Source organism: Ectobacillus ponti (assembly GCF_024294785.1).
In the GTDB taxonomy this organism is placed as follows: Bacteria; Bacillota; Bacilli; order Bacillales; family Bacillaceae_G; genus Ectobacillus; species Ectobacillus ponti.
Genome location: NZ_JANCLT010000001.1, coordinates 54,384 through 110,535, shown reverse-complemented (window position 1 = coordinate 110,535; position 56,152 = coordinate 54,384). Strand labels below are relative to the sequence as shown.

Genomic DNA, 56,152 nt, shown 5'->3' with positions numbered 1-56,152 from the left:
AGGTAGAAGCGTTTGACGTGGAAATCGTCAGCAGCATTCCGCAAAAATTCCCGGCTACCAAAGGTATGGTTGTCAAAATTACCGATAAACGTCTTCTGAAAAAGACAGGTGGCATCGTGCAAGGCATGAGCGGAAGCCCCATTATTCAGGACGGCAAATTGATCGGTGCGGTTACCCATGTATTCGTTAACGACCCCACCTCAGGATATGGTGTTCATATTGAGTGGATGCTGCATGAAGCCGGCATTAACATTTATGAAAATTACGACCATCAGAAGAAAGCAAGCTGATACAGGCTTGCTTTTTTTTGTTTCCGGAGAAATTCCTCTTCTGAGGGCTGAATGATCCGGCTTCGCTCTTCGTGATGATGTCCAGCTACAGCAGCCAGCCATCTGCCAGGGAGAACCTCCGGCACACAAAGGCAAAAAGCGTTTTTGAGACCGGAGAACCTCCCTTCGGATGGCTAAGCGGGCTGCTTCCGCTCTTCTTTCTTGTCAAAAGAAATGTTTCTCACAATGTTTGTTTTAGTGTAGAATGGGGGAGGAGCGCCGTCCGCCTTGCTGTAAGGATATGCAGAATGGCGGAGGAAAAAGAGCGTAATAGGAAGAATATTGGCGAATTACGAAAGAGCAGAGCGAAAAGCTGAGAAAACTACAGAAAATGGAAGGTTTTCAAGATTTTTTTAATAAATTTGCCACTTGCCAAAAGGAAATTTCGAACAATTGTCGAAAACTTCTTTCAAGTAGCTTGTACTTTAGATAAGCAGAGAAAATGTGTTTGTAATAGGGGGAGGAAGAAAGATGGAGAAAATCAAGGTTTGTCTCGTTGATGATAACAAAGAGCTTGTATCCATGCTGGAAGGCTATGTGTCGGCACAGGAAGACATGGAAGTGGTTGGCGTGGCCTATAACGGGCAGGAGTGCTTGAACCTGCTGCGTGAGAAGAACCCGGATGTATTGGTGCTTGATATTATCATGCCGCACCTTGATGGCTTGGCGGTGCTGGAGAAGCTGCGCGCTTCTGAGCGCCAAAAGCAGCCAAATGTCATTATGCTGACAGCATTCGGCCAGGAGGATGTAACCAAAAAGGCTGTAGATCTTGGCGCATCCTATTTCATCCTGAAGCCGTTTGATATGGAAAACCTGACAAGCCACATTCGCCAGGTGAGCGGCAAGGTGAGCAATTCCTTTGTGAAGCGTCCGCTTCCTACATTCCGTTCTGCAACCATGCAGGATGGCAAGCCGAAGAACCTCGATGCCAGCATTACCAGCATCATTCATGAGATTGGCGTGCCGGCCCATATTAAGGGATATATGTACCTGCGCGAAGCCATTTCCATGGTCTATAACGACATTGAATTGCTGGGCTCCATCACAAAGGTGCTGTACCCGGATATTGCCAAGAAGTATAATACAACCGCAAGCCGTGTAGAGAGAGCCATCCGCCATGCAATTGAGGTGGCCTGGAGCCGCGGCAATATCGAGTCCATCTCCTCCTTGTTCGGCTACACAGTGTCCATGTCCAAAGCGAAGCCGACGAACTCCGAGTTCATCGCGATGGTGGCTGACAAGCTGCGTCTGGAGCACAAAGCAAGCTGAAGCTGATGAGAGAACGTGTGCCGCTTTGTTAGCGTAAGTGTGCGGATCCTAACCAGCAGCATTCGTATAGATACTGAATATAAGCACCGTCTGCCACGGCCATTTCCCAGTGCAGACGGTGCTTTTTATGCCGGCCGCTTTGCCCGGCATGAAAAAAGAAGGTTTGCCTGTCACTCAGCGGGAAGCGGCTGCTTTCCGCTGAGTGACAGGCAGATATAGCCATTTGGAGTAGGGGGGCTAGCTCTTTTTACAGAAAAAAGCCCTGCATCAGGACTTTTTTTCGTCAGCGGCATTTTGCTTCTCCAGCTCCACCAGCTTTTGAATCAGGATATGCTGCGGCATATGCATAAGCTGCTCCAGCGGCACATGGAGAGCCTTGGCGAGCTTAACGGCCGTGTCAGGCGATAGTTGTAAGGGGCGCATCACGAAACCTCCTTTTTTGCATAAGATAATAAGCGCAAAGTGAACATACAAGAAGCGGTGTGCACATCGCTTTCTTACCAGTATAGCACGAAGGGGCGGGAAACAAGCATGGTTAAGATTTTTGGGCACCGCGGAGCGGCGGGGACATATCCGGAGAATACAATGCCTTCCTTTCGGGCTGCCGAGCAGCTGGGCGCCGATGGAATTGAACTGGACGTACAGCTCTCGAAGGATGGGACAGTGGTGGTGATTCATGATGAGACGGTGAACCGGACCACCAACGGACGCGGGCGGGTCAATAGCTATACATACGAAGAGCTGTCCCGGCTCGATGCCAGCCACAGCTTTTATAAAAAGACTGGCTTTTGCAGCATTCCTTCGCTCGAGGAAGTGCTGCGGTGGCTGCAGGGAACGCAATTGCTGATAAATGTGGAACTGAAGAATAACAAGCTCCCATACCGGGGGCTGGAGGAATCGGTCATCCATTTGCTGAGGAAGTATGAACTGGAGCCCAGAGCTGTCCTTTCATCCTTTCATCACGCCAGCATGGTAAAATGCCGGGAGCTGGCGCCGGATATAGAAACGGCTGTTTTATACAAGAGGGGCCCCCATAAGCCCTGGGAGTACGCACAGAAGCTGGGGGCAGGCGCTATTCATCCAAACTATGCCTATATTGCTGACCCTGTTGTGGAGCTTACGCTGGCGCATGGCATTGCGGTGCGCCCGTACACTGTCAATAAGGAGAAGTATATGCGGAAGCTCATGCGGCTGCAGGTGACAGGCATTGTCACGGATTATCCGGAAGTGGCCAGACGAGTGCTGCAGGAGGAGCAACGGAAAGGGAGATAAAAGAAACAGACCCGGATTAAGGGTCTGTTTTTGTCAGCTTTGCCTTTTTTGAAAACGCGCCTGCACTTTGTTGCGCTTACGGTCACGATACAGCACAAAGCCGCCGAATACGTAGAAACCAAAGCCGAACAGCAACAGGCCGATTAAAAATTGCAGCCACAGGGTGGGAATGGGAGGCTGCAGAATTGCAAATACCGTGTCGCGCATCAGCTTGATGCCGGCAACAGCGGCCGAAATGGGAATCAGGGCAAGTAATAGGGCGAGATAGCGCATGTGTATGTCTTCCTTTCAACCAGTTTCCTTTCTTCAGCATCTTATACCGGGCGAGGATTTGTCAAGAGAGAAGATACGGGATATGATAAGCATGAAAAATACTGCACGGTTAAGGGGGCTGATGTATGTTGAAGCAAAGGGTGATGATTGTTGGGGCCGGTGCCGGGGGGACAGCGCTGCTGCAGCTGCTGCTGCAGTCCAAGCTGCTGGAGGTTGTGCTCGTGGTGGACCGGAATGAGCGGGCGCCGGGACTGGCGTTGGCGGCATCTTACGGAATTCGTACCAAAGGGGATTGGGAGACGGAGACCCGGGATGCCTTTGCCGTTGTATTTGATGCGACGGGCGACCCTGCCATGTATCAGAAGCTTGTACAAGCCTTTGGCGGGCATGCGCTTGTTGTGCCGGGTTCTTTGGCAAAGCTGCTGGCGGGGCTCGTGGATGAGCGGGAGACGCTGGTTGCGATGCTGCAGCGGCAGGCTCATCAATGGGACTTAATTTTCAATTCTGCCCATGACGGGATGATTGTTGCGGATGAAGCGGGCACGATTGTGTTGTTTAACCGCAGCGCTGAGAAGATTACTGGTTATAAGGCAGCGGAGGTTATCGGAAAATACATACTGGAGGTAATCCCGGGGAGCAAGCTGCCCCGGGTGATGCGGACGCGGCAGCTGGAGGTGCATCAAGAGCTGCAGCTGGAAAATGGCAAGAAGATTATTACAACGCGAATTCCGATTATTAGTGAAGAGGGGGAACTGCAGGGCGCATTTGCTGTGTTCAAGGACATCACGGATGTCGTGACGCTTGCCGAGGAAGTGACAAACCTGAAGGAAATTCAAACGCTGCTGCAGGCCATTATCCAATCTTCTGAGGAAGCTATTTCGGTGGTGGATGAGAAAGGGCGCGGCATTATGATTAACCCGGCCTATACGAAGCTGACGGGTCTGTCGGAAGAGGAGGTCCTTGGCAAGCCGGCCACTGCCGATATTGCAGAGGGAGAAAGCATGCATATGCAGGTGCTGCGGACCCGCCGTGCCGTCCGGGGAATTCATATGAAGGTGGGGCAGCGGAAGCGGGATGTGGTTGTGAATGTGGCGCCGGTCATTGTGGATGGCATTCTGAAGGGCAGCGTCGGGGTCATACGCGATGTGTCGGAGATTCAAAAGCTGACGGAGGAGCTGAACCGGGCAAGGCAAATTATCCGCACGCTGGAGGCGAAATACTCATTTGCCGATATTGTCGGCCGCTCGGAAGAGATGACGGCTGCCATCGAGCAGGCGAAGCTGGGAGCGAATACGCCGGCAACAGTTTTACTTCGCGGTGAATCCGGAACAGGGAAAGAGCTGTTTGCGCATGCCATTCATAACGGCAGCAACCGTAAGTATAACAAATTTATCCGGGTGAATTGTGCATCCATTTCCGAATCTTTGCTTGAAAGCGAATTGTTTGGCTACGTGGAGGGTGCCTTTTCCGGAGCGCGCCGGGGCGGCAAGCGCGGTTTTTTCGAGGAAGCAAATAATGGCAGCATTTTTCTTGATGAGATTGGAGAACTATCGGCCGGCATGCAGGCGAAGCTGCTGCGGGTGCTGCAGGAAAAAGAGATTATCCGGGTTGGCAGCACAAAGCCGATTTCCGTTAATGTGCGTGTGATTGCCGCCACTCATGTGAATTTAGAGAAGGCGATTGCCGACGGCAAATTTCGGGAAGATTTATACTATCGGCTTAATAAAATCCCTATCGTAATTCCGCCGTTACGGGAGCGGAAGGAGGATATTCCGCAAATTGCCGAACGGCTTATCCAGAAAATCAATCAGGATTATGGCCGAAACGTGGAAGGATTGACAGCGGAAGCGGCTGTGTATTTGCAGTCCTATCATTGGCCTGGCAATGTGCGTGAATTGGAAAACATTTTAGGTCGTGCCATTATTTTCATGAATTATAATGAAATGCAAATTGATGTACGGCACCTTCCTGTTCTGACCGGGAATACACCGGCGTTGCAGCGGCAGGAATCCGTGCCCGAAGCAGCCGCAGAAGTCTCCTTGGAGGAGCGCGTCACACAGTTTGAAGGAGAAATCATCCTGCAAACCTTGGAGAAGAATGGCGGAAACAAGACGAAAACAGCAAAAGCACTTGGCATTTCCTTGCGTAATCTATACTATAAGCTGGAGAAATACGAACATGCAAAAAATAGCATGCAATAAATTGCGTGCTGTGCAGAAAAATGCATGTTATATTGTAAGGAATGCTGTGTTCTTTGCTTTGTTATAGAAAAAGAGGCAATGAAAAGCCTGTATTGCCGCTGTTCTGGGATTTTTCTTGGGGTTTTGCTGAAATTGGCACGCTGCTTGCTTTAATAATGGGCGGGACGACAAGAAGGGATGGAAGCAGACAAGATGAAATTGCAGACATTAATCGACCAAGCCGCACGGCAGCCGAAACGGACTGTGGCAGTGGCGGCGGCAGCAGACCGCGAAGTGCTGGATGCTGTCAAGCAAGCAGCAGAGCTGGGGCTGGCAAAGTTCCGCCTGTACGGCAAGGAAGATTTGATCCGGGAACTATTAGGGGAATGCGATCTCCTGCATTCGGAGGACGTTCGTATTATAGATGCACCGCTTGATGCGGATGCGGCGGTGCGCGCGGTTCAAGCGGTGCGCGCAGGCGAAGCGGAAGTGCTGATGAAAGGGCATATTGCGACCTCCGCCATTTTAAAGGCGGTGCTTAATAAGGAGTACGGGCTGCGTAAGGGAAGTGTCTTGTCCCATGTAGCTGTATTCGAAGTGCCGTCCTATGACAGGCTGCTGCTTGTCACCGATGCTGCCATGAATGTGGCGCCGGACTTGGAGCAGAAGAAGGCTATTTTGGAAAATGCAGCTGCAGTCGCGCGGGCCATCGGCATTGAAATACCCAAGGCTGCCCCCATTGCTGCTGTGGAGACGGTAAATCCGGCTATGCCGGCCACCGTGGATGCGGCGCTCCTTGCGCAGATGAACCGCCGCGGCCAGATTCAAGGCTGTCTCGTAGACGGGCCGCTTGCGCTTGATAACGCAATCTCCGGACTGGCCGCTGAGCATAAGGGCATTACTGGTGAGGTGGCGGGCCGCGCTGATATTTTGCTTGTCCCGAATCTTGAAGCAGGAAATATTTTATATAAATCATTGGTGTATTTTGCCCATGCCCGCGTAGGGGCAATTGTAGCGGGGGCGACAGCGCCGATCGTGCTGACATCCCGCGCTGATTCTGCTGAAGCGAAGGTATATTCGCTGGCATTGGCGGTTGTAACTGCTTCACAGTAATACGCACACATAAGAGGGGGAAATCAAAATGGAAATTTTCAAATACATGGAAACATACGATTATGAGCAGCTGCTGTTTTGCCAGGATCAAGCGTCCGGCTTAAAGGCAATTATTTGTATTCATGATACGACACTCGGTCCGGCGCTCGGCGGAACAAGAATGTGGACGTATGCGTCTGAAGAAGCAGCCATTGAGGATGCACTCCGGCTCGGCCGCGGGATGACATATAAAAATGCAGCGGCAGGCCTGAACCTGGGCGGCGGCAAGACGGTTATCATCGGTGATCCGCGCAAGGATAAGAATGAGGCCATGTTCCGGGCATTCGGCCGGTTCATCCAAGGGTTGAATGGCCGTTATATCACGGCGGAGGATGTTGGTACAACAGTGGCGGATATGGATATCATCCATGAAGAGACAGATTACGTAACGGGTATTTCCCCATCCTTCGGTTCTTCCGGCAATCCGTCCCCAGTCACAGCTTTCGGCGTTTACCGCGGCATGAAGGCGGCAGCGAAGGAAGCCTTTGGAACAGACAGTCTGGAAGGAAAAGTGGTGGCTGTGCAAGGCGTGGGCAACGTGGCCTATAATCTGTGCAAGCATCTGCATGCGGAAGGCGCGCAGCTGATTGTGACGGATATCAACAAGGAATCTGTGCAGCGCGCTGTCGAGGAATTTGGGGCGAAGGCTGTTGACCCACAGGATATTTACAGTGTAGCTTGCGATATCTATGCGCCATGTGCACTGGGAGCCAGCGTGAACGACGAAACGATTCCGCAGCTGAAGGCACGCGTAATTGCCGGTGCCGCAAACAATCAGCTGAAGGAAGCGCGCCATGGCGATATCATTCATGAAATGGGCATCGTCTACGCGCCTGACTATGTGATTAATGCCGGCGGTGTTATTAACGTCGCTGATGAGCTGTACGGCTACAATCGCGAGCGCGCCCTGAAGAAGGTGGAAGCGATTTATGACAATATTGCCAAGGTCATTGAGATTTCCAAGCGTGATGGTGTTCCGACGTATGTGGCAGCAGACCGTCTGGCTGAGGAGCGCATCGGGCAAATGAAGAATTCCCGCAGCACGTTCCTGCAGAACGGCCACCATATCTTAAGCCGTCGATAAGGCTGTAGAGGCGGAGGGATTCTCCCTCCGCCTTCTTATAGAGTGAAAAAAGCGGGTTGCGCTTTTCTTGATGTCCAGCTGCACCGGCTAGCCCACTGCCAGGGAGAACCCAGCCACATAAGAGGCAAAAAGCGCCTCTTAGTGGCCGGCCCCCCCTTCTGAGGGCTGATCAAGCCGGTTCCGCTTTTCTTAAAAATGGAGGGAAATGCTTTGTCCAAATTTCGCATTCTTGTGATTAACCCGGGTAGTACTTCCACGAAAATCGGTGTATTTGATGACGAACGTCCGATTCTGGAAGAGACGATCCGCCATGATGAGGAAGAAATCGGTGCTTATAAGCGCATCATTGACCAATACGAATTTCGCAAGCGCACGATTTTAGAAGTGCTGCACGCCCACGGCATCAATATTTCCAAGCTGAGTGCCGTTTGCGGCCGCGGCGGCCTGCTTCGCCCCATTGAGGGAGGTACATACGCAGTGAATGAGCTCATGCTGGCTGATTTGCGCCAGGGCTACAATGGCCACCATGCTTCCAATTTGGGGGGCATTCTGGCGCATGAAATTGCGTCCGGCCTGAATATTCCAGCCTTTATTGTCGATCCGGTAGTCGTGGATGAGCTGACAGAAGTGGCGCGTATCAGCGGCATGGCCGGCGTGGAAAGGAAAAGCATTTTTCATGCACTCAACCAAAAGGCAGTTGCGCGCAAGATTGCCAAGGATTTAAAACGGCCGTACGAACAGCTTCGCTTGATTGTGACGCATATGGGCGGCGGAATCACTGTAGGTGTCCATGAGAACGGCCGGGTGATTGATGTGAATAATGGCTTGCATGGCGATGGTCCTTTCAGTCCGGAGCGCGCTGGAACTGTGCCGGCCGGCCAGCTTGTCGAGCTGTGCTTCTCAGGAGAGTATTACCGGGATGAGGTTATGAGAAAGCTGGTTGGGAAAGGCGGTCTTGTTGGTCTGCTTGGCACAAGCGATGCCCGCAAGGTGGAGGAAATGATTGCAGCCGGCGATACAAAAGCGGGCCTCATCTACCAGGCTATGGTCTATCAAATTGCCAAGGAAATTGGCGCGGCCAGTGCTGTGCTGCAGGGAAAAGTGGATGCCATTGTCCTGACAGGGGGCCTCGCTTACAGCAAGTACTTGGTGGGTGAACTGCAAAGCCGCATTGGCTGGATTGCCGATGTTATGGTGCGTCCGGGAGAAAATGAGCTGGAGGCGCTCGCGGAAGGTGCGCTGCGTGTCTTGCGCGGCGAGGAAGCGCCAAAGGAATATAGAGCACGGGAACAACAACTGAGTAGGGGATGAGGATATGGCAACGGAATATGATGTAGTAATTATTGGCGGCGGCACCGGCGGTTATGTTGCGGCAATCCGCGCGTCACAGCTTGGGCTGAAAACAGCAATTGTGGAAAAGGGGAGTATGGGCGGCACTTGTCTGCATGCCGGGTGTATTCCGAGCAAGGCTTTGCTCCGCAGCGCGGAGGTATACGCGCTTGCGAAGAAGAGCTCTGAGTTTGGCGTGGTAACGAGCGGGGTCGAGCTTGATTTTGCAAAGGTGCAAGAGCGGAAGAATAAGATTGTCACACAGCTGCATAAGGGTGTGCAGCATCTGCTGAAGCAGGGGAAAATCGATATCTATGAAGGCTACGGCCGTATTCTTGGCCCATCTATTTTCTCGCCGATGCCGGGCACGGTGTCTGTGGAAATGAACGATGGCAGCGAGAACGAAATGCTGATCCCGAAAAACGTTATTATTGCCACTGGTTCCCGTCCGAACACACTGCCGGGCCTGGAGCTGGACGGCACGTATGTCATGTCTTCTGACCATGCCCTGCAGCTGGAAGAGCTGCCTGCCTCCATTCTGATTGTCGGCGGCGGTGTCATTGGCATTGAATGGGCCTCTATGATGGCCGACTTTGGGGTGAAAGTAACAGTACTCGAATATGCAGACCGCATTTTACCGCTGGAAGATCACGAGATTTCCAAGGAAATGCAGCGTCTCATGAAGAAGAAAGGAGTACAGATTGTTACGAATGCCAAGGTGCTGCCGGAAACAGTGGTCCGTGACAATGGTGTGGCGGTTAAAGCGGAGCATAACGGGGAACAGAAGGAATTCCGCGCTGATAAAATGCTCGTATCCGTGGGCCGCCGTGCCAATGTGGAAAATATCGGTCTTGAAAACACTGATATTATCGTGGAAAAGGGATACATCAAGGTAAACGATTTCTATCAGACGAAGGAATCTCATATTTATGCAATTGGTGATGTCATCGGCGGTCTGCAACTGGCCCATGCTGCTTCCCATGAAGGGATTACGGCAGTGGAGCATATGGCAAACCTGCAGCCGTCGCCCATCAACTATGCGAATGTAGCCCGCTGCGTGTACAGCCACCCGGAAGCGGCAGCTGTTGGAATCACGGAGCAGGAAGCAAAGGAAAAAGGGCACAAAGTGAAGATCGGCAAGTTTTCGTTCCGTGCCATCGGCAAAGCGCTTGTACACGGTGAGGTGGATGGGTTTGTCAAAATTGTTGCTGATGAAGAGACAAATGACATCCTAGGTGTCCATATGATTGGCCCGCATGTCACGGATATGATTTCCGAGGCAGCTCTGGCACGCGTGCTGGACGCAACGCCATGGGAAATCGGCAAAACGATTCATCCGCATCCATCATTGTCGGAAGCAATTGGAGAAGCGGCGCTCGCTGTTGATGGCAAAGCGCTGCACTCGTAAGTTGGAGGAGGAGTAAACAATGGCTGAAGTAACAAATCGTCATACAGAGCTTGGATTGAGCAATGAGCAAGTGTTGGAAATGTACCGGACGATGCTGCTGGCGCGCAAAATCGATGAGCGCATGTGGCTGTTGAACCGTGCAGGAAAAATACCGTTTGTGATTTCCTGTCAAGGACAGGAAGCGGCGCAAGTGGGAGCGGCTTTTGCATTGGACCGTGAACAGGATTATGTGCTGCCGTATTACCGCGATATGGGTGTGGTGCTCACATTCGGCATGACGGCGCGTGATCTCATGCTGTCCGCATTCGCGAAGGCTGAAGATCCAAACTCCGGCGGACGCCAGATGCCGGGCCACTTCGGCCAAAAGAGAAACCGCATCGTGACAGGTTCTTCACCTGTAACCACGCAAGTGCCGCATGCAGTTGGTGTGGCATTGGCCGGCCGGATGGAAGGGAAAGATCTTGTTACATTTGTAACCTTTGGCGAGGGTTCCTCCAACCAGGGTGACTTCCATGAAGGCGCGAACTTCGCAGGTGTCCACAAGCTGCCGGTCATTTTCATGTGCGAAAACAACAAGTATGCCATCTCTGTACCGATTGAAAAACAGCTGGCCTGTGAAAAGGTGTCCGACCGGGCGATTGGCTACGGTATGCCGGGCTACACGGTGGACGGCAACGATCCGCTTGAGGTGTACCGTGTGGTAAAGGAAGCAGCTGACCGCGGCCGACGCGGCGAGGGGCCGACACTTGTGGAAACTGTCTCCTACCGTCTGACAGCACACTCCAGTGACGATGATGACCGTGCTTACCGGAATCGGGAAGAGGTGGAGGAAGCAAAGAAAAAGGACCCAATCCTGACCTTTGCGGCTTACCTCCAGGAAGCAGGCGTGCTGACAGAAGAGCTGCAGCAGCAAATGCTGGACGATGTGATGAAAATCGTGAACGAGGCGACTGACTATGCGGAACAGGCTCCTTATGCGGATCCGGCAGACGCATTGAAGTACGTATACGGCGAATAAGGGGGAACTCTCATGGCAGTGATGTCTTATATTGATGCGATTACAATGGCAATGCGTGAAGAAATGGAACGGGATAAGCGCGTATTTGTTTTAGGAGAGGACGTTGGCCGGAAAGGCGGCGTATTTAAAGCGACACAGGGTCTGTATGACCAGTTCGGCGAGCAGCGTGTCATGGATACGCCGTTGGCGGAATCCGCCATTGCCGGGGTGGCCATCGGAGCGGCCATGTATGGCATGCGCCCCATCGCGGAAATGCAGTTTGCTGATTTTATTATGCCGGCTGTAAACCAAATTATTTCCGAAGCGGCAAGAATCCGTTACCGCTCCAACAATGACTGGACGTGTCCGTTGACAGTCCGCGCGCCATTTGGCGGCGGCGTCCACGGTGCACTGTACCATTCCCAGTCGGTGGAAGCTGTATTTGCGAACCAGCCCGGCTTGAAAATTGTCATCCCTTCCACGCCTTATGACGCGAAGGGCCTGCTGAAGGCCGCAATCCGTGATGAGGATCCGGTGCTGTTCTTTGAGCATAAGCGCGCCTACCGTCTCATTAAAGGCGAGGTGCCGGAAACAGATTATGTGCTGCCGATCGGCAAGGCAGATGTCAAGCGCGAGGGTGACGACATTACGGTGATCACCTACGGGTTATGCGTCCATTTTGCCCTGCAGGCGGCAGAGCGTCTGGCACAGGACGGCATCTCCGCCCACATCCTGGACCTTCGTACCGTATATCCGCTGGATAAGGAAGCAATCATTGAGGCAGCTTCCAAGACCGGCAAAGTCCTGCTTGTCACAGAGGATAACAAGGAGGGCGGCATCATAAGCGAAGTGGCCGCAATCATCGCTGAAAACTGCCTGTTTGAGCTTGATGCGCCAATTCAGCGCCTGGCGGGACCGGACGTGCCGGCCATGCCGTATGCGCCGACGATGGAGAAGTTCTTCATGGTCAATCCTGATAAAGTTGAAAAAGCAATGCGTGAGCTTGCTGCATTTTAAGGAGGGAACGTTTCATGGCAACAGAACAAATTAAAATGCCGCAGCTCGGCGAAAGCGTGACAGAAGGCACCATCAGCCGATGGCTTGTGAAGCCGGGCGACCGTGTCAATAAATATGACCCGCTGGCTGAAGTGATGACAGACAAAGTCAATGCAGAAATTCCATCTTCCTTTGAAGGTGTGGTAGGCGAATTGCTGGCGGCTGAAGGCGACACACTGCCGGTCGGCGCAATCATCTGTACGATGATGACCGGCGGAGCAGAGGAGGCTGCCAAAGCGGCAGCGCCGGCTGCGGCACCAACACCAACACCTGCTGCAGCACAAGCGCCTGCAGCCCCACAGCCAACGCGCGAGAACAAAGCGCGCTTTTCGCCGGCTGTTTTACGTCTTGCCGGAGAACACAACATAGACCTGGAGCAAGTACAAGGAACAGGCCTTGGCGGCCGCATCACGCGCAAGGATTTGCTGAAGCTGATTGAAGCCGGAGAGATTCCGCAGCCGGGCACAGCAGCTGCAGCACCGGCACCGGCCGCTCATCCTGCGCCTGCCGCAGTGCCGGCACCTGCTCCGGCAGTTCCAGAAGCCAAACCGGCCCAGCCAATCTCAGTGCCATCCATGCCTGGCGATATTGAAATCCCGGTTTCCGGCGTCCGCAAAGCCATTGCGGCAAACATGCTGCGCAGCAAGCACGAAGCGCCGCATGCGTGGATGATGGTTGAGGTGGACGTTACAAACCTTGTAAATTACCGCAACAGCATCAAGGGTGAGTTTAAGCAGCGTGAAGGCTTCAATCTGACGTTCTTTGCTTTCTTCGTGAAGGCGGTGGCGCAGGCGCTGAAGGAATTCCCGCAAATGAACTCCATGTGGGCCGGCGATAAGATCATTCAGAAGAAGGACATTAACCTGTCCATCGCGGTGGCAACCGAAACAGAATTGTTTGTGCCGGTGATTAAGTATGCCGACGAGAAAACGATTAAGGGCATTGCCCGTGAAATTACAGAGCTGGCGCACAAGGTGCGGACGAAGTCACTGAAGGCGGATGAGATGCAGGGCGGTACGTTCACGGTGAACAACACAGGCTCCTTCGGCTCCGTGCAGTCCATGGGCATCATTAATCATCCGCAGGCGGCCATCCTGCAGGTGGAAAGCATTGTGAAGCGCCCGGTCATTATGGAAGGCGGCATGTTTGCGGCCCGCGATATGGTGAATCTTTGCCTTTCTCTGGACCACCGTGTACTTGACGGGCTGATTTGCGGCAAGTTCCTTGCACGGGTGAAAGCGATTTTGGAGAACACGACAAAAGAAACAACTCCAATCTATTAATGGGGAGCAGCCGGCCTGAGAAATCAGGCCGGCTTTTTTGTTTTGTAAATAAGCTTGAAAAACTGTGGGATATTGAGATTGATCCCGTATATAGGAGATTTCCGCCGGGAGACAATAAATGCAAAGGAGTGGACACAATGCATGTATTTTCCAGTGCCCATGACCATTTGCAATGGACGGATTGGGTCATGCGGGGCGTGGTGGGGTATCTTTTTCTGCTGTTTATTACAAAGCTGCTTGGGCAGCGTTCCATTTCGCAGCTTCATTTTCTGGACTTTGTGACCGCGCTTCTGCTTGGCGGGCTTCTTGGAAACCCGCTGTCTGACCCGCACCTTGGCATGGGGGATGCCATGGTGACAAGCACAGCTATTGTTGTGCTGCACGTATTGAGTTCGCTGTTGGGACTGAAGTGGGAAAGGTGGCGGGTGTTCCTGGAGCCGGTTCCGCTGCCGATTATCCGCAATGGCCGGTTTCTCCGCAAAAATTTGCGGCGGGCCCGAATCTCGATGGATTATGTACTCTCAGAGCTGCGCCTGCAGCAGGTGGAGAATATACAAGAAGTGGCGGTCGCCCTCTGGGAACCGGGCGGACAGGTGTCCTTCTTTTTGCATCCGGAGTATGAGCAGCCGACGAGAAGGGATATCCACTTAAACAGTGGACCTTTCTCTTTGCCCGTTGTTGTCATTAAGGAGGGGAAAGTACGGCAGGATGCTTTGCTGTCGCTGGGAAAGGATGACGCATGGCTGCATGGGAAGCTGCGGGGCCGGGAGATTCACAGCATTTTACTGGGAATGGTCAGCAGCCGGGAAGAGCTGCAGGTATTCTTATACGAATGAAAACGGCCCGCATTAAGGGGCCGCTTTTTTTGCTTCAACATGAATCCGGTACAGGTTGGCAAGAACATAAGTTTTGTAGGTTTCCAGCTTGCGCTGCTGGTGCTTGGAGATGCCGGCGGACTTCAGTTGCTGGATATACCAGCCTTTGGAATAAATATGTGCCATGGAGACACCTTCCTTTCTTTGAAATGATACAATATATGAGAGAAAGAGCTTGCTCTTGTCTTTGGACAAGCAAAGAAAATAAGAAAGGTTGTTTACATGGGATATATTGAGGAACTGAGGCAGCTGGTCGGCACACATCCTCTCATTCTGGTCGGCGCTGTTGTGGTGCTGCTCGACGAACAGGAGCGTGTCTTGCTGCAGCAGCGGACAGAGCCGGCTGGGAAATGGGGCTTGCCCGGCGGGCTGATGGAGTTTGGCGAGTCGACAGAAGAGACGGCAAAGCGGGAAGTGTATGAGGAAACTGGATTTCAAGTGGAAGACCTGCGCCTGATTGGCATCTTTTCCGGCAAAAACTATGTGACCAAGCTGGCAAACGGCGACGTCTTTCAATCTGTCACGGCGGCCTACTATACAAGGAATTACAGCGGCAGGATGGCAGCAGACAGGCTGGAGGGAACCGCCCTGCAGTTCTTTCCGCTTGACGCGCTGCCGGACTACATGGTGGGCTCCCACCGCAAAATGATTACTGCGTATCAAAAGCTGCAGCAAAAATAGCCAAGAGAAGAGCTCCGGCTCTTTTTGGAATTGTCATTTGCGGGCAGCAAAATTTTGTAATACACTAAAAATGTATAATGGTTTAGAAAATTTATACTATTATAATTTTAGAGGAAAGTGATAAGGGGGATAGGGAGATGGAGAAAAACACGTTCCGCGAGTTTGCCGGAGCCGATCATGAAAATTGGCGCAGGCTTGCGGAAAAAACGTTGAAGGGGAAGCCGTTTTCTAGCATTATCACAGACACATATGAACATATTGCCTTACAGCCTCTATACACAAGGGAGCATGCGGAGGGAAAAGAACTGGAAGCGGCCGTGCATATTCCAAAGGAGCGGCATACGGTGGCACAGGAGCTGGCCGCGTATGCAGCACCGGAAATGCAGTATAAGCTGCAGCATGCGCTTGAGACAGGACAGGAAGTCCTGAACCTGCCGCTTGATAAAGCTACGCGTGCCGGATTGGATTCCGATACGGCGGGCAGCGGGGAAGTGCTTCGGGGCGGTATTGCGCTGAACAGCCTCGAGGATTTTGAAAGCGCTTTGAAGGAAGTGGATTTGGCGAAACATCCGCTGCTGGTGTATGCGGGATATACGGCTCTGCCGCTTGTCACCGGCTTGGCTGCTTATGCCAAGCAGCGCGGTGCAAAATGGAAGGGAACTGTCGGTGCCGATCCGCTGGGCGTGCTGGCTTCAACCGGAAAGCTGCCGGTGTCTTTGGAAGCCGCTTATGACAGTATGGCGGCGGCAATTGTCTGGACAGGCACCCATGCGCCGGAAGTCCGGACGGTGTTTGTCAGCATCAACGCCTGCCACCGTGCCGGCGCCCATGCTGTACAGGAGCTGGCGGCTGCTTTGGCAACGGCCGCGGAGTATGTGCGGGCATTGCTTGGCAGAGGTGTTTCCGCCGATGCGGCCTGCAGCAGCATCACGTTTGGCTTTTCTGCCGGTCCGCACTTGTTCACAGAGATTGCAAAGCTGCGGGCCATCCGGGTGCTGTGGAGCAAGATTGCGGAGAGCTTCGGCGCAGGAAGAGAAGCGCAGCGTATGCAATTGCATGTGCGCACCTCAGAGCGGACGAAAACAATGTACGACCCGCATGTGAATTTGCTGCGCGCCACAACGGAAGCCTTTGCCGCTTTGGTGGGCGGTGCTGATACCTTGCATGTCGGTACATACGATGAAGCTTACGGAGGCGGCGACGAAAACGGCGAGCGCTGGGCGCGTAATATTCAGCATATTCTGCGCGAAGAGTCGCACCTGCTGCAGGTGGTTGACCCGGCCCGCGGCTCTTATTACGTGGAGGCCTTGACAAGCGAGTTGGCCAAGCAGGCCTGGGAGCTGTTCCAAACGATTGAAGCGAAGGGCGGCATGCATGCGGTGCTGCAGCAGGGCTGGCTGCAGCGGGAGATTGCGGAAACAGCAAAGCGGCGCCGGTACAACGTCATGTCCCTGAAGCAGCGGATTGTCGGCACAAACATGTATGTGAAAAAGGATGAAGTGCTGCTGAAGGAATCGGCAAAGCCCGCAGAACAGCAGCAGCGCCGCATTCTTGAGGTTATTAAGTACAAGGAGCAGAGGAATGCAGATGTGCTGCGGCAAGCGCTGCCGCAGAGCCTGACGCTTACGGCTTCTGATACGCCGGATGTGCTGGAGCAGGCATGGCGCGCCGGTGCGACAATTGGTGAACTGATTGCCCTCTTCCCGCAGGGGGAAGAGCAGGTGCAGCCGCTCCCGGTCATGCGCGATGCAGAGCCGTTTGAAGTGCTGCGGGAAGCAGCCGAACGCTATGAGCAGCGGACAGGCCGCAGGCCGCAGGCGGATATTCTGCGGTTGAACGGAGAAAAGGTGTCTCCGCTCCTCGCCAGCGCCCTCGAAGCATGCGGCTACAATGTGCGGCAGGCGCTTTCGGAACCCAATGCCGCATGTGCAGAGGCGGGGGCAAATGCTGTATTCCTGGCGGGAAACGAAGAGGCGCAGCAGGAAGCTGCCAGTGTGCTGGCGGCTGCGGGCTTGCAGGCTAAGCTGTTTGTCATCGGAGCATACGGCGATGCGGAAGTCTGGAGACAGCTTGGGGTACATGGCTGTGTGAATGGGCCGGACGGCCTGCTTCCGTATTTGTATGAATTGCATAATGAGCTGGAGGTGACAGTATGAAAACGCCAAACTTTACAGAAATGAAGTTTGCGGACACGTTTGCGGCGGGTGCGTTTGCAGAACTGGCAGCTGAAACGGCTTTTATTTCCAATGAGAAAATTGCCATTAAGAATGTGTACGCACCGGAGGATACAGCAGGGCTGGACTATCTCGATTTCAAGCCGGGCATGGCACCGTATCATCGCGGTCCCTATGCCCTCATGTATACGAACCGGCCATGGACAGTGCGGCAGTACGCCGGGTTTTCCACAGCGGAGGAGAGCAATGCCTTCTACAAGCGGAATCTGGCAGCTGGACAGAAGGGCCTTTCCGTCGCTTTCGATCTGGCGACACACCGGGGCTATGATTCCGACCACCCGCGCGTTGTGGGGGATGTCGGGAAGGCCGGTGTTGCCATTGACTCCATTCTGGACATGAAGGTGCTGTTTGACGGCATTCCGCTGGATGAAATGTCTGTCTCCATGACCATGAACGGTGCCGTTTTGCCGATTATGGCCTTTTACATCGTGACTGCCGAGGAGCAGGGTGTGAAGCAGGAGCAGCTTGCCGGAACCATTCAAAATGATATTCTAAAGGAATATATGGTCCGGAATACTTATATCTACCCGCCGGAAACATCCATGCGCATCATTGCCGACATTTTTGCTTATACGTCCAAGCACATGCCGAAGTTCAACAGCATCAGCATCTCCGGCTATCATTTGCAGGAGGCGGGCGCACCGGCTGATTTGGAATTGGCCTACACGCTGCTGAACGGCATTGAGTATGTGCGCACCGGCATCAAGGCCGGACTGGATGTGGATGCTTTTGCGCCGCGCTTGTCCTTCTTCTGGGCCATCGGCATGAACTACTTCATGGAAGTGGCAAAGATGCGGGCGGGCCGCCTCCTTTGGGCGAAGCTGATGAAGCAGTTCGAACCGCAGAGCGACAAGTCGCTGGCGCTGCGGACGCATTCGCAGACCTCCGGCTGGAGCCTGACCGAGCAGGATCCATTCAACAACGTGGCGCGTACATGCGTGGAAGCACTGGCAGCCGCTCTTGGGCATACGCAGTCGCTTCATACAAATGCACTGGATGAAGCCATCGCCTTGCCGACAGACTTCTCTGCCCGCATTGCCCGCAATACGCAACTGTATCTGCAGGAGGAAACGGGAATTTGCTCCGTCATTGACCCATGGGGCGGCTCCTACTACGTGGAAAGCTTAACGGCAGCACTGATGGAGCGCGCGTGGGAGCACATTGAAGAGGTGGAAAGCCTCGGCGGCATGACAAAGGCCATTGAAAAGGGCATTCCAAAGCTGCGGATTGAGGAAGCGGCCGCCAGACGGCAGGCGCATATTGATTCCGGCAAGGAGTCCATCATCGGGGTGAACAAATATCGCTTGGAGCATGAGGAGCCGCTGGAGATTCTCAATATTGACAATACAGCAGTATTGAAAAAGCAGCTGCAGCGCCTTGACGAGCTGAAGCAAAACCGTGATGAGAAAAAGGTGCAGGAAACATTGGCTGCCATTACGAAGGCGACGGAAACAGGCGAGGGCAATCTGTTGGCGCTGGCGATTGAAGCGGCACGCGCCCGGGCCACTCTCGGGGAAATTTCCGATGCAGTGGAAAAAGTGGCGGGCCGCCATAAGGCTGTCATTCAATCCGTCAGCGGCGTGTACCGTTCCGAGTATGAAAACCAGACAGAAATTCAGCGTGTGCGTGCTGATATTGATGCGTTCGCGGAGCGGGAAGGACGCCGGCCGCGTATTCTGATCGTAAAGCTTGGACAAGACGGCCATGACCGCGGAGCGAAGGTGGTGGCCACCGCCTATGCGGATCTGGGCTTTGATGTGGATATCGGCCCACTGTTCCAAACACCGGAAGAGGCGGCGAGACAGGCAGTGGAGAATGATGTGCACTGCATCGGCATGAGCTCTCTGGCCGGCGGCCACAAGACGCTGCTGCCGCAATTGGTGGAGGAGCTGCGGAAGCTGGGCCGTGAGGATATTGTTGTCATTGTCGGCGGTGTCATTCCCGTGCAGGATTATGAATTCCTGTACGAAAACGGAGCGGCAGCGATCTTCGGCCCGGGAACCGTCATTCCGCAAGCGGCAGAGGTCATCCTGAAGGAGATTGAGAGCCGCGTTGAGGAAGTGGAATAAGCTATGGCTGACAAGAAACCGGAATGGGTACCGGAAGAAGACAATGATGCCTTCGCAACAACGGTGATGAAGGGGGCGGTGCAGCCGCCTCCGCCAAGCCGCCAGCTTCGCCGACGGACTCTTTCAATAGAAGAAATGGAGAGGGGCGTCCGGGAAAATAACCGGACGGTGCTCGGACAAGCGATTACTTTGGTGGAAAGCAATGCCTGGAAGCATCAGGAAAAGGCGCAGGAGCTGATTCAGCGGCTTTTGCCCCATACCGGAACATCCATCCGCATCGGGATTACAGGTGTGCCCGGTGCCGGCAAAAGCACCTTTATAGAAGCATTTGGCACGATGCTTTGTGAAATGGGGCACCGTGTGGCAGTATTGGCAGTTGACCCGAGCAGCACCTTGACAGGCGGCAGCATTCTGGGCGACAAGACGAGAATGGAGCAGCTCATTCAGCAGCCGAACGCTTTCGTTCGTCCCTCGCCGTCCGGCGGCGCCTTGGGCGGCGTCAACCGGCGTACGCGGGAGACGATGCTGCTGTGCGAGGCAGCCGGCTACGATGTCATCTTAGTGGAAACTGTCGGTGTCGGACAAAGCGAGGGCATGGTCCGGGATATGGTGGACTTCTTCCTGTTGCTGTCGCTGACGGGGGCGGGCGATGAACTGCAGGGAATGAAGCGCGGCATTCTTGAGCTGGCTGACGCGATTCTGATTAATAAAGCAGATGGGGAAAATAAGCTGCGCGCCCTTCAGACAGTGTCCCTGTATGGCCAAATGTCCCATTTGTTTCAGCCGGCGACAGACGGCTGGGATGTATATGTGGGTATATGCTCCGCGCTCTATAAGGAAGGACTGCGGGAGTTTTGGAATATCATCCGGCAATTTTCGGAGCTTACAAGAGCCTCGGGCGCCTTCGGCAAACGGCGGAATGCCCAAAAGCGGGACTGGCTGTATGCCTCCATCCGGGAGCAGTTGGAGCTGCGCTTTTTCAGCAATCCGCTGATGAAGGAGCAGCTTCCGCTTGTGGAACAGAATGTGGCAGCAGGGCATCAGACTGTCACAAGTGCGGTGATGCGCCTGATGAAGCAATATGAGGCAGGAAAAGTGCAGGATAGTTGAGTTTTTCTCCTGGAACTTGGTAAGATAAAGGTATGATTGACAGGAGGGAAATTCAATGGATTTTAACTTTTTTATGAATGACGTTGTCCGTCAGGCACGCGGTGAGATCAGTGCGGCTGGCTACGAGGAATTGACAACACCCGAAGAAGTGGAAGCAGCTTTTACAAAGCCGGGTGTCACACTTGTGATGGTGAACTCTGTTTGCGGTTGTGCAGGCGGCATTGCCCGTCCGGCAGCGGCTCATTCTGTACATTATGATAAGCGCCCGGACCAGCTGGTGACAGTATTTGCCGGACAAGATAAGGAAGCAACGCAGCGTGCACGCGAATACTTTGAGGGTTATCCGCCTTCTTCTCCATCCTTTGCCCTGCTGAAGGACGGCAAGCTGCTGACTATGGTGGAGCGCCATGAGATTGAAGGACACACGCCAATGCAGGTGATTGAGAAGCTGCAGGGCTATTTCGATCAATATTGTGAAGAGGTGTAAGCCGGCAATTTTGCCGGCTTTTTTCTATGCCTAAAAAAATTTTTTATAAAAAAATGTCGAAAGACCCCCCAAAAAGCGGACAGCCTTACGAATATGTATAGTGAAAAAAGCAAATGGGGGAAGATAACATGAAACAGTGGATTACAAAAGGTACCATGTCGGCAATGTTGATTTGCAGCCCGTTCTTGGCAGCTACAGCTGCTTATGCTGATACAAACACACAAGCTCCAACAACTGCAACGACAACTGCACCGGCACAGGAAGAGACAAAAGCACCTGCGCTTGTGCAAGGAGATTTCTTCTACTTCATTAAAACAACAGTAGAGCAAATCCGTCTCGCGCTGACATCCAATGACCTGGAAAAGGCAAAGCTGTTGTCTGAGCAGGCAGCAGAGCGCATTGCGGAAGCAAAGGTGCTGCTGCAGGATGAGAGCAAGGAAGAGGCTGCAAAAGAAACATTGGAAACCGCCGCTGGTACATTAGAAAAAGCGGATAAACTGACAGAAGAGACAGAAGCAAGCAAAGGGAAAGTTGCGGAAGTCCAAATCCACCTCGGCAATAATGTGGAAGCATTGGCGAAGGTGCTGGACAAAGTAAAGAATCCGAAGGCAAAGGCTGCCATTGCGAAAAACATTGAGAAAACGCTGAAGAAGTGGGCTGCCCGCATTGAAGCAGCACAAACAAAGACAGCAGAAGGCACAGAAGCTGAAGCTGATAAGCCTGTCGTAGTGGAAGACGGCACGCAAAACACAGATCCTGCAGTTCAAGACACAACTGCAAACACAACAAATACAGACACAACAGCTGTTCCGGTTGCAACTGCGCCTGCAGCTCCAGCGGCACCGGCAGCCCCGGCTGCACAGCAAAAGACTTCTGTACCGGTCCAAACACAAACAGATGACCAGGGCGAAGACGAGGATAAAGACAAAGAGCATGATGCTGTTGTGAAGAAGGAAAAGAAAGAGAAGAAAGAGAAAAAAGAGCACCCAGCCCATCCGGAGCATCCAAAGCATCCAAGCAAGGGGAAGGGCCACGATAAAGAAGACAACGAAGATTAAGGAAACACGGCAAAATGGCCACTTCACAGGGAGGAGTGGCCATTCTGTCGTATTCGTCCGCAAAGGAGGCATGTGCTGCCTGTGTTAAGCTTATTGTTGCGAATTGTGAAACCAAAGCAGTCAGCTGAACAAGTTATTGCTGACATCCAGGCTGGCCGTGGAGATAAGGAAGAATTTCTGCGGCAATATCAGCCCTTTGTCCGGAAAACGGTATCCACTGTATGCAAACGTTACATCAGCGAGCAGGATGACGAGTACAGTATTGGGCTCTTTGCTTTCCATCAGGCTGTGGAGCAGTACTCCTACAAGAAAGGAAAGTCATTCTTTGCCTTTGCTGAGCTTCTTATAAAAAGAGATGTCATTGATTATATCCGCCGGGAAGTGCGCCATAATGTTGTCTTTTTACAAGAAGAACAGCAAGGAGAGACACCACTGGATATGCGGCGTTCCATGGAAGAATACGGCAGGGAAATGGAGAGTGAGAACCGCAAGGAAGAAATTCTTCATTTTCAAGGAGTCCTCAGTGAATTCGGAGTATCCATGACGGACCTCGTAAAGGAATCGCCGAAGCATCAGGATACAAGGGAGCATTTGTTTCAGGTGGCGGAGCTGCTGATTGCCAGGGAGGAGCTGGTGGCAGAATTGTTCCAAAAGAAACGGCTGCCAATGAAAAAGCTGGAGGGGCTTGTGCGGGTAAGCCGCAAGACACTGGAGCGGCACCGCCGCTATCTTGTGGCGCTTTGTATCATTTTGACGGGAGAATATATGTATATCAAGGAATACATGAAAGGGGTGATGGGGCAATGAACAGAGGCATTGTCATGGAAGTGCAAAAGCGCAATGTCATTGTCATGACACCGGGCGGGGAGTTTATCAGCTTTTTGCGTAACGGCAGGCAATATAAAATTGGCGAGGAAGTGCTTGTATCGGCAGAGCAAGCAGCCACAACCAGACAGCGAAGGCTGATTTGGAAGCCGCTCCTTCTTTTGGCATGCTCGCTGCTCATTGCCTTCACGCTCTTGTACAACGGCAAGCCCGGCAAAGCATACGCATATGTGTCGATGGATGCCGAGTCAAGTCTGGAGGCCAGCGTGGACGAGGATTTGCATGTGCGCGACCTGCGTGCCTATAACAAAGAGGGAGAACAGGTGCTGCGGGATCTTGGGGACTGGAAGGGCAAGCGGGTGACAGAAGTCATTGCTTCCGTCATTCAACGGTCCGAGCAAATGGGATATGTGAAAAATCGGGAAGTGCTGCTGACGTATGTGGCGACAAACCAGAAGGTGGATGAAGAGCTTGCCCGCTCTTTGCATTCGCTGGAAGAAGCATACACGAAGGAGCTCCACGTCACCTCTCGAAGAAGTACGCCGGAGCAGCGGGAAGCTGCGAGAAAGAAGGGTCTGACAACAGGCGGTTATATAAAGCAGCAGTCTCCGCAGCAGGAAATGCCGCCTGCGGAGGAACCGGACGAAAAGGAGCAAATCCCTTCTGTGCCGGCACCGCCGCCGAACGAGGGGACGGAAACAAACCCTCATCCAGAGAAGAAGGAACAGAAGCAGGAAGAGAAAGAAGAGCGGATGCAAGAAAAGCAGACCCGCCCTCAACCGCCGGGGAAACAGAAGCACCCTGAGAAGGAGGAAAGGAAGCGGGAAAAGAAAGAGAAGCAGCTTGAGAAGCACTACAAGCAGCGTCCACAGCATGAAAAGGAAAGAGAAAAGGAACAAGAAAAAGAGTGGGACTGAAGAAATCCTGCAGGCGGGCGCCTGTGGGATTTTTCTTTTGCAGCACAGGCCCCGGTTGCGTTCCCTCCTGTGGTGGGGGCAGCCCTTCTCGCAAAAGCACGGGTTTTTCTGTATATTATATGCATAAATATAAAGATTTTTTATATAACAAAAAGAAGGATATGGAATAGCTTCCCTTTCTATCCTTCAAAAGTGACCCGCCCGTACCTATTTCCAGCATGTAACAATAGAAAAGTAGGAAAAGTCGCAAAAAAAGATGAAATTTAGTATTGCATAAATATGTGGTTGTGTTAAAATACATTTTGTCGAATAAAAATAAAATTATTTTTGACAAGAGAAATCGTGATTTTACAGCATACTAGACAAGCCTGATAAGGGAGGAAAAACAATGAAAAAGCTATTATCCATTGTATTGGCAAGCATCCTTGTAATGAGCATCCTGGGCGCTTGCAGCAAGCGTGAAGACACAGCAAAAGCAACTGACAGCGGCAGCAAGAAAAAGGTATTGGTGATGGGGACATCTGCTGACTACAAGCCATACGAGTATATCGATTCTGCTAAGAGCGATGAAATCATTGGTTTTGACGCTGATATTGCAAAGTATATCGGGAAAGAGCTTGGCTATGACATTCAGATTAAGAGCAGCGACTTCAGCGGCCTGCTGGCATCCATGGAAGCAAAGAAAGTGGACTTCGTGATGGCAGGTATGACACCGACAGAAGAGCGTAAGAAGAATGCAGATTTCACAGACATCTATTTTGCTGCAAAGAACCTTGTGATTTCAAAGGCTGGCAGCTATACAGACCTGAACAGCCTGAAGGGCAAGAAGGTTGGCGTGCAAACAGGCTCCATCCAGGAAGGCAAAGCGAAGGACCTGCAAAAGAAGGTGGACTTCACAATTGAAGGCCGTGACAACGTGCCGCAGCTGTTTGAAGAACTGAAAATCGGCCGTGTTGATGTTATTATTGTAGAAGATACAGTAGCGAAGGGTTACCTGAAGAAGTTCCCTGAACTGAAGACCAACAACATCTCTGAAGCATCCGACGAAGCAGGCTCCGCGATTGCATTCCCTAAGGGCAGCAAGCTGACATCTGATTTCAACGGCGTACTGAAGAAGATGAAGGAAAACGGCGAAATGGACAAGCTGATCAAAAAATGGTTTGATAGCGCGCAATAAGCGTGAAATTAGTGTAAGGAATCTCCCGGAATGCTGCGGGAGATTCCTTGTTAAATTTTTATTTGAAAGGAAGAGACGATAATGAACCTTGATTTCTCGCAAATTGTTCCGTCCATGCCGTACATCCTCAAAGGTCTGCAAGTGACGCTTCAGGTTGTGGCACTTGCGGCTCTTTTAGGGTTTGCGCTCGGAACACTGCTTGCTTTATGTAAAATTGCCCGCGTCCGTGCCCTTGGCTGGTTCGCAGACTTCTATACTTCCATTTTCCGCGGCACACCGCTTGTGCTGCAGTTGATGATCATTTACTACGGCTTGCCGCAAATCACAGGCTATGATATTGCGCCGTATTTGGCAGCCATTCTGGCATTTGGTTTAAACTCCGGTGCGTACATGTCCGAGATTATCCGGGCCGGCATCCAGGCTGTGGACCGCGGCCAAACAGAGGCGGCCATGGCTCTTGGCGTTCCCTATTCCAAAATGATGCGCCATATCATTTTGCCGCAGGCGATGAAGAATATTTTGCCGGCGCTCATGAACGAATTTATCACGCTGACAAAGGAATCCGCTGTTGTGACAGTAATCGGCGCGCAGGATCTGATGCGCCGCGCTTATATTGTCGGCGGCGAAAAGTTTTCATATTTTGAACCGCTCTTGTTTGTAGGGCTCGTGTACTATGTTCTTGTTATCATTCTGACATTGGTCGGCAAGGTAATTGAAGGGAGATTGAAGACAAGTGATTAAGATTGAAGGCTTGCATAAATCATATAGCAATCTGCACGTGTTGAAGGGAATCTCCACAACCATTGAGCAAGGGCAGGTTGTGGCAATTATCGGTCCGTCCGGCTCCGGTAAATCCACGTTTCTTCGCTGCATGAACCTGCTGGAGCAGCCGACGGAAGGACAGGTTTGGATTGGCGGCCAAAATGTTACGGACCGCAAAACGGATATTATGAAGGTGCGCCAAAATGTAGGCATGGTATTTCAGCATTTCCATCTCTTCCCGCACATGACGGTGCTGGAGAACCTGACCTATGCGCCCATTACGGTAAAGGGTGTGTCCAAGAAGGAAGCAGAGGAAAAAGGACGTGTCCTGCTGCAAAGGGTGGGTCTGCTGGATAAGGCGGACCAATACCCGGGCCGTTTGTCAGGGGGCCAGAAGCAGCGTGTGGCGATTGCCCGCGCGCTGGCAATGGAGCCTTCCGTGATGCTGTTTGACGAGCCGACCTCTGCGTTGGATCCGGAAATGGTCAAGGAGGTGCTGGAGGTTATGAAGTCTCTGGCCCATACGGGAATGACCATGGCCATTGTGACGCATGAGATGGGCTTTGCCCGCGAAGTGGCGGACCGTGTCATGTTCCTCGATGGCGGACAGCTGGTGGAGGATGCGCCTCCAAGTGAATTTTTCACTGCGCCAAAGAGCGCCCGTGCCCAAGAATTTTTACAAAAAATGCTATAATAAGAAGAGACGGCCGCGGCTGTCTCTTTTTTGCGTGATAAGGAGGGTTTGCCCATTGCGGATCGGATATCGAACGATGAAGACAGCGGCCGGGGCAGCTGCAGCCATTTATATCGCCCAACTGCTGGGGCTGCAGTTTTACAGCTCTGCCGGCATTTTGGTGATTTTATGTGTCCAGAACACGAAGAAGAAATCGCTGGAGGTCTCTTTTCAGCGGTTTGCAGCCTGCGTGCTGGCGATGCTGTTTTGCTTTGTGCTGTTTGAAGGGCTTGCGTATCATGCGGCAGTCATCGGCCTGCTGCTGCTGTTGTATATCCCGGTTGCGGTGGCGCTGCGGCTGCAAGAGGGAATTGTGACCAGCTCGGTTATTGTCATGCACATCTACTCACTGCAGCACATCAGCTGGGGGATTGTCTGGAATGAAATTTTAATTCTTGCCGTGGGGATTGCCGTTGCGTTGCTGGTGAACCTGCATATGCCTGATGAGGAAGGAGAGCTGCGCCGGTATCAGCAGCAGGTGGAGGAAAGCTTCAAGGTGATTCTGCATGAGCTGACGGTGTACCTGCGCCAACGGGAAAGTCAATGGGATGGGAAGGAGCTGCTGGAGACGCCGCGTCTCCTGGAGGAAGCGGGAGCCCTGTCCTCCCGCCGTCTGGAGAACCATCTCATGTATGCGGATGACTATTATTACCGGTACTTTGCGATGCGGGTCCGGCAGTTTGGCATTCTGGAACGGATGGTGCCGCTTGTGGCGTCGCTGTCATGGACATACGAGCAGGCGGGGATGATCGCAGATTTCATCGAGAGTGTCGGCCGCAGTGTCCGCCCGGAAAATACAGCGGTTATCCTGCTGCGGGAGCTGCAGGAGATGCGCCAGCGCTTGAGCGCCACGGGGCTGCCGCAGACGCGCGGCGAATTCGAAGCGCGCGCCATGCTGCTGCAGCTTGTGAATGAAATGGAACGGTTTTTGCTTATCAAAAGCCGTTTCATCGGGAAAGCTACGCATACGACCTAAAGAAGGAAAGGACCGTTCGTATGAAGCTGATGCTCTGTTTCTGGCTGCTCATTGTATCTCCCATTTGGCCGCTCGGCGACAACCCCAGAGTGGGGGACCCGTATATCATTGTAAATAAGCAAACGAACAAGCTGGCATATGTGAACGGGGGCAAGATTCAGCGGATTTTTCCGGTTGCCACCGGCAAAACAAGTGATTTAACGCCGGAAGGGGAGTTTGATGTCGTTACGAAGGCAAGGAATCCGTACTACATTAAGAAAAACATACCGGGCGGCTCGCCGGAAAATCCCCTTGGCACCCGCTGGATCGGCTTCAATGCGAGAGGAACAGATGGAACAAAGTACGGCATTCACGGGACAAATGCTCCAGGCTCCATCGGCAAATATATTTCGCAGGGCTGCATCCGCATGTACAAGAAGGATGTGGAATATTTATTTGATCAAATTCCCATCGGTACGAAGGTGCTCATTGTAAAATCCCCAAAATCCTTTGAACAGCTTGCCAGGGAAAATGGTGCAATGCGTGCCGAACAGCCGACTCCGTAACAGGAGCCGGCTGTTTGCATGAAGTCGTCTGATGGCAAATTGGGCTGCCACCGCTTTTCTAAGCATAGGATGAAGCAGGAGGGAGAGCGATGAAACATGTGCCTGCGCTGCTGTCATGTATGTTTGGCTTATTGTCAGTCAGCCCCTTTGTGCTGCCGGGGCTGACACTGCTGGTGTTTTTGCCGTTGGATACAGTTGGTTTGCTGCTTGGCCTGCTGTCTCTGCAACAGCCATCCGGCCGTCTGTATGCCGCGGCCGGCGTCATGCTGTGCAGCCTAACCGTGGCGTTCAAACTGCTCGCGCTCCTGCGGCTTTAGGGGCGCAGCGGGTTCCTTGATGGAAAACAGCATTCCTGCCGCAATGAACAGTGCGCCGAGGAAGAAGTTCCAGTGCAGTGCTTCGCCAAGCAACAGCCAGCCGAGAAAGCTCCCGACGAGAGGCTGCATGAAGAAAAATAGGGAGCCTGTAGCCGCATCGATGTATTCAAAGCCTTTGTTCCAAAAATAAAATGCGCCTGCGGTGGATACAACACCGAGATATACAATACCGGCCCAAAGCCATGGGTCTGCCGGCAGAGCCAGCCCTTCCGCGGCTGCGGCCGGCGCCGTGAACAGAACTCCGAACAAGCTTGCCCATGCGGTGACTGTCAGCGAGGAGTATTTCAGCGTCTGCTTGCGGCTGAGCACCGTGTACAAGGCCCAAGTGAGCGCTGCCCCGAATAGAATAGTATTGCCGAGAAAGGTTTGGTTTTCCCCATTCGGCAAACCGACCACGATGAGCACACCGGCAGTGGCAGTCAGCATGGCCAGCCCCTTGTACAAGTGCAGCCGTTCCCGCAGCAGCCATACTGCAAACAGTGAGATCAGCGCCGGTGAAGCAGCCGTGATCAAGGAGCCCATCGCCGCACCGGATAAGTCTGTGCCGATAAACTGCATGCCGATGGAGCATGTGTAGCCGACAAATGCCAGCAGCGCCATTGCAGGTACATCCCGCCGCTGAATGCTCCAGGCCCCATGCCGGCGGGCAATCCAGCCGAGCACGAGCAAGCCAAGCAAAAAGCGCAGCTCCAGCAGCAGCCATGGCTTCACATAAGCCAGCACCTCCTTGCTCACCACATAGGTGCCGCCCCAGATGGCCGCTGCCAATGACAGGTATAGCGGTCCCAGCCATTTTTTCAATATAATATCCCCCTTTTTTGAAACAGTCCAATGTTGTTAATTATTCGAAATTTACAGAAAATATACAACAAAAAAGACCGTAAGTGACGGCCTGTTGTCTACCAGAACATACTGATGCCAGTGAGAAGAGTCGTGAGCAGCATAGAGAGCAGCATGATGAAGACGACAATTCGTTGTGTCCTTTTCTTCACAAAAACCCCTCCTTCCTCTATGTCTTATTGTACCCACATGGAAAGTGTGGGACAAGATACAACGTTAGACAATTTTCGGGAAAAAGTGTCCAGAATAAAAGGAATATTTGTACTAAAAGGAGAATATAAAAATGATATGTCCATTTTTGTAGCTTTACATCGAGGGGGCGGGGGAAATATGGCAGAGAAAATTGACCACATCGGCATTGCAGTTCGTTCTATAGATGATGCTCTTTCTTTCTACACAGAGGTGCTTGGACTGAAGCTGCTCGGCATGGAGGAAGTGGCATCGCAGCGGGTGAAGGTTGCGTTTATTCAGCTGGGGGGAAGCAAGCTTGAGCTGCTCGAGCCAACGGCGGCAGACAGCCCGATTGCCCAGTTCATTGAGAAGCGGGGAGAGGGAATCCACCACGTTGCATTGGGAGTGAAAAGCATTGAGGAGCGCATCCGGGAGCTGGAGGAGGAGGGCGTCCGCATGATTGATTCCGCGCCGCGCCTTGGCGCAGCAGGGGCCCATATTGCCTTCATGCATCCAAAGGCTGCGCACGGCGTACTGTTTGAGCTATGCGAGAAGAAAGGGGAAGCGCACGTATGATGGACATCTATGAGAAGATTAATGACTTGTACGATAGAAAAAGAGAGATTGAGCTTGGCGGCGGCGATGATAAGATTGAAAAGCAGCACCAGCGCGGCAAGCTGACTGCCCGTGAGCGCATTGAACTGCTTGTGGATCCGGGCACATTCATGGAGCTGAATCCATTCATGGAGCACCGCTGTACGGACTTTGGCCTGGAAGGCAAAAGCGGGCCCGGGGATGGAGTAGTAACAGGCTACGGCAAAGTGAACGGCCGCCCGATTTACTTGTTTTCGCAGGATTTCACCGTGTTTGGCGGAGCGCTGGGGGAAATGCACGCCAAGAAAATTGCCAACGTAATGGACTTGGCCGCAAAGAACGGCGCTCCAATTGTCGGCTTGAATGACTCCGGCGGAGCGCGGATTCAGGAAGGCGTTTTGTCCTTGGACGGCTATGGCCATGTGTTTTACCGCAATGCCATCTATTCCGGCGTTGTGCCGCAAATTTCAGTCATTATGGGGCCGTGTGCCGGAGGAGCTGTATATTCGCCGGCCATCACAGATTTTGTCATCATGGTGGATAAGACGAGCCAGATGTTCATTACCGGCCCGAAGGTCATTGAAACGGTGACGGGCGAGAGCATCTCCGCTGAGGACCTTGGCGGTGCGAAGGTGCATAACACGATCAGCGGCAATGCCCATTTTACCGCAAGCGATGAGGAAAACGCGCTGGAAATTGTACGGATGCTGCTGAGCTATCTGCCGCAAAGCTGCAACGAAAAGCCGCTCCTGTACGGCACACCGGATGAGAATGACTACCGGCCGGATTTGACGGATGTCATTCCGTTTGATGCAGTCCGTCCGTATGATGTGCGCCATGTGCTGGAGCAGGTTGTGGATGAAGGCTCCTTCTTTGAAATTCAAAAGAACTTTGCCAAGAATATTGTGATCGGATTTGCCCGGGTGAAGGGCGAGGTAGTGGGGCTTGTCTGCAACCAGCCGAAGATCATGGCGGGCAGCCTGGACATTGACTCTTCCGATAAAGCTGCACGCTTCATTCGTTTTTGTGATTCCTTCAATATTCCAATTATCACGTTTGAGGATGTAACCGGTTTCTTCCCGGGGGTGAAACAGGAGCACGGCGGCATTATCCGCCACGGGGCAAAAATTCTGTACGCCTACTCCGAAGCTACTGTGCCCAAAATCACGGTCATCCTGCGCAAAGCATACGGCGGCGCCTATGTAGCACTGAACAGCAAGGCGATTGGGGCCGACGTCGTATTCTCCTGGCCGAATGCCGAGATTGCCGTTATGGGTCCGCAGGGCGCCGTTAACATTATTTTTGCAAAGGAAATTGAAGCGAGCAGCAACCCGGAAGCAACACGGGCGCAGTTGATCGAGGAGTACCGCGATAAGTTTGCCAACCCGTATGTGGCGGCGAAGCACGGTATTGTGGATGATGTGATTGATCCGCGTGAAACGCGTATGAAGCTCATTCAGGCACTGGATATGCTTCGGACGAAGCAGGAGGAGCGCCCGAAGAAGAAGCACGGCAACATTCCGCTGTAAGCGGGAAAAGCGAACGCTCAGTCGTTCGCTTTTTGTGTGCAAAAAAATTATATATTGACAAATTTCTAACTTTTACTACAATTGAGATAGCGTAAATTATATAAAATAGCATTTCCTTATCAAGAGAGGCGGAGGGACTAGGCCCTGTGAAGCCCGGCAACCACTGTAAGACAGAATGGTGCCAAATCCAGAAGAACATGTTTTGTTCTGAAGATGAGGGAGAGATGGATAGATCAGCTCTTCCCTTCTGTGGGAAGAGCTTTTTTATTGAGTTTCGGATGTGAATATTATAGTGAATTTTAAATAAAAATGTTTGTATTTTTATTTAAAATATGCCATAATTCACTTCATATTATCGTATTTGTTAGTAATACACGAACATTAGGAGGAGACAGCATGAAAAAGCTATTTGTTTTGGTTTCTCTGTTTATGCTGCTGCTGGCAGGCTGCCAATCCAGCGGTTCCACAGAGAAAACGGCTGCAAAAGAAAGCAACAAGAAGCGCGTGGCCCTTGTTTTGCCTGAAAAAATTGGGGTGAACCCATTCTTCCAGCAGATGGATGAAGGCGCGAAGAAGGCTGCGAAGGAATTCGGCTATGACCTGAAAACAATTGAATCTACCGACCAAGCAGCAATCGAAGAAAACCTTCGTGCAGCCGTGGCAGAGAAGTATGACCTGATTATTACTTCCTCTTTCGAATCTGAGGATGCCTTAAAGAAGGTTGCGGGAGAAAATCCGGACCAAAAGTTTGCGGTTATTGATACAACAGTTGATCTGCCGAATGTCCGCAGCGTCACGTTCCGTGAACAGGAGGCGGCATACCTGCTTGGCGCAGCAGCGGGCCTTTCCACCAAAACAAATAAAGTGGGCATGGTAGTCGCGATGGATATCCCCCTGCTGAAGAAGTGGACAGTCGGCTTCCAGGAAGGCTTGAAAGCGACAAATCCAAAGGCTGAGTTTCTTGTAAACTATGTGGGCAGCTTCACGGACCCTGCAAAAGCGAAGGAGTTGGCATTGCTGCAGGCATCTAAAGGCGCAGACTTCATTGCGGGCGCTTCCGCTGTAGGCGACCTCGGCGTGTTTGAAGCAGCCAAGGAGAAAAACTTCTACACAGCAGGACAGGACGTTGACCGCACAGAGGTAGATCCAGCGCACGTGGTGCTGTCCCAGTTGAAGGGTACAGATGCAGCAGCCTACGAAACAATGAAAGCATTCCATGATGGCACGTTCAAAGCGGGTGTTGTGGCATACGGCTTGAAAGAAGACGGCGTAGGTCTGACATATGTAACAAAGGAAAGCAAAACACCGTTGAATGCGTTCGTGGGACAACCGGTTGTGGATAAAGTAAAAGCATTGAAAGAGGATATTGTCTCCGGCAAAGTAAAGGTGACAGATCCGCTAGCGAAGTAATAGAGGGCAAAGCCGGCTGCGATTGATGCGGTCGGCTTCCCTTTTGCAGCAATGAGAGAAAAGGGGGAAGAGCAATGGCGTACAAATTGGAAATGCGGAATATGACAAAGCTGTACGGCTCCTTTGCCGCAAATCGGCAGGTTTCCTTTTCCTTGCGGTCCGGAGAAGTACATGCGGTCATCGGAGAAAATGGCGCCGGGAAAACAACCTTAATGCGTATGCTGTATGGCATGGAGCAGCCGACTGCGGGGGAGATTGTGCTCGATGGCAAGGTGGTGTCCTTCCAAAACCCGGCTGACGCCATCCGCCATGGCATCGGTATGGTGCACCAGCATTTCATGCTGTTTCCGCAATTGACGGCGGCGGAGAATATTGTGATTGGCCATGAGCCGGCAAAGGGCGGCTTTCTGCAGCGACAGGAAGCTGTACAGGCGGTTGAAAATCTGTCGAAGCAGTACCGGATCCCGGTGCGGGCGACAGCAAAGATTGCGGGCTGCTCCATGGGTGAGCAGCAGCGCACGGAAATTTTAAAGGTGCTGTATCAGGGAGCGGATATCATTATTTTGGATGAACCGACGGCTGTGCTGACCCCATTGGAGGTGGGCGAACTGCTGCAGACAATCCGTTTCCTCGCTTCACAAGGAAAAAGCATCATTATCATCACGCATAAGCTGCATGAGGTCATGGAGGCTGCGGACCGTGTGACAGTGCTGCGCGGTGGAGAGGTGACCGGTTCCATGGCGGTGGCGGATACAGACGCCAAGGCGCTTGCCGCGCTCATGGTCGGGCGCGATCTGAAGGAAATGGGCAGCCGCCCGGCGCAGGAGGGGCAGCCATTCCTGCAGGTGCAGGATTTGAGTGTGCAGGGAAAAGGCGGAAAGCCGCTTTTGGACTGTGTGTCCTTTACGGTCAAAACAGGGGAGATTGTCGGCATTGCCGGTGTGTCCGGCAACGGCCAATCCGAGCTGCTGCAGGCCGTTTCCGGCTTAATGCCGAGCGACGGCGGCACAGTGCTGCTGCAGGGCAAGGATGTGACGAAGCTGTCCGTCCGGGCAAGGCGTGAAGCGGGGCTTGCCCATATTCCCGAGGATCGATATCAGTGGGGAGCGGCAAAGGACGCGGCCGTGGAGGAGAACGCGCTGATGGGCTATCATCAGCAAACAGCGTACAGCCGCCGATGGTTTGTCAAACAATCAGCATTCCAGCCTGTGCTGCAGCAATGGATCCGGCAATTCTCCATTAAAACAAGCTCGGTGAAAGAGAAGGCAGCCCATTTATCCGGAGGCAATCTGCAAAAGCTGATTGTGGCGCGCGAGCTTGGCCATGGAACACCGTTCTTGATTGCGGCAGAGCCGACACGCGGTGTGGATATCGGCGCAATGGAGGTTATCCACGAAGCGCTGATCCAAAAAAGAAATGAGGGCGGGGCCGTTTTGCTTGTTTCTTCCGAGTTGACGGAAATTCTGGCGCTGTCCGACCGGATTCTCGTGATGTATGAGGGGCGGATTGCCGGAGAACTGAACCGGGAGAAAGCGACAGAAGAAAAGCTTAGTATGCTGATGGCAGGAGGGACACTTCATGAAGCGAGGGAATGAACACATACAAGCAATCCTGCAGCCGCTTGCGGCAGTGCTTCTCGGTTTGCTTGTCGGCGCGGCGGCGATGAAGCTTGTGGATGCGCCGGTGCTTGATACTTATATACAGCTGTGGAACGGGGCATTCGGCAACCTGTACTTCGTGTCCTCCACCATGGCGCGGGCAACGCCCATTTTGCTGATTGCGCTCGGTGTCGGGTTTGCATTCCGGGCCGGTGTCTTTAACCTTGGCGGCGAAGGGCAGATGGTGCTCGGCGCTGTTGCGGCGGCGCTGACAGCTTTATACCTGCCGGGCAACGGCATGGGCAAGGTTCTGCTGGCTGCTGTTGCCGGATTTACCGTCGGCGGCGGCTGGTCGGTATTCGCCGGCTGGATGGAGTCCAGATTTAAAGTGCAGCTGATCATTTCAACGCTGCTGCTGAACTACATTGCCGTTTTATTTGCCAGTTACCTCGTCAGCAAGCCGTTTCAGGATAAAACCGGATCGGCGGCGCTGGCGCAGACAAAGATGCTTGACCCGGCTTCCCGCATTCCGAAATTGTTTACGGGCATGACGGTGCATGGCGGCTTTATCGTTGCAATTGTGCTTGCGATTTTGCTGTTTGTCCTGCTGCGCTATTCCAAAACAGGCTATGAGGTCAATATGCTTGGGAAAAACGCTTCGTTTGCGGAATATGGCGGGGTGAACCGCCCGAAGCTGCTGTTGCTGACCATGTTTGTAAGCGGCGGACTTGCCGGATTGGCAGGCTCCTTTGAAGTGCTTGGGTCGCAGTACCGCTTTGTGGATAATGCGCTGACGGTGCCGGGATATGCCTGGACAGGCGTGATGGCGGCGCTGCTGGCCAACTCCAATCCGCTCGGCACTGTGGCTGCTTCTATTCTATTGTCCGCTTTGCAGACGGGAGCGATGGGAGTGGAGCGCAATACCGAGGTTCCGCTGGAAATTGCCAGCGTCATTCAGGCGGTGCTCATTCTATTTATTTCGGCAAAGGTCAGCTTCTCATTTATCAAGAGCAAGAAGGAGGGGAAGTCAAATGGAACATCTGTTTGATGTCTCGCTGTTGAATGCAACACTGCGCATGGTTTCCCCCATTTTGCTGGCTGCACTTGGCGGGATGCTGTGCGCCCGCATCGGCTTGTTCAACGTCGGACTGGAGGGACTCATTTTAGTGGGAGCCTTCAGTGCAATTGTTGGAAACTACTATACTCACAATCTCATATTGGCTGTATTGTTTGCGGCAGGTGCAAGCGTGCTGTTTGCGCTGTTGTTCGGTGTCATGACCATTCAATTTCAGGCAAATGAGGTGGTTGTGGGAGTGGCCATCAACTTCCTGGCGCTCGGCTTGACAACGTTTCTGCTGCGCACCATTTTTCATGTAAAGGGTGCCTACTACGACAAAAACATGGCGGGGCTGCCGAAGTGGGACCTCCCATTGATCAGTAAAATTCCTGTGCTCGGACCCATCGTGTCCGGCCACTCGCCGCTTGTATACTTATCCTTTGCGGCGGCAATTGTGCTGTATATCTTCCTGTACCGCACTGTACTCGGCTTCCGGCTGCTGGCCGTCGGCTATAACAAGACAGCCGCGCGCAGCCTCGGTCTTCCAGTGCGGCGCCTGCAGTATGTTGCCATCAGTCTGAGCGGAATGCTTTGCGGCATCGCCGGCGCCCAGCTTTCGCTTGGACAGGTCACAATGTTCACAGAGGGCATGACGTCCGGCCGCGGCTTTATTGCTCTCGTAGCCACGATGCTCGGCCAGTCTCACCCGCTTGGGGTGCTGGCATCAAGCTTCCTGTTTGGCCTGACGGATGCCATCAGCACAAGGCTGCAAAGCTTCTCGGTTCCCACACAGCTGACAGCCATGCTTCCGTATGTGTTGACCATTGCCGCCATGTTCTTTTTGAGAGGCCGCGGCGCGGAGGATGACAAAGCAAATCAGCAAAGCTCACGTTAACGAAAGGCGGGGTTTCTTTGAACAAAGCAGAACGCATTAAACGAATGAAGGTGCCTGCGGCGGACGCTGCCAACGGCCGCCTGCCGCAGGGACAGGCGCTGACAGAGCGCTTCCCGATTCTCCATGAAGGGGAAGTGCCGGCATATGATATGGACCAGTGGACACTTCGGGTGTTTGGCGAGGTCAGCAAGGAGGTTACGCTGTCCTATCAGGATATTTTAGCTATGCCCCAGACGGATGTGACAGTGGATATTCATTGTGTGACGCGCTGGTCCCGTTTTGATAATACATTTACAGGGGTGCGCTTCCGCGATGTTCTGGAGGCAATCGGGGTGGAGCCGCACAGCGGCTATGTCATGCTGCATGGCGATTATGACTATACCTCAAATATTGAACTGGCTGATCTTATGGGGGATGATGTGCTGCTGGCCCATTCCTTTGAAGGAAAGCCGCTTACGGACAAGCATGGCTGGCCGCTTCGTCTTGTTGTGCCTCACTTATATTTCTGGAAGAGTGTGAAATGGCTGCGCGGCTTTGAATTCATGAAGGAAAACAGCCCGGGCTTCTGGGAGCAGAATGGATTCCACTTGAGAGGGGACCCATTCAAGGAGGAGCGCTTCTCCGGCGAGGATTTGCCGATTCCGGAGGATGAATGGGAAAAGAAGGAGTTTGATTGAGATGCTGCCAAATTTAAAGATTGCAAGCGGCGATTTGCCTGAGCGCGTTATTGTATGCGGCGACCCGGGACGGTCGGAGCAAATAGCCGGTATGCTGGGCGAAACAAGAGTGCTGGCGAAAAACCGTGAGTATCATAGCTATGCCGGGGTCTGGAACGGAACAGCAGTGGCTGTGGTCAGCCATGGCGTGGGCGCTCCCGGAGCAGCTGTTTGCTTTGAGGAACTGGCTATGGGCGGCGCCTCTTCTATAATTCGCGTCGGCACGGCCGGCTCCTATCACAAGGAAGTGGTGCCAGGCAGTCTGGTCATCAGCACAGCTGCGGCGCGCTGCGAAGGGCTGACGCATCAGCTTGTGCCGGCAGGCTTTCCGGCACTTGCAGACAGGGACGTGGTGGATGCGCTTGTGCGGGCATCCGGCCTGGCGGAGGGAACGCTGGTGAAGACAGGGATCACCCTGACGCTGGACGCTTTTTACACAGGTGTGGTTCCCTTTCCGCACCAGCAGTATAAGGAAGCGGGCGTACTGGCCGCGGAGATGGAAAATGCAGCTTTGTTTGTGATTGCTGCGCTGCGCGGCATGCGTGCGGGTGCCATCCTGGCGGTCGACGGCTACGCGGATGCGGACCTGCGGGAGGTATACAACCCGCATACGGATGCTGTGTCCAAAGCGGTGGAGCTGGAGGCTGCCATCGCACTGGCAGCAATCACGGCTCTATAAGAAATCTGATAGACTCATGCTCCGCGGAAGCGAGGCATGAATCTATTTGCGCATACGGAAAGGAATCTGATGAGAAAAGCCAACCTTTGGGTTTTCCTGTTCATTTTTTGGTATAATAGACAGGAAACTGTAAGGGAGGGTTATACATATGATTCAGCAGGAGCGTTTATTAAACGAGTTTTTAGAGCTGGTGCAGGTAGATTCCGAGACAAAGTTTGAAGCGGAGATTTGCAAGGTGCTGAAGGAGAAGTTTGCCGCCCTTGGCGTGGAAGTGTTTGAAGATGATACAACGGCGGAAACAGGGCATGGCGCCGGCAACCTGATTTGCACGCTTCCGGCAACAAAGGAAGGCGTGGACACCATCTATTTCACGTCCCATATGGACACAGTTGTGCCAGGCAAAGGCATCAAGCCTTCCGTGCAGGATGGCTATGTGGTAACGGACGGCACGACGATTCTCGGCGCTGATGACAAGGCTGGTCTTGCGGCAATGCTGGAAGCGGTACGCGTGTTGAAAGAGCAAAATATTGCGCACGGCAAGATTGAGTTTATCATTACGGTGGGCGAGGAATCCGGCCTTGTTGGCGCGAAGGCGCTGGACCGTTCCTTGATCACGGCGAAGTATGGCTTCGCGCTCGACAGCGACGGCAAAGTGGGCGACATTATCGTGGCAGCGCCGACACAGGCGAAAATTAAAACGATTATCCGCGGCAAGACAGCGCATGCAGGCGTGGCGCCTGAAAAGGGCGTATCCGCCATCACCATCGCAGCGAAGGCAATTGCGAAAATGCCGCTTGGCCGCATCGATTCCGAAACAACAGCGAACATCGGCCGCTTCGAAGGAGGTACGCAGACGAACATCGTGTGCGATCACGTTCTCATCTTGGCGGAAGCACGCTCTCTTGTAGAAGAGAAGATGCTGGAGCAGGCGAATAAGATGAAGGAAGCATTTGAAACAACAGCCGAGGAAATGGGCGGACAGGCCGAAGTGGAGGTACAGGTGATGTATCCTGGCTTCAAGTTCGCGGACGGCGACTTTGTCGTGGAAGTGGCAAAGCGTGCGGTGGCAAGCATCGGCCGCACACCTGCGCTGCACCAAAGCGGCGGAGGCAGCGATGCGAACGTGATCGCCGGCCATGGCATTCCGACTGTGAACCTTGCTGTCGGCTATGAAGACATTCATACAACAAACGAGAAAATGCCAATTGAAGAGCTGGTGAAAACAGCAGAGTTGGTTGTGGCTTTGATTCAAGAGGCGGCAAAGTAAGAGAACTGGGGATGATCTAAAAGCCTGCGGACAGGCTTCTAGATCATCCCCTTTTTGTATCCTGCTGCAGGTCTTGTAAACTGTGATTGTTCAAATATGATAAGTGGAATATAATGTAAGTAAGAAGATGCAAAGGAGGCTCATGTGATGTCTATGTTCATGGTGTTGTTTTGGCTTGCCTGTGTGCTCATTGTGTTCTTTTCCATCCGAAGCATCCGAAGAAATCCAAAGCAGCAGGCGGACCTGCAGCGCAGCCTGAATCAAGAAATCGGCGAAATGACTGCCAAGGCGGACACATCCCGTCATTATGGATAAAAAGAGATTCCCGCGAATCTCTTTTCTTTTGCTATAATAAGAACATACGTTTTGCAGGATGGTGAGAATTGTGCGGGAAATGTATCCGAAAAACGGACGTGTGATTTTACATGTGGATATGAACAGCTTCTATGCCTCGGTGGAAGCAGCGCATGACCCGTCCTTGCGCGGCAAGCCGCTGGCCATCGCCGGCAATGAGAAGGAACGGAAGGGCATCATCGTCACCTGCAGCTACGAGGCGAGGGCGAAGGGGGTGCGCGCCACGATGCCGCTTTGGGAGGCGAAGCGCCTGTGTCCGGACCTGCTCGTGCGGCGGCCTGATTTCGCGTTGTACCGCCAGGCTTCCTATGAGCTGTTTTCGCTGTTGGGGCAATTTACGGAGCAGCTTGAGCCCGTTTCGATTGATGAAGGCTACTTGGACATTACGGATTGCCATCATATAGGCTCACCGCTGCAGATTGCGAGGCAGATTCAGCAGGAGGTGCTCGAGCAGCTGCAGCTGCCCTGCAGCATCGGCATTGCCCCGAATAAATTTTTGGCAAAAACAGCTTCCGATATGAAAAAGCCGCTCGGCATCACGGTGCTGCGGAAGCGGGACGTGCAGGCCTTGCTTTGGCCGCTTCCTGTCATCGAGATGCACGGAGTCGGCAGGAAAACATCCGAGAAGCTGGGAGCGGGCGGCATCCATACCATTGGAGAGCTTGCCGCCGCAGAGGAAGGGCTGCTGCGGGAGTTGCTTGGCATCACGGGGCCTGTGCTGAAGCAGAGGGCCAATGGCATCGATGGGCGGCCTGTCGACCCTCATGCGCTGCTTGACTATAAAACAATTGGAAACTCTGTAACCCTGCCTGCTGATACAACAGAGGAAACCGATATTTTGCAGGTGCTGGAGGGACTGTCCCGTTCGGTCAGCGGCAGGCTGAAGAAGCGGAAGCTCGTTACATACAACATTCAAATTACGATGCGCTACGATACAAGACAGTCGGTGACACGCAGCAGAAAGCTTACGCAGCCGCTTTGTGAGCAGCGGGACATTTTCGCGGCGGCTTCGCGCCTTTGGCGGCAGCATTGGGAGGGTGACCCTATCCGGCTGCTCGGGGTGACGGCATGTGATCTTGAAGAGCAGGCGGCCACCACGAAGCAGCTCGACTTGTTCTCTTTTCAGGAGGATGCCAAGGAAGAGCCGCTTCTGCAGGTGCTTGACCGGCTGAAGCAAAAATACGGCGAGGATGCTGTGTGCCGGGGCGGCTGGCAGGAGCCGGAGGAGCTGTCGTTTCAGGAGCTGCTGCGCAAGCGCTATGAATAGTTGCCTATCGCTGCTCCATTTCGTAAGATAGAAGCAGAGATTGAATCAGGAGGAAGTCAAGTGGAGGTATTGTTTTTAGGAACGGGAGCCGGCGTGCCGTCCAAAGGGCGGAACGTGACGGCAGCAGCGCTGCAGCTGCTTGAGGAGCGCGGGGCGGTGTGGCTGTTTGACTGCGGGGAAGCAACGCAGCATCAAATTTTACATACATCACTGCGGCCGCGCCGAATTGAGAAAATTTTTATTACGCATCTGCACGGCGACCATATCTTTGGTCTGCCCGGCCTGCTTGGAAGCCGCTCCTTTCAAGGAGGGGACACGCCTCTGACTGTATACGGACCGAAGGGAATCCGCGCTTTTGTGGAGGTATCCTTGGCGGTGAGCACCACGCATGTGAAGTACCCGCTGCATGTGGTGGAAATTGAGGGTGACGGACGTATCTTTGAAGATGGGCAGTTCAGTGTGGAAGCGGCGCGCTTGGCGCATGGAATTGAATCATACGGCTATCGGATCGTGGAAAAGGATATTCCGGGACCGCTGCTGGTCGAAAAGCTGCAGGAGCGGGGGATCCGGCCCGGTCCGCTGTTCAAAAAGCTGAAAAACGGCGAAACGGTCACGCTTGAGGACGGTACGGTGCTGCATGGGCATGAGTTTGTCGGGCCGCCGCAAAAGGGGCGCATCGTGACGATTCTGGGAGATACCCGCTATTGTGAGGCAGGGGTGCGCCTGGCACAGAATGCCGATGTGCTTGTGCATGAAGCAACGTTTGCCGCGGAGGATGCGCAGCAGGCGCACGATTACTATCATTCCACGACGAAGCAGGCGGCGCAGGCCGCGCAGCTTGCGGACGCCAAACGGCTCATTTTGACACACATCAGCTCCCGTTATCAGGGAGAGGATTTTGAACGGCTGCTGCAGGAAGCGCGGGAGGTATTTGCGAATACGGAAATGGCCTTTGATTTCAAGAAATTTGCCATTGAGCGGTGAGGCAAGCAGGGCAGGCATGAAAAAAGGAAGGGACTGGCTCAGTCTCTTCCTTTTTTTGCAGGCTTCGGCATGTGTGAGTGGATCTGCAAAACGGAGCCTTTTACTGCTTAAACAGCTGCTCCAGCGTTTCCCCCAGTTCGCGGGACCGTTCGGCTGCGCGGGAAATGCACTGCACGAGCGCCTGCTGGAACTCGAAGCTCTGCAGCACTTCAATGCCGGCCTGTGTGGTGCCGCCCGGCGAGGTGATTTCCTTGCGCAGGACAGACGGGTGCTTCGGTGTCAGCTTCAGCATTTCCGCCGCCCCGATCATCGTTTGTAAAATCAGCGGCTTGGAAATATCCTCTGTGAGACCGATTTCACGTGCGGCCTGCTCCATCGCCTCTACGACGAAATAGATATACGCCGGACCGCTTCCGGACAAAGCGGTAACCGCATGCATCTGCTCTTCTGTCACAACGGATACAACCCCGACTGCAGCAAACAGGTATTTGGCCATCTCCACATGGCGCTCTGTGGCATGAGCCGATGGACAGATGGCTGTTGCGGAGCGGAGGATGGCGGCTGATGTGTTGGGCATGGCGCGGATGATTGGAATCTGCTTTTCCAGCAGCTGGTCCATAGACGAGGTGGAGACGCCGGCCATTAAGGAAATGAGCAGCTGGTCTTCCCCAATCAAATCTTTTAGAGATAAAAGCGCCTCAGCGGCATCCTTGGGCTTCATGGCGAGCATCACAATGTCCGCGCCGCGCAGCAGCTCCTCTTTGTCATGGGTGCCCTGCACCCCGTATTCCTGTGCCAAGTAGGCAAGACGCCCGCTGTCAGAGCGGTTGCTGACCATAATCCGGCGCCCGTCCACTGCTTTTGCCTTCGTCAGGCCGGCAATCACCGCTTCGGCGATGGAACCGGCACCAAGGAAGGCGATTTTATGAATTGTCATCGAATTCCTCCTTACGGGTATTGAGTGAAGCTTATATTTCTATCACTTTACCACGAAATGCTTTGTCTGTCCGAAATTATTAATTTCCTTCGGAAATAATGACAATATTTTCAGAAAAAGGTAAACTGAAGGAGTATTCATTTTTTCGGCTATACTGTAAACAAGGAGGGAACGCAGGTGACACAAATATTTCGGATGGAAATACCGGTGCCATTTCCGGTGGAAACCGTCAACGTGTTTCTTGTGAAAGGAGAAACGCTGACGCTGATTGATACAGGAACGAACACAGATGATGCCTGGAATGCGCTTGTGCAGCAAATGGGGAGAATCGGCCATCATCCAAGAGAGATTGAAAATGTGGTCATTACCCATCATCATGCGGACCATTGCGGGCTGTTGGACCGCCTGCCCCGGGATATTCCCGTCATTGGCCATCCTTGGAACGAGCCTTGGGTGACCCAGAGCCCGGAACTGCTGAAGAGCTATCAGCAATTCTTTGCAGAGCTTGGCGCACAGATGGGTATTCCTGAGGCCTTTATGCGGAAAGGGCCCTCGCTGACGCGCACACTTGCCTATTCCTGCAGGCGTTCGCTGACGCACAGCGTCCGTGAGGGAGACCATATTGATGCGCTGCCGGGCTTTACTGTACTGGAGACGCCGGGGCATGCTTCCACGCATATCGCGCTGTACCGGGAGGAGGATGGCCTCTTCATCGGCGGGGATGTGCTGCTGCGCCATATTTCCTCCAATCCGTTGCTGGAGCCGCCCTGCCACGGCGAAACGGAAAGAGCCAAGCCGCTGCTGCAATATAATGATACGCTGCGCCGCTTGGGGGACATGCCGGTTTTGCGGGTGCTCGCGGGCCACGGACCTGATGTAACAGAAGTGCGGCCGCTTGTGCAGGAGCGGCTGCACAAGCAGGAGCAACGGGCGCAGAAGGTGTGGCATATGCTGCGGGAGCATCCGATGACAGCCTTTGAGGTATGCCGGGAGCTGTTTCCGGCGTTATATCAAAAGCAGCTGGCTCTGACGCTTTCAGAAACAGTTGGACAGCTGGATGTTTTACAATATAATCAACAGGTATCAATTGATACGTCAGGCCCGCATTGGGTGTACCATACAAGGTAGGTGACAGCATGAAGCTGCAAGGAAAGACAATCGTGATTACCGGCGCCTCCAGCGGAATCGGCGAACAGCTCGCGCTGCAGGCGGCTGCAGAAGGAGCGGTTCCCATTCTGATGGCGCGCAGCGAAGGAAAGCTGCAGGCGCTGCAGGAGAACATTCAAAGGGCTTACGGTGTGCCAAGCCGGTATTATGTGCTGGATGTAAGCGATGAAGAGATGGTGCGGCAGGTATTCGGACGGCTGCTTCAGGATGTGGAAGCGGTGGATGTTTTAATCAACAATGCCGGCTTTGGCATCTTCAAAACGTTTGAAGAAGCATCGCTGCAGGACGTCAAGAACATGTTTGCCGTCAATGTGTTCGGACTGGTGGCCTGCACGCAGGCGGTGCTGCCGCATATGAAACGCCGCGGAAAAGGGCATATCATCAATATTGCCTCCTTGGCCGGAAAAATCGCCACGCCGAAATCCAGCGCCTATTCCGCGACAAAGCATGCTGTGCTCGGCTTCACGAACAGCCTTCGCATGGAGCTGGACGGGACAGGAATCCGGGTGACGGCAGTGAACCCTGGTCCAATTGAAACGGGCTTCTTTGACATCGCGGATGAATCCGGAACCTATGTGCAGAACGTGAAGGGCTTTATGCTGCGGGCGGATGCTGTGGCGGCCCGGATTCTGCGGGCAATCGGAACCAATAAGCGCGAGCTGCATCTGCCGCGCTGGATGGGCCTTGGGCCGGTCATCTTTTCGCTTTTTCCCCGTCTCTTTGAAGGCGTGGCCGGGAAGGCGCTGAATAAAAAGTAGCACAAACAGCCTCTTTTCAGACCGGAAAGAGGCTGTTTGTGCTACACTGAGAAAAAACACGAGAGGGGGACATCAGATGCTGCTGAGCTCGCATCATGCGCAAAGGATTGTGGAGGATATGTATCATATCGCAAACTACAACTTGATTTTTGCCAACGAGGAAGGCATCATCATTGCCAGCGTGGATCAGAGCCGTATCGGTGATTTGCATGAAGGTGCGCTCGAGGTGCTGCGGACCAAGCGGAAGGTTGTCATTGAGCATGATGGACAGTACCGCGGGGCGCTTACAGGCATCACATATCCGTTGTTTCTGTATAAGCGGATTGTCGGGGTGATTGGAATTACCGGCGCCGAAGCTGAAGTCGGGAAAATTGGCGAAGTCGTGAAGCGTGTGGTGGAAATGCTGGTGAAGGAAGTGTATACGGAGAGGCAGCGCGAGCTGGAGTATACAGCCCGTGAGTCCTTTGTGCAGGATTGGCTGCTGCAGGAGCAGGAGGATGAGCAGCTGTGCGCTTCACGGGGGCTGCTGCTCGGCATTGATGTATCACTTCCGCGCGCGGCTGGAATTTTTGAGGTGATCCATAATGGGAGCGTATTTTTGGCAGAACCCGGCGGGCTGCAAAAGCAACATTCCAAAAGCAGCATTGTAAAAAGGGTGAAGGAGCTGCTCCCGAATGCGGAAAGCGATGTAATCGTGCCGATCGGGGGTTCGCGATATGTGGTTCTGTTTGCGGTTCCGGACATGACGGAATGGGAACGCAAGGATTATATTTCCGGCTCCATCTTATCCTTGAAGGAATGGCTGGAGAATGAGCTGGGCAGTGCCGTGGCAGCAGGTGTCGGTCAATGCGGACAAGGGGTTGCAGGTGTCAAGCAGTCGTATTGGGAAGGCGAGAAGGCTGTTTATTTCTCGAAGAAGCGCACCGGCAGCCCGGCCACGTTTTATCATGATTTGCGGCTGGAGCGGCTGATTTACGATCTGCAGCCGGCCAGCCGCAAGGAGTATGTGCGGAGCATCCTGCAGCTTGACCGTCTGCCGGATCCGCAGCAGGCATTGGAAACACTTCGGCTGCTGTTCAAGCATAACCACTCCATCACTGAGGTGGCGCAGGAGCTCCATATCCATAAAAACACGGTGCAATACCGGTTAAATAAAATTCGGGACCTGACCGGATTCGACCCGCGCACCTTTGAGGATGCCGCAGTGCTGCACCTTGCTGTTGTCCTGCATTCACTTGAAGAGGAAGACCGCCCGTAGCTACGGGCGGTTTTTTTGCAGCCATTCATAGAGGTCGCGGAGGTCCCGTTCAAACATCATGCCGGGAATTTCAATGCGCTTTCCGGCAGAGGCCAGGTGCAGAAAGGGAAACAGGGTCTCTACATTTTGATGCATGTATTGAAACTCGACTACACATAGCTCTGAGAGCGGCAGCTCATGCCGCTCAAATAATGTTTGATAGAACAGCATGTTTTCCCGGATCACGATTTTCATGCTGTGCATATATACATACAGGAAGAGCAGCAGCCCATAGGCGATGCCGATGCCGGTCCAGACAGACAGGCTGCTTGTCCCCTTCTGAATATGCTGCGCCGCGCTGTACGTGCATAAAGCCAATAAAACCGTAAGCAGCGCAGAGCTCAAACGCGGGCTGGAGCGGATGACCTTCATACATAGAGCCTCCTTTGGAATGGGTTCTATACTAGTATGTGCGGCGGCGGCAGCCGAGAACGGGAACCATGCTTTATTTTGTAAGATATTCGTATACAAAGTCCTCTACCATTTCATGCAGATCTGCAGCAGGCTCCTTTGCATGAAGCTCTTGAATCTGCAAGGCCAATTCATCGCAATCCCCGGGAGATATAGTGTCACAGTGATATTGCTGCAGACAATGTACAATCATTTTCTTTATAAATACGGCATGCATTAGATCCGCTCCTCTTTTTCTCATCCCCTCTATTATTTTTCTTTTTGGAACAGCTTGCAAGGAAGGAGAAGCAGCCATTATCTGAAAAAAAAGAAAAAACTTATAAATATTTAATTGACGTCATAAATATACAATAATATAATGGGAACTACATTTGATAAACAGAGCGGAGGGAACATATGAAAACGGCGATTATCGGAGCGACAGGGTATGGCGGTATAGAGCTGCTTCGGCTTTTAATGCATCACCCGGTTCTGAAGGTTTCTTCTATTCACTCATTCTCGCAGACCGGTGAGGCAATTTGCGCGCAATATCCGCATCTGCAATCCTTCATGCATGCTTCCTTGCAGGAAATTAACATAGATGCAATCTCGGAAACAAGCGAACTTGTATTCTTGGCTACACCGCCCGGCGTATCTAGGGAGCTCACCCCGCAGCTGCGCCGGCGCGGCCTGAAGGTAGTTGATTTATCCGGGGATTTCCGTATGAAGGAGCCGGAAGTCTACGAGAAATGGTATAAGCGTCCGGCTCCGGCAGCAGACCAGCTGCAGCAGGCAGTGTACGGGCTGACAGAGTGGAAGCGGGAAGAAGTGGGGCGGGCCGATTTGATTGCCAACCCGGGCTGCTATGCAACAGCCACTTTGCTGGCGGCGGCGCCGCTGATGCGGGAGGGCATCATTGATGAACGGACATTGATTGTTGATGCAAAATCAGGTGTATCAGGCGCCGGAAAATCTCCAAATGCCATGACCCATTTTCCTGAAATTCATGACAATCTGAAAATCTATAAGGTGCATGAGCATCAGCATGTTCCGGAAATTGAACAGATGCTGCTTGAGTGGAATACAGCTGCAAAGCCCATTACCTTCAGCACGCATCTCATCCCCATTACCCGCGGCATTATGGTCACGATGTATGCACAGGCAAAGGATGAGGCGGCTGCCCGGAAAATCACGGAACTATACAAACAGTCGTATGACGATGCAGCCTTCGTCCGGGTGCGGGAGGGCACGTATCCAAGTCCAAAGGAAGTATGCGGCTCCAATTTCTGTGATATTGGCGCGGGCTATGATGAGCGCACGGGACGGCTGACCGTTGTTTCTGTTATTGATAATTTGATGAAGGGTGCAGCCGGCCAGGCTGTGCAGAATGCGAACGTGCGCCTCGGTCTGGATGAGCAGACAGGCTTGCAGTTTGTGCCTTTGTACCCATAAGAGGAGGATATAAAACAATGATTGATACAGCATTATGCGTAAACGTGGCAAGCGGCAGTATTGTAACGCCGAAGGGCTTCACGGCAACAGGAATTCACGCGGGCATCCGCAAAAAGCGCAAGGATTTGGGAGCCATTCTGTGTGAAGTGCCGGCAAGCTGCGCTGCTGTGTATACGCTGAATCAGGTGCAGGCGGCTCCAATTGTGGTGACAAAGGACAGCATTTCCGCGTATCACAAGCTGCAGGCAATTGTGGTCAACAGCGGCAATGCCAATGCCTGCACGGGGGAAAAGGGAGAACAGGACGCTTACGAAATGCGCCGCCTGACAGCTGAGCAGTTCGGAATTGAAGAAAGCATGGTGGCGGTGGCTTCTACAGGCGTGATCGGCCAGCTGCTGCCAATGTCCGCTGTACGGGCCGGCATCGTGCAGCTTGAGCCGGATAAGGAGGACGGAGAGTCCTTCTACGAAGCGATTCTGACAACAGATCTTGTCACGAAGCGTGCATGCTACCAAACTACAATCAACGGCCAGACAGTAACAATTGCGGGAGCGGCAAAGGGCTCCGGCATGATCCATCCGAACATGGCGACAATGCTTGGGTTCGTGACAACAGATGCGAACATTGACAGCGCAGTGCTGCAGGCGGCCTTGTCCAAGATTACGGATGTAACGTTCAACCAAATCACCGTGGACGGAGAAACATCCACAAATGATATGGTGGTTGTTATGGCGAGCGGATTGGCCGGAAACGAGGCGCTGACGCCGGAGCATCCGGAGTGGGAGAAGTTCTACCAGGCACTGCAGCTGACATGCCGGGATTTGGCGAAGCTGATTGCCAAGGATGGCGAGGGAGCCACCAAGCTGATTGAAGTGCGGGTGGACGGTGCGGTTTCTGCCGAGAGCGCCCGGATGGCGGCGAAGAAGGTGGTTGGTTCTGCACTCGTAAAGACAGCGGTGCATGGCGAAGATGCGAACTGGGGCCGTATTATCAGCGCGCTGGGGCACAGCGAGGCGCCGATGGACCCGCGCAAGGTGGATATTGCCATCGGGCCGATTACCGTGCTCAAGCAAAGCGAGCCGCAGCCGTTTTCTGAGGAAGAGGCAACGCGCTATCTGCAGGGAGATACCATTGTGATTCACGTGAATTTAAATGTAGGGACGGCAAGCGGAATGGCCTGGGGCTGCGACTTAAGCTACGATTACGTCAAAATCAACGCTTGCTACCGCACATAAGGGGAATCGGGATGAAAGAGATTTTGGTGGTAAAATGCGGCGGCAGTATTTTGGCCCGGCTGGGAACAGCCTTCTTTCAAAGCCTGCGGGGATTGCAGCAGGACTATCAGCTTGTCGTGGTGCATGGCGGCGGACCGGAAATTGATGAACTGCTGCAGCTTCGCGGCATTCCGGTGGAGAAGAAAAATGGTTTGCGGGTGACATCGGCTGAGGTGCTGGAGGCTGTACAAATGTCGCTTTGCGGGCTGGTGAATAAGCAGCTGACAGCAAAGCTGAAGCAGCATGGCATGCCGGCCTTCGGCATGGCCGGATGCGACGGGGATTTGCTTCTGGCGCGCCAGCTGGACGAAGAGCTGGGCTTTGTAGGAGAAGTAGTGAGCGTGAATGCCGGCCTGTTGCACAGCCTGATTGGAAAAGGCCTTGTCCCTGTCATTGCACCGGTTGGCATCGACGAAGCAGGACAGCTGTACAACATTAACGGGGATACGGCTGCAGGAGCGGTGGCTTCCGCGCTTGGCGCCAAGCAGCTGCTCTTTGTGACGGATGTTCCGGGCGTATTGCAGGATGGCAAAATGATTGAGACCGCGGACAAAGCGCTTCTTGACAGTCTTATAGAACAGGAAGTGATTACGGGCGGAATGATTCCAAAGGTGCAGGCAGCCGTTGCTTCCCTTCAGGGAGATGTCGAGAGGGTTGTCATTGTGGATGGATTGCGGGGATTTATTCAGGATGGCTGTATGCAAGGAACAGCCGTAACAAAGGGAGTGAACGTATGAGCAGCTTATTTCCAAACTATGGCCGTTGGGATGTGGAGATCGTGTCCGGCGAGGGGACGATGGTAACAGACGCACAGGGCAAACAGTACCTGGACTTTGTATCAGGTATTGCGGTCAGCAACCTGGGCCACAGCCATCCGGCGGTGCTGCGGGCTGTGCAGGAGCAGCTGCAAAAGGTATGGCATGTATCCAACCTGTTTCAGAACTCGCTGCAGGAGGAAGCAGCCTCTTTGCTGGTGCAGCATAGCGATGGACAGCGTGTGTTCTTCTGCAACAGCGGCGCCGAAGCGAATGAAGCTGCCATCAAGCTGGCGCGGAAGTTCACCGGCCGCCACAAAATCATTACGTTCCGGCAGTCCTTCCATGGCCGTACGTTTGCGACCATGAGCGCTACTGGACAAGAAAAAATCCACAGCGGCTTCGGTCCGCTTCTGTCAGAATTCGTATATCTTCCGTACAACGATGTTGCGGCGCTGCAGGAAGCCATGAGCGGCGAAGTGGCGGCTGTCCTTGTGGAGGCCGTACAGGGCGAAGGCGGCGTGCTGCCGGCGGAAGCGGATTTCATGAAAGCCATTGAAGCCTTGTGCCGCGAGCATGGCGCGCTGTTCATGATCGATGAAGTGCAGACCGGGATCGGCCGTACAGGCAAGCCGTTTGCGTATCAGCACTATGGTGTGTCGCCCGATATTATTACAGCAGCAAAAGCGCTTGGCAACGGTATTCCGGTCGGGGCGATGATTGGAAAGGAAGCACTTGCCACAGCATTCGGTCCTGGGGTACACGGTTCCACCTTTGGCGGCAATATGACCGCCATGGCAGCGGCGAAAGCTGTGCTGCAAACCGTATTCCAAGAGGAGTTTTTAGCGGAGACAGCGGCAAAAGGCGAGCTGCTGCTGGAGCTGCTGAAGGAGCTGGAGCAGCTGCCGTTTGTAACAGAGGTACGAGGCAAAGGATTGATGCTCGGTGTTGTGTGTACACAAGAGGTTGCCCCGTGGGTAACAGCCCTGCGTCAGGCCGGTCTGCTTGTGCTGAACGCAGGTCCGAATGTCATCCGTCTGCTGCCGCCGCTGACCGTGACAAAGGAAGAGCTGGAGAAGGCAGCAGCCATTATGAAGCATGTGCTGACGAAGGAAAGTGCCGTCGCGCAGTGAAATAGAGAGGGGAGAATGCGGTGAGCGCCGTTTCATATAAAAAACCAGTAAAATTAAATACAAAGGATGTTTTATCTCTAGAGGAGTTGAGCTCCGAAGAGGTTGTGGCTTTGGTGCAGTATGCAGTTGAACTGAAGCAGCTGCATTTGTCCGGCCAAAACCCTCCGCTTCTGGAGGGAAAGGTTTTGGGGATGATTTTCGATAAAAGCTCTACGCGCACCCGTGTCTCCTTTGAGGCAGGCATGCTGCAGCTCGGCGGACACGGCATGTTCTTAAGCGGCAAGGAGCTGCAGCTCGGCCGCGGCGAGACAGTGGAGGATACAGCGAAGGTGCTGTCCCAATATATTGATGCCATTATGATTCGTACGTTTGAGCATGAAAAGGTGGCAGAGCTTGCCAAGCATGCAACCATTCCAATTATTAACGGGCTGACAGACGGGCATCATCCATGCCAGGCGCTGGCCGATCTGATGACGGTTTATGAGGAAAAAGGAACCTTCCATGGTGTGAAGCTTGTCTATGTCGGCGATGGCAACAATGTATGCCACTCCTTATTGATCGGCGGCGCGAAGGTGGGGCTGCACGTGACAGCGGCTTGTCCGGCAGGCTATCAGCCAAGCGAAGAGGTTGTGCGTACAGCACAGGCGATTGCGGCCGGCACCGGCGCAGTGATTGAAGTGGTGGAAGACCCGGCGCTTGCGGTGCAGGGGGCAGACTTCATCTACACAGATGTATGGACCAGCATGGGGCAGGAGGAAGAGACAAAGCAGCGCTTGGCTGCCTTTGCTTCTTATCAGGTCAACGATACGCTTGTACAGGCGGCGCAGCCGGACTATAAGTTCCTGCATTGCCTTCCTGCCCACCGCGGCGAGGAAGTGACGGCAGCCATTATTGATGGCCCGCAATCCGTGGTGTTCCAGCAGGCCGGAAACCGCCTGCATGCCCAGAAGGCATTGCTGGCAAGCTTGTTGGCAGGAGAGACAATCTGAACAGATTGTCTTTTTTTGTTGGAAATTAGGCATTTATATTCTCTTGTTGAACATTATACCGTATAATCATATATAATAAGGGTTTGGTAAAGCTAAAGAGACAAATGATATAAGATGATTACGGGAGAGATGAATACGTGAAAAAAAGGAAGAAGTACAGCGTAGCGCATCGCATCCAGCGTGCATTCAAGTTGAATTTCTATAAACTGTTTCGTTCCTCCGGAGGTGCGCGCAAGGTGGCGCTCGGGTTTGCTATTGGATTTGGACTGGAAATGATTGTGCTGTCAACGGCCTCACTCGTGTACTTGGTGTTTTATCCCGCGGTCCGCTTGTCCGGCGGCTCACTGCCGGCTGCGGTGATTGGCAACGTAGTTGGCAAGCTGACGTTCCTTCCGGTCGTACTTCTTCCCGTTGCGCATGCGATCGGCAAGCTGCTGATTCCGTTCCGTGTTCACGGGAGGCCTCATATACCGCATGAGCACTCCTTCTGGGAGCTGCTGTCCGGAAATCCGATGCTGGTCATTAAGGATGTGCTGCAGAGCGGCTTATACACGCTGGTCGGCATGTCAATCATCGGGGCTGTGCTTGGTACGATTTCTTATTTTGTAGTGCACTATCTGTATGAGAAAGAACGGCAGAGGCGGCTTGAGAAGCGGAAAGGGCGGGCGCAGGCAGCTGTCCTGCGTGCCTGACAGACAGAATTCCTATTCAGGAGTTCTGTTTTTTTTATGCCACCCCTCTCGCTCTCGCATATGGTAAAGGAGAGAGGAGGAGGGATATATGTATTGGTATAATCCGATGATGCCAAGCTGGGCTGCTCCGCCGTACAGCATGCCGGTCCGCCAGCTGCCGCTTGCACCGCCTGTTCCCCGCATTGAGCAGGTGCAGCCGTACTTAACCACATGGCCATACTCCAACATTTACTACGGCAATTACTATGATTCCTGAACAGAAAACCCCGGCCGCTTCTATAGCCGGGGTTTTTGCTTGTCTGTTTTTCTTACTTGGCTTGAACAATCTGTAAATCTGGAATGAAGGTCCGCATATGCTTCACAACTGCGGCATACTGTGCCGGTGCATCCGGATACTGTTCCTTCGTCACGTTTTCCAGCGGAAGCACGCGATAGCCGTGCGCTTGCTTGGAATAGTTCAGTGTCGGCAGGAAGGAAGGATTGGCCACCGTCACGTGTCCGGCGGCGTCCTTGTTCACCTGTATATTCATAACGCCGCCGAACCAGGTGGTCTGATTCTCTTGTCCTGCCAGGAAGTTGCCGAGCGAGTAGGCCACAAAGGTTTGCTGGCCATTCTTTCCGGTCAAAAAGGCCGGCGGCTGAAGGACGTGCGGATGATGCCCGAATATAATCGTGACGCCCAAATCGGTTAAATACTGGGCCAGACTCTGCTGCTCGGTATTCGGCATGGTTTCAAATTCAGTGCCAAAGTGCAGCATCACAACAACAGCGTCAGACAGCTGCTTTGCCTTCGCCACGTCCCGCTTCATGCGCTCCCGGTCAATATAGTTCACCAAATAGGGCTGCGGCGAGCGGATGCCGTTCGTGCCAAAGGTATAGGCTAATACGGAGAAGGTGATGCCGTTTTTCGTAAAGGTCCGGATGTTCTCCCGGTCTGCTTCTGACTCAAATGTGCCTGTATGAAGCAAGCCGAGCTTGTTCCAATAGGCAATGGAGTTCCGCAGTGCCTTTTCGCCCCGGTCCAGCGCATGGTTGTTGGCTGTGCCAATGACATCAAACCCGGTATCCTTCAGTGCATCGGCGATTTCAACCGGACTGTTGAAGGAAGGATAGGTGGACAGGCCAAGCTCGGCACCGCCGACAACGGATTCTTGGTTTACAAATGCAGCATCTGCCGGCTCAATGTATGGCTTCATGCTGGCGAGCATCGGTTTGAAATCATAGGAGGTGCCTGTTTTGGCATCATTGTATACTCTGTCGTGAATCAGTACATCGCCGACCGCTGTCAGGCGGACAGTGTGCCCTGCAGGCTTCTCCGGTTGCGCTTGCGGTGCGGGGGGCTTGGCCCCTTTTGCGGGAGAGGGTGTCTCCTGCTTGGGAAGCAGCAGCAGGAAAGCAATCCCGACAGCCGCCAGGAAGAGAAGGATGATGAGTGCAATGCGAGTTTTCATAGATGGAACCCCTTCTGTATGTATAAAATGAATGATGGATAGAGCCATGAAGATGCACAGCATCTTCATGGCTCCTTAGAGCTTGTAGGACAACAGGCTTTGTACAAATGCATCAGCAATGCGCGCGTATCCGGCATCATTTGGATGAACGCCGTCATACAGCAGTTCCTTGGCGTCATTTGGAATCAGTTTGCGCACAGGCAGCACAATGGCCGGGTTGTATGTGTCCGCGGCAGTGCGGATGGTTTTGTTCCAGCCGTCCAGGAACAAGCTGGCATAGGAGGAAATGGAGTCCTCCAGCTGCAGCGGGTTGTACAGCTCGGATAATACGAGGACCGCATCTTTGTTCTCGGCTCGGATTGTCAAAAGGATATGCTCCAGGTCTGCCTGAAACTTCTTCTTTTCCTGGTCGAGCATCTTCAATCCTTCCAGGATGCCGAAATTACGGTTCAGCCGCAGCAGATTATTCCCTCCGATGCTGATGGTGATGATATCCGCCTTTTGGAGCTTTTCCTTCACATCTGGACGCTCCAGAAGGCTGATTAAGCCTGTTGTTGTCAAACCGTTTACGGCAATGTTATCAACAATCACTTGCTTCTGCAACTTTGCCTCCAGCTGTTTCGAGGCAATGCCCGCATAGCCGCCTTGCGACGAGCCATAGCCTTTGGCCAGAGAATCACCGATGACAACATGATACAGTGTTTGTTTTGTATGTGTATCCACCCAGCGGACAGGCTTCGCTTTCCCGGCTGCAGCGGTGCGGCTGTCGAACGCAGGTTTGGAGTTGTAGTAGTATAGGAAGGAGCAAGCAAGCAGCAATACCGGCAGGAATAAAAGCAAGAGCTTTTTCATGGAATTTCACTCCTTTCACAGGTACAGACTTCTATTTTAGTATATTCAGAGGCTAAGGGAATTGGTGATGATTGGCCGGATATCCATTTGTATAGAATGCAAAGCGGGCGCTGAAGCATTGGATGGCATGGGGCAACGGGAAGCGCTGCCGGAAGAAAATGAAGGGCTGCGGCGGCTCATTTCTTGTCGTATAATGGTAATAGAAACATAGTCCGTGTAGGGGAGTGAGCAAATTGAGAAAATGGTTGTCTCTTATTCTCATTATTGTCGGTATAGTGCTGATTGGCACAAATGCCTGGAAATGGTGGGATTCGCGGCAGGAGCAAGCGCATGCAGTAACACAAGCATCCACTGTATTGGCCGAAGCAAAGGAGCGTAAGCTGACCCGGGCGGAGTTTCAGCCGCGCAAGAATGAGGAAATCGGGCTGCTCCGCATTCCAAAAATTGATGCAGTGCTGCCGATTGTGGAGGGGACAGACCCGGATGAGCTGAAGAAGGGAGTCGGGCATTTTGCTACAGCGGCGTTTCCCGGAGACAAGGACCAGATTGTTCTCTCCGGCCACCGCGATACGGTTTTCCGCCGATTTGGGGAACTGAAGGAAGGAGACGTCTTTATTGTCGAACTGCCATACGGCACCTTCCGTTATACGATGCAGCGAAGCAAAATCGTGAAGGCGGATGACACAACCGTCATCCAGTCCACAAAGCCGAAAGAAGAGCTGGTGCTGACAACCTGCTATCCGTTTCGTTATGTCGGCTCCGCCCCGGACCGCTATATCATCTATGCCTATCCGGAAGGTTCATAAGCCAGAAGCAATCAGGCTGCTTACATATTTCCCTGTATAATGCACAAAATGGTAAATAAGTACAGGACGCGGGGGTAAGCAGATGAAGCAGACGAAGTCAGTTCCGCCGGAAAACGCGTTTCAAGCGATGCTTGTTATATTTGTTGTTGCCAGTGCCCAAACAGGAATCGGCCTGGCTGTATTTCAACGTTTTGTGTATGCATACGCCAAGCAGGATGCTTGGATTGCCGTAATTGCAGCGGCGCTTTTTGTTCATCTTACGTTGTTTGTGATCCTGCGGACCTTGCGGCGATACGGGACAAAGGATTTATTTGAAATCCATCATGCCGTGTTTGGCAAATGGGCCGGCGGCGCTCTCAACCTTGTTTGGATGATTTACT

61 protein-coding genes and 1 riboswitch (2 of these 62 only partly in view) are annotated in these 56,152 nt (G+C 53.1%); of the genes, 51 read left to right on the top strand and 10 right to left on the bottom strand.

Going from position 1 to position 56,152, the window contains the following annotated elements; genetic code table 11:
* Nucleotides 1–290: the end of a SpoIVB peptidase gene (gene spoIVB, locus NK662_RS00635; RefSeq protein WP_254756317.1), read on the top strand. 1,024 nt of this gene lie to the left of the window's left edge; 290 of the gene's 1,314 nt are visible here — the last part of the coding sequence; its start codon lies off the left edge, out of view; the stop codon is at nt 288–290.
* 510 nt (nt 291–800) lie between these two features.
* Nucleotides 801–1,598 (top strand): sporulation transcription factor Spo0A, encoded by a 798-nt coding sequence (gene spo0A, locus NK662_RS00630; protein ID WP_254756315.1) that lies wholly within the window; start codon nt 801–803, stop codon nt 1,596–1,598.
* 267 nt (nt 1,599–1,865) lie between these two features.
* Here spo0A and NK662_RS00625 read toward each other — a convergent pair whose 3' ends face one another.
* The gene (locus NK662_RS00625) at nt 1,866–2,021 is read right to left on the bottom strand and encodes a YycC family protein (protein WP_254756313.1); all 156 of its coding nucleotides are present in this window, start codon (nt 2,019–2,021) and stop codon (nt 1,866–1,868) included.
* A gap of 108 nt (nt 2,022–2,129) precedes the next feature.
* Between NK662_RS00625 and NK662_RS00620 the strand changes: the two genes are divergently transcribed.
* Nucleotides 2,130–2,870, top strand: a complete 741-nt coding sequence (locus NK662_RS00620) for a glycerophosphodiester phosphodiesterase (protein ID WP_254756311.1) — start codon at nt 2,130–2,132, stop codon at nt 2,868–2,870.
* 33 nt (nt 2,871–2,903) lie between these two features.
* Here the strand turns inward: NK662_RS00620 and NK662_RS00615 are convergent, their stop codons facing one another.
* Entirely contained in the window at nt 2,904–3,143 is a 240-nt protein-coding gene (locus NK662_RS00615; RefSeq protein ID WP_254756309.1) for a DUF2627 domain-containing protein, read from the bottom strand.
* A 128-nt stretch (nt 3,144–3,271) separates the two neighbouring features.
* Here NK662_RS00615 and NK662_RS00610 point away from each other — a divergent pair, with 128 nt between their 5' ends.
* From NK662_RS00610 to NK662_RS00570, 9 genes are all read left to right on the top strand, one after another.
* Nucleotides 3,272–5,344, top strand: coding sequence for a sigma-54 interaction domain-containing protein (locus NK662_RS00610; protein WP_254757388.1), 2,073 nt, complete (start codon nt 3,272–3,274; stop codon nt 5,342–5,344).
* Between the two features lie 192 nt (nt 5,345–5,536).
* The gene (yqiS, locus tag NK662_RS00605) at nt 5,537–6,436 is read left to right on the top strand and encodes a phosphate butyryltransferase (protein WP_254756307.1); all 900 of its coding nucleotides are present in this window, start codon (nt 5,537–5,539) and stop codon (nt 6,434–6,436) included.
* Between the two features lie 28 nt (nt 6,437–6,464).
* A complete protein-coding gene (bcd, locus tag NK662_RS00600; RefSeq protein WP_254756305.1) occupies nt 6,465–7,559 on the top strand; it encodes a branched-chain amino acid dehydrogenase in 1,095 nt (364 codons plus the stop codon).
* Between the two features lie 210 nt (nt 7,560–7,769).
* On the top strand, nt 7,770–8,870 hold the full coding sequence (buk, locus tag NK662_RS00595) for a butyrate kinase (protein ID WP_254756303.1): 1,101 nt from the start codon (nt 7,770–7,772) through the stop codon (nt 8,868–8,870).
* A gap of 4 nt (nt 8,871–8,874) precedes the next feature.
* Nucleotides 8,875–10,296, top strand: a complete 1,422-nt coding sequence (gene lpdA / locus NK662_RS00590) for a dihydrolipoyl dehydrogenase (RefSeq protein ID WP_254756301.1) — start codon at nt 8,875–8,877, stop codon at nt 10,294–10,296.
* 19 nt (nt 10,297–10,315) lie between these two features.
* A complete protein-coding gene (locus tag NK662_RS00585; RefSeq protein WP_254756299.1) occupies nt 10,316–11,314 on the top strand; it encodes a thiamine pyrophosphate-dependent dehydrogenase E1 component subunit alpha in 999 nt (332 codons plus the stop codon).
* Nucleotides 11,315–11,326: 12 nt separating this feature from the next.
* Nucleotides 11,327–12,310 (top strand): 3-methyl-2-oxobutanoate dehydrogenase subunit beta, encoded by a 984-nt coding sequence (gene bfmBAB / locus NK662_RS00580; protein WP_254756297.1) that lies wholly within the window; start codon nt 11,327–11,329, stop codon nt 12,308–12,310.
* Between the two features lie 14 nt (nt 12,311–12,324).
* Nucleotides 12,325–13,632 carry a dihydrolipoamide acetyltransferase family protein gene (locus tag NK662_RS00575; RefSeq protein ID WP_254756295.1) on the top strand — a complete coding sequence of 436 codons (1,308 nt, stop codon included), beginning with the start codon at nt 12,325–12,327 and terminating at the stop codon, nt 13,630–13,632.
* 137 nt (nt 13,633–13,769) lie between these two features.
* Nucleotides 13,770–14,468: a DUF421 domain-containing protein gene (locus tag NK662_RS00570; RefSeq protein WP_254756293.1), complete on the top strand. Its 699-nt coding sequence runs from the start codon at nt 13,770–13,772 to the stop codon at nt 14,466–14,468.
* A gap of 12 nt (nt 14,469–14,480) precedes the next feature.
* On the opposite strand, the gene NK662_RS00565 is transcribed toward NK662_RS00570, so the two are convergent.
* Nucleotides 14,481–14,633 carry a YflJ family protein gene (locus NK662_RS00565; RefSeq protein ID WP_254756291.1) on the bottom strand — a complete coding sequence of 51 codons (153 nt, stop codon included), beginning with the start codon at nt 14,631–14,633 and terminating at the stop codon, nt 14,481–14,483.
* Between the two features lie 96 nt (nt 14,634–14,729).
* On the opposite strand from NK662_RS00565, the gene NK662_RS00560 reads away from it, so the two are divergent.
* The 14 genes from NK662_RS00560 (at nt 14,730) to NK662_RS00495 (ending at nt 28,398) form a co-directional block, all read left to right on the top strand.
* Nucleotides 14,730–15,188, top strand: a complete 459-nt coding sequence (locus NK662_RS00560) for an NUDIX hydrolase (protein ID WP_254756289.1) — start codon at nt 14,730–14,732, stop codon at nt 15,186–15,188.
* A gap of 137 nt (nt 15,189–15,325) precedes the next feature.
* Nucleotides 15,326–17,344: an acyl-CoA mutase large subunit family protein gene (locus NK662_RS00555; protein ID WP_254756287.1), complete on the top strand. Its 2,019-nt coding sequence runs from the start codon at nt 15,326–15,328 to the stop codon at nt 17,342–17,344.
* Nucleotides 17,341–19,491 carry a methylmalonyl-CoA mutase gene (gene scpA, locus NK662_RS00550; RefSeq protein WP_279663080.1) on the top strand — a complete coding sequence of 717 codons (2,151 nt, stop codon included), beginning with the start codon at nt 17,341–17,343 and terminating at the stop codon, nt 19,489–19,491. The genes NK662_RS00555 and scpA overlap by 4 nt, the downstream gene beginning before the upstream one ends.
* A gap of 3 nt (nt 19,492–19,494) precedes the next feature.
* Nucleotides 19,495–20,601: a methylmalonyl Co-A mutase-associated GTPase MeaB gene (gene meaB, locus NK662_RS00545; RefSeq protein ID WP_254756285.1), complete on the top strand. Its 1,107-nt coding sequence runs from the start codon at nt 19,495–19,497 to the stop codon at nt 20,599–20,601.
* 55 nt (nt 20,602–20,656) lie between these two features.
* Nucleotides 20,657–21,088: a BrxA/BrxB family bacilliredoxin gene (locus NK662_RS00540; RefSeq protein WP_254756283.1), complete on the top strand. Its 432-nt coding sequence runs from the start codon at nt 20,657–20,659 to the stop codon at nt 21,086–21,088.
* A gap of 128 nt (nt 21,089–21,216) precedes the next feature.
* Nucleotides 21,217–22,146: a DUF5667 domain-containing protein gene (locus NK662_RS00535; RefSeq protein ID WP_254756281.1), complete on the top strand. Its 930-nt coding sequence runs from the start codon at nt 21,217–21,219 to the stop codon at nt 22,144–22,146.
* A gap of 81 nt (nt 22,147–22,227) precedes the next feature.
* Nucleotides 22,228–22,953, top strand: a complete 726-nt coding sequence (gene sigI / locus NK662_RS00530) for an RNA polymerase sigma-I factor (protein WP_254756279.1) — start codon at nt 22,228–22,230, stop codon at nt 22,951–22,953.
* Entirely contained in the window at nt 22,950–23,888 is a 939-nt protein-coding gene (locus NK662_RS00525; protein ID WP_254756277.1) for an anti-sigma factor domain-containing protein, read from the top strand. Before sigI ends, NK662_RS00525 begins: the two co-directional genes overlap by 4 nt.
* Nucleotides 23,889–24,276: 388 nt before the next feature.
* Entirely contained in the window at nt 24,277–25,065 is a 789-nt protein-coding gene (locus NK662_RS00520) for a transporter substrate-binding domain-containing protein (RefSeq protein WP_254756275.1), read from the top strand.
* 81 nt (nt 25,066–25,146) lie between these two features.
* Nucleotides 25,147–25,806, top strand: coding sequence for an amino acid ABC transporter permease (locus tag NK662_RS00515; RefSeq protein WP_254756273.1), 660 nt, complete (start codon nt 25,147–25,149; stop codon nt 25,804–25,806).
* Nucleotides 25,799–26,521, top strand: a complete 723-nt coding sequence (locus NK662_RS00510; RefSeq protein ID WP_254756271.1) for an amino acid ABC transporter ATP-binding protein — start codon at nt 25,799–25,801, stop codon at nt 26,519–26,521. Before NK662_RS00515 ends, NK662_RS00510 begins: the two co-directional genes overlap by 8 nt.
* Before the next feature lie 55 nt (nt 26,522–26,576).
* Nucleotides 26,577–27,536: an aromatic acid exporter family protein gene (locus NK662_RS00505; RefSeq protein ID WP_279663078.1), complete on the top strand. Its 960-nt coding sequence runs from the start codon at nt 26,577–26,579 to the stop codon at nt 27,534–27,536.
* 20 nt (nt 27,537–27,556) lie between these two features.
* The gene (locus NK662_RS00500; protein ID WP_254756269.1) at nt 27,557–28,081 is read left to right on the top strand and encodes a L,D-transpeptidase; all 525 of its coding nucleotides are present in this window, start codon (nt 27,557–27,559) and stop codon (nt 28,079–28,081) included.
* A gap of 89 nt (nt 28,082–28,170) precedes the next feature.
* Nucleotides 28,171–28,398, top strand: coding sequence for a hypothetical protein (locus tag NK662_RS00495; RefSeq protein WP_254756267.1), 228 nt, complete (start codon nt 28,171–28,173; stop codon nt 28,396–28,398).
* On the opposite strand, the gene NK662_RS00490 is transcribed toward NK662_RS00495, so the two are convergent.
* Nucleotides 28,357–29,259: a DMT family transporter gene (locus tag NK662_RS00490; RefSeq protein WP_254756265.1), complete on the bottom strand. Its 903-nt coding sequence runs from the start codon at nt 29,257–29,259 to the stop codon at nt 28,357–28,359. The genes NK662_RS00495 and NK662_RS00490 overlap by 42 nt on opposite strands.
* 98 nt (nt 29,260–29,357) lie before the next feature.
* Entirely contained in the window at nt 29,358–29,450 is a 93-nt protein-coding gene (gene prli42, locus NK662_RS00485) for a stressosome-associated protein Prli42 (protein ID WP_254756263.1), read from the bottom strand.
* Nucleotides 29,451–29,628: 178 nt separating this feature from the next.
* Here prli42 and mce point away from each other — a divergent pair, with 178 nt between their 5' ends.
* The 12 genes from mce to rnz all read left to right on the top strand — a co-directional run bounded on the left by mce (nt 29,629) and on the right by rnz (nt 41,819).
* Nucleotides 29,629–30,045: a methylmalonyl-CoA epimerase gene (mce, locus tag NK662_RS00480; protein ID WP_254756261.1), complete on the top strand. Its 417-nt coding sequence runs from the start codon at nt 29,629–29,631 to the stop codon at nt 30,043–30,045.
* Nucleotides 30,042–31,592 carry an acyl-CoA carboxylase subunit beta gene (locus NK662_RS00475; protein WP_254756259.1) on the top strand — a complete coding sequence of 517 codons (1,551 nt, stop codon included), beginning with the start codon at nt 30,042–30,044 and terminating at the stop codon, nt 31,590–31,592. The genes mce and NK662_RS00475 overlap by 4 nt, the downstream gene beginning before the upstream one ends.
* A gap of 113 nt (nt 31,593–31,705) precedes the next feature.
* Nucleotides 31,706–31,812, top strand: a riboswitch (SAM riboswitch).
* A gap of 176 nt (nt 31,813–31,988) precedes the next feature.
* On the top strand, nt 31,989–33,002 hold the full coding sequence (locus tag NK662_RS00470; RefSeq protein ID WP_254756257.1) for a BMP family protein: 1,014 nt from the start codon (nt 31,989–31,991) through the stop codon (nt 33,000–33,002).
* Nucleotides 33,003–33,076: 74 nt separating this feature from the next.
* The gene (locus tag NK662_RS00465) at nt 33,077–34,597 is read left to right on the top strand and encodes an ABC transporter ATP-binding protein (protein WP_254756255.1); all 1,521 of its coding nucleotides are present in this window, start codon (nt 33,077–33,079) and stop codon (nt 34,595–34,597) included.
* Complete coding sequence (locus NK662_RS00460; RefSeq protein ID WP_254756253.1) at nt 34,581–35,648, top strand: ABC transporter permease; 1,068 nt, start codon at nt 34,581–34,583, stop codon at nt 35,646–35,648. Before NK662_RS00465 ends, NK662_RS00460 begins: the two co-directional genes overlap by 17 nt.
* Nucleotides 35,632–36,552, top strand: a complete 921-nt coding sequence (locus NK662_RS00455; protein WP_254756251.1) for an ABC transporter permease — start codon at nt 35,632–35,634, stop codon at nt 36,550–36,552. Before NK662_RS00460 ends, NK662_RS00455 begins: the two co-directional genes overlap by 17 nt.
* A 17-nt stretch (nt 36,553–36,569) precedes the next feature.
* Nucleotides 36,570–37,229 carry a sulfite oxidase-like oxidoreductase gene (locus NK662_RS00450; protein ID WP_254756250.1) on the top strand — a complete coding sequence of 220 codons (660 nt, stop codon included), beginning with the start codon at nt 36,570–36,572 and terminating at the stop codon, nt 37,227–37,229.
* A gap of 1 nt (nt 37,230) precedes the next feature.
* Nucleotides 37,231–37,947, top strand: a complete 717-nt coding sequence (locus tag NK662_RS00445) for a nucleoside phosphorylase (protein ID WP_254756249.1) — start codon at nt 37,231–37,233, stop codon at nt 37,945–37,947.
* Nucleotides 37,948–38,095: 148 nt separating this feature from the next.
* Nucleotides 38,096–39,214 carry a M20/M25/M40 family metallo-hydrolase gene (locus tag NK662_RS00440; RefSeq protein WP_254756247.1) on the top strand — a complete coding sequence of 373 codons (1,119 nt, stop codon included), beginning with the start codon at nt 38,096–38,098 and terminating at the stop codon, nt 39,212–39,214.
* Between the two features lie 147 nt (nt 39,215–39,361).
* A complete protein-coding gene (locus NK662_RS00435) occupies nt 39,362–39,529 on the top strand; it encodes a hypothetical protein (RefSeq protein ID WP_254756245.1) in 168 nt (55 codons plus the stop codon).
* Between the two features lie 70 nt (nt 39,530–39,599).
* Nucleotides 39,600–40,835 (top strand): DNA polymerase IV, encoded by a 1,236-nt coding sequence (locus tag NK662_RS00430; RefSeq protein ID WP_438503565.1) that lies wholly within the window; start codon nt 39,600–39,602, stop codon nt 40,833–40,835.
* Between the two features lie 60 nt (nt 40,836–40,895).
* Nucleotides 40,896–41,819: a ribonuclease Z gene (gene rnz / locus NK662_RS00425; protein WP_254756243.1), complete on the top strand. Its 924-nt coding sequence runs from the start codon at nt 40,896–40,898 to the stop codon at nt 41,817–41,819.
* Nucleotides 41,820–41,919: 100 nt separating this feature from the next.
* Here the strand turns inward: rnz and proI are convergent, their stop codons facing one another.
* Nucleotides 41,920–42,756, bottom strand: a complete 837-nt coding sequence (proI, locus tag NK662_RS00420) for a pyrroline-5-carboxylate reductase ProI (protein ID WP_254756241.1) — start codon at nt 42,754–42,756, stop codon at nt 41,920–41,922.
* A gap of 177 nt (nt 42,757–42,933) precedes the next feature.
* Between proI and NK662_RS00415 the strand changes: the two genes are divergently transcribed.
* The 3 genes from NK662_RS00415 (at nt 42,934) to NK662_RS00405 (ending at nt 45,939) form a co-directional block, all read left to right on the top strand.
* Nucleotides 42,934–43,884, top strand: coding sequence for an MBL fold metallo-hydrolase (locus NK662_RS00415; protein WP_254756239.1), 951 nt, complete (start codon nt 42,934–42,936; stop codon nt 43,882–43,884).
* A gap of 8 nt (nt 43,885–43,892) precedes the next feature.
* Nucleotides 43,893–44,681: an SDR family NAD(P)-dependent oxidoreductase gene (locus NK662_RS00410; RefSeq protein ID WP_254756237.1), complete on the top strand. Its 789-nt coding sequence runs from the start codon at nt 43,893–43,895 to the stop codon at nt 44,679–44,681.
* Between the two features lie 76 nt (nt 44,682–44,757).
* Nucleotides 44,758–45,939, top strand: a complete 1,182-nt coding sequence (locus NK662_RS00405) for a CdaR family transcriptional regulator (protein ID WP_254756235.1) — start codon at nt 44,758–44,760, stop codon at nt 45,937–45,939.
* Here NK662_RS00405 and NK662_RS00400 read toward each other — a convergent pair whose 3' ends face one another.
* Both NK662_RS00400 and NK662_RS23715 read right to left on the bottom strand, forming a co-directional pair.
* Nucleotides 45,940–46,350, bottom strand: coding sequence for a hypothetical protein (locus NK662_RS00400; protein ID WP_254756233.1), 411 nt, complete (start codon nt 46,348–46,350; stop codon nt 45,940–45,942).
* Nucleotides 46,351–46,423: 73 nt separating this feature from the next.
* Complete coding sequence (locus tag NK662_RS23715) at nt 46,424–46,606, bottom strand: YqzH family protein (protein WP_368736043.1); 183 nt, start codon at nt 46,604–46,606, stop codon at nt 46,424–46,426.
* A 179-nt stretch (nt 46,607–46,785) separates the two neighbouring features.
* On the opposite strand from NK662_RS23715, the gene argC reads away from it, so the two are divergent.
* The 7 genes from argC to NK662_RS00365 all read left to right on the top strand — a co-directional run bounded on the left by argC (nt 46,786) and on the right by NK662_RS00365 (nt 52,919).
* Entirely contained in the window at nt 46,786–47,820 is a 1,035-nt protein-coding gene (argC, locus tag NK662_RS00395; RefSeq protein WP_254756231.1) for an N-acetyl-gamma-glutamyl-phosphate reductase, read from the top strand.
* Nucleotides 47,821–47,837: 17 nt separating this feature from the next.
* Complete coding sequence (gene argJ, locus NK662_RS00390) at nt 47,838–49,055, top strand: bifunctional glutamate N-acetyltransferase/amino-acid acetyltransferase ArgJ (protein ID WP_254756229.1); 1,218 nt, start codon at nt 47,838–47,840, stop codon at nt 49,053–49,055.
* Between the two features lie 11 nt (nt 49,056–49,066).
* The gene (gene argB / locus NK662_RS00385) at nt 49,067–49,831 is read left to right on the top strand and encodes an acetylglutamate kinase (protein WP_254756227.1); all 765 of its coding nucleotides are present in this window, start codon (nt 49,067–49,069) and stop codon (nt 49,829–49,831) included.
* Nucleotides 49,828–50,982, top strand: coding sequence for an acetylornithine transaminase (gene argD, locus NK662_RS00380; RefSeq protein WP_254756225.1), 1,155 nt, complete (start codon nt 49,828–49,830; stop codon nt 50,980–50,982). Before argB ends, argD begins: the two co-directional genes overlap by 4 nt.
* 20 nt (nt 50,983–51,002) lie before the next feature.
* Nucleotides 51,003–51,971 carry an ornithine carbamoyltransferase gene (gene argF, locus NK662_RS00375; RefSeq protein ID WP_254756223.1) on the top strand — a complete coding sequence of 323 codons (969 nt, stop codon included), beginning with the start codon at nt 51,003–51,005 and terminating at the stop codon, nt 51,969–51,971.
* A gap of 137 nt (nt 51,972–52,108) precedes the next feature.
* Nucleotides 52,109–52,663, top strand: coding sequence for a DUF2062 domain-containing protein (locus tag NK662_RS00370; RefSeq protein ID WP_254756221.1), 555 nt, complete (start codon nt 52,109–52,111; stop codon nt 52,661–52,663).
* 88 nt (nt 52,664–52,751) lie between these two features.
* Complete coding sequence (locus NK662_RS00365; protein ID WP_254756219.1) at nt 52,752–52,919, top strand: hypothetical protein; 168 nt, start codon at nt 52,752–52,754, stop codon at nt 52,917–52,919.
* A gap of 52 nt (nt 52,920–52,971) precedes the next feature.
* Here the strand turns inward: NK662_RS00365 and NK662_RS00360 are convergent, their stop codons facing one another.
* Both NK662_RS00360 and NK662_RS00355 read right to left on the bottom strand, forming a co-directional pair.
* A complete protein-coding gene (locus NK662_RS00360; RefSeq protein WP_254756217.1) occupies nt 52,972–54,114 on the bottom strand; it encodes a CapA family protein in 1,143 nt (380 codons plus the stop codon).
* 75 nt (nt 54,115–54,189) lie between these two features.
* Complete coding sequence (locus NK662_RS00355; RefSeq protein ID WP_254756215.1) at nt 54,190–54,966, bottom strand: GDSL-type esterase/lipase family protein; 777 nt, start codon at nt 54,964–54,966, stop codon at nt 54,190–54,192.
* A 67-nt stretch (nt 54,967–55,033) separates the two neighbouring features.
* Here NK662_RS00355 and NK662_RS00350 point away from each other — a divergent pair, with 67 nt between their 5' ends.
* The 3 genes from NK662_RS00350 to NK662_RS00340 form a co-directional block, all read left to right on the top strand.
* On the top strand, nt 55,034–55,177 hold the full coding sequence (locus tag NK662_RS00350; RefSeq protein WP_254756213.1) for a hypothetical protein: 144 nt from the start codon (nt 55,034–55,036) through the stop codon (nt 55,175–55,177).
* A gap of 22 nt (nt 55,178–55,199) precedes the next feature.
* Nucleotides 55,200–55,772: a class D sortase, LPxTATN-specific gene (gene srtD, locus NK662_RS00345; RefSeq protein WP_254756211.1), complete on the top strand. Its 573-nt coding sequence runs from the start codon at nt 55,200–55,202 to the stop codon at nt 55,770–55,772.
* Nucleotides 55,773–55,854: 82 nt separating this feature from the next.
* Nucleotides 55,855–56,152, top strand: partial view of a GerAB/ArcD/ProY family transporter gene (locus tag NK662_RS00340; RefSeq protein WP_254756209.1) — the beginning only. The gene runs 863 nt beyond the window's last position; 298 of the gene's 1,161 nt are visible here — the first part of the coding sequence; its start codon is at nt 55,855–55,857; the stop codon falls past the right edge of the window.

What these genes read in the sequence shown, in the direction of transcription:
- spo0A (WP_254756315.1), top strand. Translation starts at nt 801, where the DNA reads ATGGAGAAAATCAAGGTTTGTCTCGTTGATGATAACAAAGAGCTTGTA.
- NK662_RS00625 (WP_254756313.1), bottom strand. Translation starts at nt 2,021, where the DNA reads ATGCGCCCCTTACAACTATCGCCTGACACGGCCGTTAAGCTCGCCAAG.
- NK662_RS00620 (WP_254756311.1), top strand. Translation starts at nt 2,130, where the DNA reads ATGGTTAAGATTTTTGGGCACCGCGGAGCGGCGGGGACATATCCGGAG.
- NK662_RS00615 (WP_254756309.1), bottom strand. Translation starts at nt 3,143, where the DNA reads ATGCGCTATCTCGCCCTATTACTTGCCCTGATTCCCATTTCGGCCGCT.
- yqiS (WP_254756307.1), top strand. Translation starts at nt 5,537, where the DNA reads ATGAAATTGCAGACATTAATCGACCAAGCCGCACGGCAGCCGAAACGG.
- bcd (WP_254756305.1), top strand. Translation starts at nt 6,465, where the DNA reads ATGGAAATTTTCAAATACATGGAAACATACGATTATGAGCAGCTGCTG.
- lpdA (WP_254756301.1), top strand. Translation starts at nt 8,875, where the DNA reads ATGGCAACGGAATATGATGTAGTAATTATTGGCGGCGGCACCGGCGGT.
- NK662_RS00585 (WP_254756299.1), top strand. Translation starts at nt 10,316, where the DNA reads ATGGCTGAAGTAACAAATCGTCATACAGAGCTTGGATTGAGCAATGAG.
- bfmBAB (WP_254756297.1), top strand. Translation starts at nt 11,327, where the DNA reads ATGGCAGTGATGTCTTATATTGATGCGATTACAATGGCAATGCGTGAA.
- NK662_RS00575 (WP_254756295.1), top strand. Translation starts at nt 12,325, where the DNA reads ATGGCAACAGAACAAATTAAAATGCCGCAGCTCGGCGAAAGCGTGACA.
- NK662_RS00570 (WP_254756293.1), top strand. Translation starts at nt 13,770, where the DNA reads ATGCATGTATTTTCCAGTGCCCATGACCATTTGCAATGGACGGATTGG.
- NK662_RS00565 (WP_254756291.1), bottom strand. Translation starts at nt 14,633, where the DNA reads ATGGCACATATTTATTCCAAAGGCTGGTATATCCAGCAACTGAAGTCC.
- NK662_RS00560 (WP_254756289.1), top strand. Translation starts at nt 14,730, where the DNA reads ATGGGATATATTGAGGAACTGAGGCAGCTGGTCGGCACACATCCTCTC.
- NK662_RS00555 (WP_254756287.1), top strand. Translation starts at nt 15,326, where the DNA reads ATGGAGAAAAACACGTTCCGCGAGTTTGCCGGAGCCGATCATGAAAAT.
- scpA (WP_279663080.1), top strand. Translation starts at nt 17,341, where the DNA reads ATGAAAACGCCAAACTTTACAGAAATGAAGTTTGCGGACACGTTTGCG.
- meaB (WP_254756285.1), top strand. Translation starts at nt 19,495, where the DNA reads ATGGCTGACAAGAAACCGGAATGGGTACCGGAAGAAGACAATGATGCC.
- NK662_RS00540 (WP_254756283.1), top strand. Translation starts at nt 20,657, where the DNA reads ATGGATTTTAACTTTTTTATGAATGACGTTGTCCGTCAGGCACGCGGT.
- NK662_RS00535 (WP_254756281.1), top strand. Translation starts at nt 21,217, where the DNA reads ATGAAACAGTGGATTACAAAAGGTACCATGTCGGCAATGTTGATTTGC.
- NK662_RS00525 (WP_254756277.1), top strand. Translation starts at nt 22,950, where the DNA reads ATGAACAGAGGCATTGTCATGGAAGTGCAAAAGCGCAATGTCATTGTC.
- NK662_RS00520 (WP_254756275.1), top strand. Translation starts at nt 24,277, where the DNA reads ATGAAAAAGCTATTATCCATTGTATTGGCAAGCATCCTTGTAATGAGC.
- NK662_RS00515 (WP_254756273.1), top strand. Translation starts at nt 25,147, where the DNA reads ATGAACCTTGATTTCTCGCAAATTGTTCCGTCCATGCCGTACATCCTC.
- NK662_RS00500 (WP_254756269.1), top strand. Translation starts at nt 27,557, where the DNA reads ATGAAGCTGATGCTCTGTTTCTGGCTGCTCATTGTATCTCCCATTTGG.
- NK662_RS00495 (WP_254756267.1), top strand. Translation starts at nt 28,171, where the DNA reads ATGAAACATGTGCCTGCGCTGCTGTCATGTATGTTTGGCTTATTGTCA.
- mce (WP_254756261.1), top strand. Translation starts at nt 29,629, where the DNA reads ATGGCAGAGAAAATTGACCACATCGGCATTGCAGTTCGTTCTATAGAT.
- NK662_RS00475 (WP_254756259.1), top strand. Translation starts at nt 30,042, where the DNA reads ATGATGGACATCTATGAGAAGATTAATGACTTGTACGATAGAAAAAGA.
- NK662_RS00470 (WP_254756257.1), top strand. Translation starts at nt 31,989, where the DNA reads ATGAAAAAGCTATTTGTTTTGGTTTCTCTGTTTATGCTGCTGCTGGCA.
- NK662_RS00465 (WP_254756255.1), top strand. Translation starts at nt 33,077, where the DNA reads ATGGCGTACAAATTGGAAATGCGGAATATGACAAAGCTGTACGGCTCC.
- NK662_RS00460 (WP_254756253.1), top strand. Translation starts at nt 34,581, where the DNA reads ATGAAGCGAGGGAATGAACACATACAAGCAATCCTGCAGCCGCTTGCG.
- NK662_RS00455 (WP_254756251.1), top strand. Translation starts at nt 35,632, where the DNA reads ATGGAACATCTGTTTGATGTCTCGCTGTTGAATGCAACACTGCGCATG.
- NK662_RS00445 (WP_254756249.1), top strand. Translation starts at nt 37,231, where the DNA reads ATGCTGCCAAATTTAAAGATTGCAAGCGGCGATTTGCCTGAGCGCGTT.
- NK662_RS00440 (WP_254756247.1), top strand. Translation starts at nt 38,096, where the DNA reads ATGATTCAGCAGGAGCGTTTATTAAACGAGTTTTTAGAGCTGGTGCAG.
- NK662_RS00435 (WP_254756245.1), top strand. Translation starts at nt 39,362, where the DNA reads ATGTCTATGTTCATGGTGTTGTTTTGGCTTGCCTGTGTGCTCATTGTG.
- proI (WP_254756241.1), bottom strand. Translation starts at nt 42,756, where the DNA reads ATGACAATTCATAAAATCGCCTTCCTTGGTGCCGGTTCCATCGCCGAA.
- NK662_RS00410 (WP_254756237.1), top strand. Translation starts at nt 43,893, where the DNA reads ATGAAGCTGCAAGGAAAGACAATCGTGATTACCGGCGCCTCCAGCGGA.
- NK662_RS00405 (WP_254756235.1), top strand. Translation starts at nt 44,758, where the DNA reads ATGCTGCTGAGCTCGCATCATGCGCAAAGGATTGTGGAGGATATGTAT.
- NK662_RS00400 (WP_254756233.1), bottom strand. Translation starts at nt 46,350, where the DNA reads ATGAAGGTCATCCGCTCCAGCCCGCGTTTGAGCTCTGCGCTGCTTACG.
- NK662_RS23715 (WP_368736043.1), bottom strand. Translation starts at nt 46,606, where the DNA reads ATGCATGCCGTATTTATAAAGAAAATGATTGTACATTGTCTGCAGCAA.
- argC (WP_254756231.1), top strand. Translation starts at nt 46,786, where the DNA reads ATGAAAACGGCGATTATCGGAGCGACAGGGTATGGCGGTATAGAGCTG.
- argJ (WP_254756229.1), top strand. Translation starts at nt 47,838, where the DNA reads ATGATTGATACAGCATTATGCGTAAACGTGGCAAGCGGCAGTATTGTA.
- argB (WP_254756227.1), top strand. Translation starts at nt 49,067, where the DNA reads ATGAAAGAGATTTTGGTGGTAAAATGCGGCGGCAGTATTTTGGCCCGG.
- argD (WP_254756225.1), top strand. Translation starts at nt 49,828, where the DNA reads ATGAGCAGCTTATTTCCAAACTATGGCCGTTGGGATGTGGAGATCGTG.
- NK662_RS00365 (WP_254756219.1), top strand. Translation starts at nt 52,752, where the DNA reads ATGTATTGGTATAATCCGATGATGCCAAGCTGGGCTGCTCCGCCGTAC.
- NK662_RS00360 (WP_254756217.1), bottom strand. Translation starts at nt 54,114, where the DNA reads ATGAAAACTCGCATTGCACTCATCATCCTTCTCTTCCTGGCGGCTGTC.
- NK662_RS00355 (WP_254756215.1), bottom strand. Translation starts at nt 54,966, where the DNA reads ATGAAAAAGCTCTTGCTTTTATTCCTGCCGGTATTGCTGCTTGCTTGC.
- NK662_RS00350 (WP_254756213.1), top strand. Translation starts at nt 55,034, where the DNA reads ATGATTGGCCGGATATCCATTTGTATAGAATGCAAAGCGGGCGCTGAA.